We start from the raw sequence: 49,813 nt of genomic DNA on the forward strand, positions 1-49,813 counted from the left end.
CTGGTGCGCCAGCGCTATGAGAACGTGATGGCGCGTTCGGGCCTGAGCCTGTCCAGCCACAGCGGCAAGGCACTGCGCCACATCCTGGAGTCGCTGCCGCGCGAAGAGCTGTTCCAGTCCAGCGAAGACGAGTTGTTCCGCACTGCCATGGGCGTGCTCGGCCTGCAAGAGCGCGTGCGCAGCCGCCTGTTCCTGCGCCGCGACAAGTTCAGCCGCTTCATCTCGGCGCTGGTGTTCCTGCCGCGCGAGCGCTTCAACACCGACGTGCGCCTGCGCGTGGAAAGCATGCTCAAGGACGCCCTGCAGGGCGAATACGTCGATTCCAGCGTGGTGCTGGGCGACTCGCCGCTGGCCCAGGTGCACCTGATCGTGCGCCCCAAGGCCGGGCAGAGCCTGGAGCTGGATGTGGAAGGCATGGAGAAGCGTTTGGCCCACGTGCTGCGCAACTGGCAGGACGATCTGCGCGAAGCGCTGGTCGGCAGCCATGGTGAAGGCGAAGGCCTGCGCATTGCCTCGCGCATCGGCAAGGCATTGCCGGCCGGTTACATCGAGGATTCCAGCGCTGAAATCGCCGCTGCCGACGTGGCCCAGCTGGACGCGTTGACCGGTCCGGACGATCTGCGCCTGAGCCTGCAGGCGATCCGCCGCGACGACGTCGACGGCCTGCGCCTGAAGCTGTACCGCCAGCTCAAGGACATCCCGCTGTCCGACGTGTTGCCGATGATGGAAAACATGGGCCTGCGCGTGATGGCGGAGCGCCCGTACAAGCTGATGGTCGACGATGCACCGGTGTATGTGCAGGACTTCGAAGTCGAGTCGGCCATCGGCACGATCGACCCGGCCAATGCCAATGCCGCCTTCAGCGACGCCTTCGCACGCGTCTGGCACGGCGATGCCGAGAACGACGGCTTCAACCGCCTGGTGCTGGGCGCCGGCCTGGACTGGCGCCAGGTGTCGATGCTGCGTGGTTACTGCAAGTACCTGCTGCAGATCGGCGTGCCGTTCTCGCAGGCCTATGTGGAAGGCACCTTCAACCGCTACCCGCTGCTGGCGCGCCTGATCGTGGAACTGTTCGAAGCCCGCTTCGAGCCGACCCCGTCGGCCGACAAGGCAGTGCTGGACGCGCAGCTGGCCCAGTTCAAGCTACTGGCCGGTGACGACGCTGCCACCCTCAAGCTGCTTGATGGCGTGGTCAAGGCGCGCAAGAGCGACCGTGATGCGCGCATGGCGCTGGTGCACGAGGTGCTGGTCAAGCTGCTGGACGGCGTGTCCAGCCTGGACGAAGACCGCATCCTGCGCAGCTTCATCGGCGTGATCGAAGCCACCCTGCGTACCAGCTACTACCTGGTGCGCAAGGATGGCGTGCGTGCCGACGGTGGTCCGGCCGACTACATCAGCTTCAAGTTCGACGCCGCCAAGGTGCCGGACCTGCCCAAGCCGCGTCCGTACCGCGAGATCTTCGTGTGCGGCCCGCGCGTGGAAGGTACCCACCTGCGCTTCGGCCCGGTCGCCCGTGGCGGCCTGCGCTGGTCGGACCGCCGCGAAGACTTCCGCACCGAAGTGCTGGGCCTGGTCAAGGCGCAGATGGTGAAGAACACCGTGATCGTGCCGGTCGGCTCCAAGGGTGGTTTCTTCGCCAAGCAGCTGCCGGACCCGTCGGTCGACCGTGACGCCTGGTTTGCCGAGGGCGTGGCCTGCTACAAGCGCTTCATCAACGGCCTGCTGGACATCACCGACAACATCGTCAACAACAAGATCGTGCCGCCGCAGGGCGTGGTGCGTCATGACATGGACGATCCGTATTTGGTCGTAGCTGCCGACAAGGGCACCGCTACGTTCTCCGATACCGCCAACGGCATCGCCCGTGCACACGGTTTCTGGTTGGACGACGCGTTCGCCTCCGGTGGCTCGGTCGGTTATGACCACAAGGGCATGGGCATCACCGCACGCGGTGCGTGGGAGTCGGTCAAGCGCCACTTCCGTGCACTGGGCCGTGACTGCCAGAAGCAGGATTTCACCGTGGTCGGCGTCGGCGACATGTCCGGCGACGTGTTCGGCAACGGCATGCTGCTGTCCGAGCACATCCGCCTGGTATGCGCCTTCGATCACCGCCACATCTTCCTGGATCCGAACCCGGTGGCTGCCAGCTCGTTCAAGGAACGCGCGCGCATGTTCAAGGTGCCGCGTTCGAGCTGGGCCGACTACGACAGCAAGCTGATCAGCAAGGGCGGCGGCATCTACCCGCGTTCGCTCAAGTCGATCGAGATCACCCCGGAAGTGCGTGAAGCACTGGGCATCGACGCCAGCATCAAGGCGATGAACCCGACCGACCTGATCAATGCCGCGCTGAAGGCACCGGTTGACCTGCTGTGGAACGGCGGTATCGGTACCTACGTCAAGTCGGCAACCGAGACCAATGCCGATGTTGGCGACCGTGCCAACAACGGCCTGCGCGTCAACGGTGGCGAACTGCGCTGCAAGATCGTGGGCGAGGGTGGCAACCTGGGCATGACCCAGCTCGGCCGCATCGAGGCCGCACAGGTTGGCGTGCTGCTCAACACCGACTTCATCGACAACTCGGCCGGTGTGGATACCTCCGACCACGAAGTCAACATCAAGATCCTGCTCAACGACGTGGTGCGCGCCAAGAAGCTCACCGTGGACCAGCGCAACAAGCTGCTGGCCTCGATGACCGGCGAGGTGGGCGAGCTGGTGCTGATGGATAACTACCGCCAGAACCAGGCACTGAGCCTGATGGAGCGGATGAGCAGCAAGCGCCTGGGTTCCAAGCAGCACTTCATCCGCACGCTGGAGAAGCAGGGCCTGCTGGATCGCCAGATCGAGTTCCTGCCGTCCGACGCCGAGCTGTCGGCACGCAAGCTGCGTGGCCAGGGCCTGACCCGTCCGGAACTGGCGGTGCTGCTGTCGTACTCCAAGATCGTCGCCTTCCAGCAGCTGCTGGAATCGGACATCCCGGAAGACCCGTACCTGTCCAAGGAACTGCTGCGTTACTTCCCGCAGCCGCTGCAGAAGAAGTACGCCGACGCGATGGAACGTCACCGACTGAAGCGCGAAATCATCGCCACGGCCGTGACCAACCAGACCATCAACCGCATGGGCGCCACCTTCCTGATGCGCATGCAGGAAGATACCGGCCGCACCGTGGCCGAGGTTGCCAAGGCCTACACCATCAGCCGTGAAACACTGGATGCACGTGCACTGTGGGCGCAGATCGATGCGCTCGACGGCACCTTGCCCGAAGCGGTGCAGGTGGATGCGCTGGAAGTGATCTGGAAGCTGCAGCGCTCGTTCGTGCGCTGGTTGCTGACCCGTCCGGGCGCGATGCCGGGTATCACTGCCGCGGTGGATCGCTACCAGGGCCCGTTCAACGACATCCGCGTTGCCTCGGGCGTGCTGCCGGATTCGCAGCGCCCGGCCTACGAGGCCAGCGTTGTGGCATGGAAGGAGAAGGGCTTGCCGGCGGCATTGGCACAGCAGCTGTCCGAACTGCAGTTCCTGGAGCCGGCGTTCGACATCATTGAACTGGCGCGTCCGCGCAAGCTCAAGCCGGTCGACGTGTCCAAGGTCCACTTCCGCCTGGGCGAAGCCCTGCAGATGCCGTGGCTGTTCGAGCAGATCGATGCGCTGGAGGTCAACGGCCGTTGGCATGCGGTGGCCCGTGGCGTGCTGCGCGACGAGCTGGCGGCGCATCAGCGTGCCCTGACCGGCCAGGTGCTGTCGATGAAGGGCGCAACTGCCGAGGCCAAGGTGGCGGCGTGGTTGGGCCGTGATGACAGCGGCCTGCGCTTCACCCTGGCAATGCTGGCCGAGCTGGCCGAGCAGAAGACCCTGGACTACCCGACCGTGTCGGTGGCGGTGCAGCGTCTGGGCCAGCTGGCGGCGCACGGCGCTTAAGTCGGCAGGTTGTTGGTTTTGGAGAACGGGCCCGAAAGGGCCCGTTTTCTTTTGGAGAAATCAAGAGCTTGCCCTCACCCCAGCCCCTCTCCCGCAGGCGGTAGAGGGGCTAGTCCACCGCGAGCGCAGGCATTCTGCGCAATTGCAGCTGTAGCCCCTCTCCCGCCTGCGGGAGAGGGGTTGGGGTGAGGGCAAGCTCTTGCCGCTGGCCTTCAGTTTCCAAGCAAACGAAAGCACCAGTCAGCACATCGGCAGGTTATCCTCGCCCTCCAAGCCGAACCGATAGACGCGCCCGTGTCCCCCCGAATTGCTTTCCTCGCCAGTACCGTCGAGGCCGCACAGCAGGCCCGTGCCACCCTGGCAGCCCGTTACGGCGACCATAGCCCGGAAGAGGCCGATGTGATCTGCCCGCTGGGCGGTGACGGCTTCATGCTGCAGACCCTGCATCGCCACGGCGGCAAGGGCAAACCGGTATTCGGCATGAAGCTGGGCACCGTCGGCTTCCTGATGAACCACCATCGCGAAGATGACTTGATCGAGCGCCTGGCCCTGGCTGAACCAGCCCACCTGCGCCCGCTGGAAATGATCGCGTTGACCGAATCCGGCACTACTACCGGCTCGCTGGCCTACAACGACGTCTCGATGCTGCGCCAGACCCGGCAGGCCGCGCATATCGGCATCGATCTCAACGGCCAGCAGCGGGTGGAAGAGCTGATCTGCGATGGTGTGCTGGTCTCCACGCCGGCCGGCAGCACCGCCTACAACTACTCGGCGCATGGCCCGATCCTGCCGCTGGGTTCGAACACCATCGCCTTGACCCCTTTGGCGCCGTATCGCCCGCGACGCTGGCGTGGCGCCATCCTCAAGGCCGAGACCGAAGTGCGCTTCCGCGTGCTCGATCCCTACAAGCGCCCGGTCAGCGTCACTGCCGATTCGCATGAAACCCGCGATGTGGTGGAAGTGACCATCCGCGAATCGCGTGAGCGTCAGGTGACCTTGCTGTTCGACCCCGAGCACAACCTCGAAGAGCGCATCCTCAGCGAGCAGTTCATGGTTTGAGGGCGGGGATCGGGGCTGGTGGGATCCGGGATTGGGGGAAGCGCGCCGCTTCCGGGTAGACTGGGTCCCGTTCCTTGATCGTATTGGGTTCATCGTCCATGGGTGACAACACTCCCCGGCTGCTTACCGTTGCGGTTACTTCGCGCGCCTTGTTCGATCTCGAAGAAGGCCACGCCCTGTTCGAACGCGAAGGTCTGGAGGCCTATGCCGCCTACCAGCGGGCGCACGAGGACGATGTGCTCAAACCCGGCGTTGCCTTCCCGGTGGTGCGCAAGCTGCTGGCACTCAATGATGGAGCGCCGGTGGAGACGCCGCGCGTGGAAGTGATCCTGCTGTCGCGCAATTCGGCCGATACCGGCCTGCGCATCTTCAACTCCATCCAGCACTACAAGCTGGATATCGTGCGCGCCACCTTCACCGCCGGCGAGCCGACCTGGCCGTACGTCAAGCCGTTCGGCACCGATCTGTTCCTGTCGGCCAACCCGGATTCGGTGCGCCGCGCCCTGGTCAATGGCATCGCCGCCGCCACCATCCTGCCGCAGAGCGCACAGGAGGTGGCCGCCGCTTCGGCAGCGGCTACCGATACCGGCCGCTCCAAGACCCAACTGCGTATTGCCTTCGATGGTGATGCGGTGATCTTTGGTGATGAGAGCGAGCGCATCTCGCGCGAACAGGGTGTGGAAGCCTTTGGTCGCCACGAACGCGAGCGTGCACACGAACCACTCAGCGGTGGCCCGTTCCGCAATTTCCTGTCGGCGCTGCATGCCCTGCAGGCGGCATTCCCGCCGGGCGAGTCGGCACCGATCCGCACCGCGCTGGTCACCGCGCGTTCGGCACCTGCGCATGAACGGGTGATCCGTACCCTGCGTGAGTGGGGCGTGCGTCTGGATGAGGCGCTGTTCCTCGGTGGTCGCCACAAGGGGCCGTTCCTGGAAGCCTTTGGTGCCGATATCTTCTTCGATGATTCGCAGCACAACATCGACAGCGCACGTCAGCACGTTACCGCCGGCCATGTGCCGCACGGCGTCGCCAATCCGGGGTAGAGCTGCCGTTTGTTGTGGGAGCGGCGTAAGCCGCGAAGCAAGCAATCTATCCGTCAGCAGGCAAGGTGCAATTGCAGCTGTCTCAGTTGTTTTTGCCTGGTCAGCTTCGCGGCTTACGCCGCTCCCACAGTCCGGTGTCTGCGCGACCTTGCAGCCCAACATTCCCCACATGCTAGGATGAAGCCGCTTTCGCGGGTTCCAAGCTGAACCAGCGGTAATCCTGCCGCGCCCTGATCTGCACGAATGCAGCAGATCCCTCCCGCACAGCACCCACCCGGTGATCCAGGGGCGGGGCCTGTCCCCGACCGGTAGCGTCAACGTACCTGCCATTCCCTTTCGCGCTGCTTTGCGTGGCGGCCGGGTGTTTCGCGCGCCGCGCGGGACCGGACGCATTGTCTCTCCTGCACGGCGCATAACGCGCCCTTGCGCAGTGCCGTCGCGTTTACGCGGCTGCAGCTACACAGGAGAAACAACCCGAATGACCATGCGTATCGCCATTCTTGGAGCCGGCCCGAGCGGCCTGGCGCAACTTCGTGCCTTTGAATCCGCCCGTCGAGGTGGGGCTGAAGTGCCAGAGATCGTCTGCTTCGAAAAGCAATCCGATCTTGGCGGGATGTGGAACTACACATGGCGTACCGGGCTGGATGCTTATGGCGAACCCGTACATGGCAGCATGTACCGCTACCTCTGGTCGAACGGCCCGAAGGAAGCACTGGAGTTTGCCGACTACAGTTTTGAAGAGCATTTTGGCCGCCCGATCGCCTCCTATCCGCCACGCGCTGTGCTGCGCGACTACATCATGGGCCGCATCGAAAAGAGCGGTGTACGTGATCAGATTCGCTTCAACATGGCGGTGCAATGGGTCGATTATTCGGAAGAAACCGAACGATTCACCGTCACCGTCCGCGACCTGAAGAAGGATGAGTTGCTGGCCGAGGAGTTCGACCGGGTCATTGTTGCAACCGGCCATTTTTCCACGCCGAATGCGCCATTCTTCGAAGGCGTGGATCGCTTTCCCGGCCGCGTGTTGCATGCGCATGATTTCCGTGACGCTTGCGAATTCGCAGACAAGGATCTGCTGCTGGTAGGGAGCAGCTATTCGGCCGAGGATATCGGTACGCAGTGCTACAAATACGGCGCCAAGTCGGTGACCTTCAGCTATCGCAGCGCGGCAACCGGTTACGATTGGCCGGCTGCCTTTGAAGAAAAGCCCTTGCTGCAGCGTGTTGAAGGCAACACCGCGCACTTCATCGATGGCAGCAGCAAGGACGTGGACGCGATCGTGCTGTGCACCGGCTACCAGCATCACTTTCCGTTCCTGCCCGATGCGCTGACCCTGCGCACGCGCAATCGCCTGTACCCGGGTGATCTGTACAAGGGCGTGTTCTGGATCGACAACCCCAAGCTGATCTACTTGGGCATGCAGGACCAGTACTACACCTTCAACATGTTCGATGCGCAGGCCTGGTATGCGCGCGATGTGATCCTCGGCAAGATGGCGCTGCCGACGACCGCGGCAATGCGTGCCGACAGCGAAGCCTGGCTGGCACGCGAGGAAGCAACGACCTCGGCCGAGCAGGACATCGACTTCCAGACCGAATACGTGCGCGACCTGCTGGACGCCACCGACTACCCGGACTTCAATGTCGAGGCGGTGGCCACGCTGTTCAAGCAGTGGAAGCACGACAAGAAGGAGGACATCCTGGGGTATCGCAACTACAGCTACCGTTCGGTGCTGACTGGCACGCTGGCGCCGCTGCATCACACCCCGTGGATGCAGGCGATGGATGATTCGCTGGAGGCTTTCCTCGCCGATAGCGTCATCGAGGAGCAGCCGCGCAGGATTGCCTGATGGAGATGGCGCCGGTCAGTCCGGCGCCTGTCCCAGTGGCAGCACGATATTGGTCAGTCGCCAGCGCAGCCCTTGGCGGCTGAGTACGAACACGACTTTGCGCCCGTCTTCCAGATGGGTGGTGGCGGTGTAGCGCGACAGCGATTCGTAATGGCCGGTGGTATTGGCCAACGGCTTGGCCGGCGAGGGCGGTGCCCAGGTATCGCCGCCGACGGTATCGCCGATGGCCCGCTTCCACAGGCTGTCCCCCTGCAGCAGGGCAGCAATGCCCAGCGGGGTGACGAAGGTGTCGACACCGGCACCGGTGAGATTGCCGGCCACGCCCAGCGCGACCTGGCCGAATAGACTCGACTGCATGTCGCTGCCGGCGCGGCGCACGATGTAATCGTTGATCTGCGCCTTGATGTTGACCCGGACCGCGCCGAAGTCGACGTGTCGCGCCAGCTTGCCGGTGTCACGCTGTTCGATGGCCTGGCTGATCCCACGGATCGCCAGATAGGGGCCGCCGATCACGTAGGCGGCCAGCAGCACTGCGATGGCGATGACAGTAGCGAGTATCCACTTCTTCATTGCGTTGCTGTCCTCGATATCAGGGGTGTGCGGGGATGCTGGCTTCGGCCCAGCGGCGCAGCATCACCAGGGTTTCGGCCCAGGCCTGGCTGCAGAAGCCCAGATATTCGCTGTCACCGTTCCAACCCAAGTGATGGAACTCCAGCACGGTCAACGGCTCGCCTTCATGCGGCAGACCGCGCCAGGCGCCGGGGCTGGCCCGGCGTGACAGGTCGAAGCGGATCTCGGTGCCGGTCCAGGCCGAGGCCGGGCTCTGTGGCGGGTGACGGCTGATCACCTCCCAGCGGATGCAACGCTCGGGAATGATCTCCAGCACCTTCAGCGCGACGACGCCATGGCCGGAACCCGGGTTGTGGCTGATCACGGTGTCGCCGTCGATGACCGATTGCTGGTGCGGTATCCACCAGCGGCTCAGTCCCTCGGCGTTGGCCAAGCCGCTGTAGACGGTGGCCAGCGGGGCCTCGATCCAGACTTGAAGGTGGATGCTGGTCACGGCGGCTTCCTGTCGAAGGTTGCCGCCAAGCGTGCCGCAAACCAGGTTGGTTTGCGTGAAGCCCACGCCAATCAGAATTCCAGGTCCAGCGCGGCGCACAGGTAGTCGACGAACGGACCGAGTGCGGCCAGGTCCTTGGCCAGGGTCTGGCGCAGGCGTGGGCCGGTCATCACCTCGTCGTCCAGCGAACGCCACAGCACCCAGTTGCGGTGCTTGAGGTCGTCGATGAACTCGAAGTCGGCAGGGAAACCGCGCGGCGGCCGCACCAGCTTCTCGCTACTTTCGAACTCGTAGCGCTTGCGCGTGGCTGGCGCGTGCGCGGCGGCCTTCCAACTGCCGGGGTTGTCGAGGATGAACTGGCGCAGGCGGCGCTGTACGTCCGGCTCGGGGTGCCAGATGCCAGCGCCAACAAAGCTCTCGCCCGGTGCCAGGTGGATGTAATACGACGGCGCCGGCACCTGCTTGCGGCGCTCGTGGAACAGGCGTGCGCCCTGCCAGGTCTTGTACGGCGCCTTGTCGTGGGAGAAGCGCGAGTCGCGGTAGATGCGGAACAGCGAGCCGCCGACGGTGCGAGGATCGGCCTGGAAGTGCGCGCTGACTTCGCTCAGGTCAGGCTGCAGGTCGGTGATGAGGCGCAGGAAGGGCTGCCGTACATGGTCTTCGTACTGCTGCTTGTGCTCGGCAAACCAGGTCTTGTCGTTGTGGCGGGCCAGCCCGCGCAGGAACTTGAAACTGGCATCGCTGAAGTACTGGGTCATGGTGTGTCCTGCAGGGTATGGCGCCACTGCTCCAGTGCATCCAGCAGGGCCAGTGAGTCTGGGTTGTCCTTGTGTTCCTCGCGCAATTGGGCGATCTGCGCGATGTACTCGGGCAAGGTCTGCTCGGCCATGCCCGGGGTAGTGAAGCGCTGCTGACGATACGCATCCCAGCGTGAGCGCGCGGTGGCGTCCAGTGTCTGCGGATGGTTGCGGGCGCGGTAGCGGAACAGCAGTTCGGGCAGGCGCGGATCGCGGAAGCGCTGTTCCAACTCGGCCAAAGCTTCCGGCGGTGCAGTGCGCACCTTGCTGAGCAGGCCCTTGTCGCCTTCGGCCAGGAAGCCATCGTACAGCGATGCATCGGCGTCGACCGGGCCATCGTTTACGCGTTCTCGGGCAAACACCTGGCGCGCCTTCTCGGCCAGCTGCGGGCCGAGTTCGCGCAGTTTTTCTGCCTTGGCTTCAATTGCCGCAGGATCAATCTGCAGGCGCTCAAAATCGGCCTCGCGCAGATGGTTCCACGCAACCAGCGCCGGTACCTTGTTGAGGTGGACTTCTTTCAGCGGAATGCGCTGCTGGCCTTCGGGCAGATCGGCGGCACGGGTATACAGGCGTGCGGTGATTTCTTCGACCGACAGCTCCAGCAAGGGCTCGATATCGCCTTCCAGGTCGAACACGATCACCCGATTGTTGATGTGCGGATGACGGGCCAGTGGCAGCACCGGTGCGGCGCACAGGCGGCTGGCCGGGTAGCGCATCGAGATATGCAGCACCGGCTCCATCGCCACCACGTCGAGCAGGCTGCCGACATAGCGCTTGTCGCGCAGACGCAGCGCGTAGTCCCACATGCGCGGCTGTGCCTCACGGAAGCGCCGCGCCATGCCGATGGTGGCATGGACGTCCGACAGCGCTTCGTGGGCATCGCCTTGGCGCACATCATTGGCCAGCGCCAGATGCTCAAGCTTGAACGAGGTGGCGCCGTCTTCGCGCGTGGGCCAGTTGATGCCGTCCGGGCGCAGCGCGTGCACCAAACGTAACATGTCGAGCAGGTCCCAGCGCGAGTTTCCACTGCGCCACTCGCGCTCATAGGGATCATGGAAATTGCGGAACAGACCGTAGCGCACGAACTCATCATCGAAGCGCAGGGTGTTGTATCCCAGGGTGCAGGTCTGCGGCTTGCTCATCAACTCGTTGATGCGGGCGAAAGCCTCGGCCTCGCTGACACCTTCGGCCAGCGCATGCTGCGGGGTGATGCCGGTGATCAAGGTAGCGACCGGCGAGGGCAGCAGGTCGTCGGCTGGCTTGACGTAGAAGCTGACCGGCTCGTCGATGATTTTCAGGTTGGCATCGGTGCGCACCGCGGCGAACTGGGCGATGCGGGTACGGCGCGGGTCCTGGCCAAAGGTTTCCAGATCGTAGAACAGGAAGCTCTCGGCCATCAGTGCGCTCCTTCCAGTACTGGCAGCTGAGCGTGGACGACGTGTTCCAGCGCGGCCCAGTCGATGTTGTGCAGCGAGTCGTGGCCGGCGGTTGCGTCGGCAAGGATGGTCTGCTGCAGACGGGTGCGTTCAAGCGCGACTGCATACGGCGTGTGCAGGAAGGTGACCATCGTGTAATGCGGCACGAAACGGGTTGGCCAGCGCGCCTGCAGCGCCTGCTCCAGCTCGCGCTGCAGCAGGTAGCTCGGGTCGGCGACGCGATCGCGCATTTCCAGATAGTTGTCCAAGGCCATCTGCTGGATGGCGGCGGCATTGGGTTTGCGCTCGGCTTCAAACGCAGCGAAGGCTTCTTCAGTACCAGGGTGTTCGGCCAGACAGCGCGCCAGCACCACGCAGTCTTCGAATGCGCAGTTCATGCCCTGGCCGTGGAAGGGCACCATCGCATGCGCGGCGTCGCCGATCAGCACCGCCTTGCCACGCTGATGCCAACGTTCCAGGTACAGCGTGCCGAGCAGGCCGGGCGGATGCTGTTCCCAGTCGGCGCGCAGGTTCGGTATCAATGGCAGGGCATCGGCGAAGTCGCGCTGGAAGAGTGCTTCGGCTTCGACACCGTTACGCACCGTTGCGAAGCTGGGATCGCCTTCGTTCGGCAGGAACAGGGTGACGGTGAACGTGCCTTCGTCATTGGGCAGGGCGATGCACATGTAGTTGCCGCGCGGCCAGATGTGCAGGGCATTGGCTTCGATCTGGAAGTTGCCGTCCGCTGCTGGCGGAATCTCCAGCTCCTTGTACGAATGATCGAGGAACTCGATGCGCTCGCCCAACGGCAACTTGCGGTTCATTGCCGCACGCAGCGCCGAGCCGGCGCCATCGGCTCCGATCAGCGGCGTGTTGAAGTGGATGTCGTGCGGCTGGTCGTCGCGGTCGTCGATGAAGCGTGCATAGCCGGCATCGAAGTCCACGGTATGCAGGCGACGGTGGAAATGCACGGTGGCACCGGCTTCCTCGGCCAGCTGCAGCAAGGTGGTGTTGAGGTCCTTGCGGTGCACCGACCAGATCACTTCGCTGTCATCGCGGCCGTAGCGCTGCAGGTCGGCCGCGCCTTCGCGCGGATGCACCATGCGTCCGCGCATCATCACCGCCTTGGCCATCACCTCGTCCTCGACGCCAGCCTGACGCAGGGCGTTGCGGCCGCGTTCGGCCAGCGCCAGGTTGATCGAGCGACCGGACTCGTAGTCGGCGATGCGCGGGTCGCCACGACGTTCGTAGATGGTGATCTTCCAGCCCTGCCGCGACAGCAGGATGGCGAGCAGGGAGCCGGCCAGGCCGGCGCCGATCAGGGTGAGGCTGCGTGGGGTGGGGGTGTTCAAGTCAAAATAGTCCGTTGGTCAGACGCCAGCCCAGGTTTCCACTTCATCGACGAAGCGGTAGACATCGCTGTAGCGGTTGTACAAAGGCGTGGGCGAGATGCGGATGACATCGGGCTCGCGCCAGTCGCCGAGCACGCCTACCGATTGCAGGTACTCGAACAGCGAACGCCCCTGTGCACGGCCACCGGCCACGCGCAGCGACAGCTGGCAGCCGCGGCGCTCGGGTTCGGCAGGCGTGATGATCTGCAGCACATGGTCCAGGCGCGCACGCACCATGGCTTCCAGGTAGCCGGTGATCTTCAGTGACTTGGTGCGCAATGCATCCATGCCGGCTTCGTCGTACAGCGCCAGTGATGCACGCAGCGGCGCAAGGCCGAGCACAGGTGGATTGCTCAGCTGCCAGCCTTCGGCGCCAAGTTCCGGCACGAACTCCGGCGCCATCTGGAAGCGGGTCGCCTGTTCGTGGCCCCACCAGCCGGCGAAGCGCGGCAGTGAAGTGTCCTTGGCATGGCGTTCGTGCACGAAGGCACCGGCAACCGCACCGGGACCTGCATTCAGATACTTGTAGTGGCACCACACCGCGAAATCGGGTGCGACATCATGCAGGTTCAACGGCACGTTGCCGACCGAGTGGGCCAGATCGAAACCGATGCTGGCGCCGTGCGCGCGGGCGAGGCGGGTGATCGCGTCGAGGTCGAACACCTGGCCGGTGCGGTACTGCACGCCCGGCCACAGTACCAGCGCGACGCGCTTGCCGTGTTCGCTGATGGCCTGCTCGATGGCCTGCATCGAGATGGTGCCGCTGGCTTCGTCCGGCTGCACTTCGATCAGATCGGTGGCCGGGTTGAAGCCATGGAAGCGGATCTGTGCCTCGACCGCGTGGCGGTCGGTGGGGAAGGCACCAGCTTCCATCAGGATCGCCGGGCGCTCGCTGCTGGGGCGGTAGAAGCTGACCATCATCAGATGCAGGTTCACGCTCAGCGTGTTCATCGCCACCACTTCATGCGGCAGCGCACCGACCACGCCGGCCAGGGAATCGCGCACCAGGCGGTGATAGCTCAGCCATTGCGTCGGACCGGTGAAGTGGCCTTCGACGGCGATGCGGCCCCATTGATCCATCACCTCCTGCACCATCGCCTGTGCGCCGCGTGGCTGCAGGCCCAAGGAGTTGCCGACGAAGTAGGCCTGGTCGGCGCCCTGGTGCTGCGGGATCAGGAACTGACTGCGCAGGTGGCGCAGCGGATCGGCAGCATCAAGTGCGGTGGCATGAGCGGGTGACAGCGTTTCGTTCATCGGTGCGGACACGTCGAGGATGTAGCCGCAGTGTAACCGCGCCCGGCCGCTCAGGCTTCCGGCGTGACCGGTTTTGGCAGTGGATGCACGGCCCCACATTGGCTGCAGGTACGGTGTTCAGTCGAGGCATGGAACCGGTCGAAGACCTTGGGCAGATCGGTCTCGATGTTCTTCAGGTGGAAGAACTCCTCGTAGATCTTGTGGTTGCATTGCTGGCAGTACCACATGAAGCCATCGAGCTCATGGTCCAGGCGCTTGCGCTCGACCACCAGACCGATCGATCCGGGCATGCGCTGCGGCGAATGCGGTACACGCGGGGGCAGCAGGAAGATCTCGCCGGCCCGGATCGGGATGTCGCGCACTGCGCCGTCTTCCTGCACCCGCAGCACCATCTCGCCTTCAAGCTGGTAGAACCATTCCGGACCCTCATCCCAGTGGTAGTCGTTGCGGCTGTTGGGGCCGGCAACCACCATGACGATGAAGTCACCGTTCTCGATCATCTTGTTGCCGACCGGCGGCTTCAGGAGGTGGCGGTGTTCTTCGATCCAGCCGAGCAGGTTCAGGGGTAGGGGGAGCATGCGGGGCCTGTTTGGTGAGGGTGGCTGCTTCCTTCTCCCGCCGGGAGAAGGTGCCCGGAGGGCGAAGCCTTTGCTTTTTCCTTCTCCCTTCGGGAGAAGGTGCCCGGAGGGCGGATGAGGGTTGGTTCCTGGCTTGGCTGGGGCGGTAGGCCCTCACCCCCAGCCCCCGCTCCGCGCCCCGGCCCTTGCGCTGGCGCAAGGGCGTTCGAGTAGCAGCGAACCTGTGGTTCGCAAGCTGCTCCTCTCACCCCGCGAGCGGGAGAGGGGAGGAAGCCTAGCTTCGGCAGGTTGGCTGTCAGTGCCTTTTGCCCTTCCGCGGCACAAACGACAAGGCCTTCTCATACGCCGGCTGCAGCTCCTCCGGCGAGCCCACATCAATGCCCATCTCGCTGACGCGGCCGTCGCGCAGGCTGTAGACCCAGCCGTGCACCATCAGCTTCTGGCCGCGGGCCCAGGCGTCCTGCACGATGGTCGAGCGGCAGGCGTTGACCACCTGCTCGATCACGTTCAACTCACACAGGCGCGCGTGGCGCAGCTCCGGGTCGTCGATCTGCGAGAGGATATCGTCGTGCTTCTGGGCGACATCGCCAACATGGCGCAGCCAGTTGTCGGCCAGGCCAACGCGCACATGGTTCAGTGCTGCATGGACGCCGCCGCAACCGTAATGGCCGACGATCAGGATGTGCTTGATCTTGAGCTGGTCCACCGCGTACTGGATCACGCTCAGGCAGTTCAGGTCGGTATGCACCACCACGTTGGCGATGTTGCGATGAACGAAGATTTCGCCCGGTGCCATGCCGATGATCTGGTTGGCCGGTACGCGTGAATCGGAGCAGCCGATCCACAGGTATTCGGGGCTCTGCTGCTTGGCCAGTTGATGGAAGAAGTCGGGATCTTCCTTCTCGATCCGGTCCGCCCATTCGCGGTTTTTCTGCAGCAGGTTATGGATGTCTTTCATGGTGAAGCTTCCCTTGCGATCTGGAGGGGGAGGGCGCTGCTGCGCGTTTGCACGGCAACGTCGCGGGAAACGGGGCTGGGTTCAATCATCGGATTGATCGCCATGCTCACTGCGGTATAGCTGCATCCACTGGGCCAGCTCGCTGGCATCGGGCGTGTTCAAGGCCTGCAAGGCCTTGATCACCGCCAGCTGGTTCGCCTGCGGGTGGTTCTGGCTCAGCTTCAGCTTGATCTGGATGTGCTGCACGTCCAGGCGGAAGCCTACGATGGCGCGCAGCGAGGGGGCGTGATCGTCCAGGTCGGCATCGAACTGCCAGCCCTTGCCGACGCTGGCCTCGAAGAAGTTGCTGGTGTCCGACAGCAGTTGAGCCAATGCCGCCGTGTCGTCGAAGCTGTGCAGTTCGCCGACAAGTTCAGCGGCGGCGTAGTTCCAGGTAGGGACGCGCGCCGCGCTTTCCTTGTCCGGATACCAACTGGCCGATACATAGCCCTGCGGGCCGTTGACCAACACCTTGGCGCGGCCGAGGTGACGTGACTGTTTGTTGGCTCGGGCCCAATGCCCGATCAGTTCGACCTTGTGCCCTTCGCGCCGATAAAGCACCGGCACGCGGGTCAGTTCGGGCAATCCGTCGCCGCCGGTGGTCAGCAAGGTCACGAACGGGTCACGCGCCAGCAGGCGATCCAGCCAGAGCAGCTCGGTCTCGATGAAGGCGCGCTGGGCGAACACGAAAGGCCGCTTAGACCCGGGTGCCGAGCAACTGCACCATGCGCTCGCGCAGCGTGTCGTCGTCGCCCTGCGGTGGGCTCACTTCGTGCAGCGAGAAACCACGTTGCAGCGCGTCTTCTTCGTCAAGGCCATCAAAGGCGACGAACTCGGCGTCGAACAGCTGTGCGCGGGCAGTGTCTTCACTGTCATAGCTCAGCGTGTTGCCGTCGCTGTCCAGTACTTCGGCGGTGCCGCCCGGGCGAACCCGCAGGCGCGCCCAGATCAGGGTGCCGCCGAGCTGCGCCAGCCACCACTGGTCGGGAGTGTTCTCGAAATCAGTCATTTCATTACCTGCGAAAAAAGCCACAACAGCAGTGCCATGCCCAGCCCGCCGAACGTTACCAGCAGGGCGATGCGGGCGGGCGTGGCCAATCCGGACAGCGAGCGGTCGGCGATGCCGCTGAAGCCACGGCCCAGCAGCCAGCGCAGGCACTCTGGTTTGAGAAAGGCGCCGGCACCGAACTCGGTGGCCAGCGCCGGATGCCGGTCGCGGATATGGACCAGCGTCAATGGCCAGAAAATCAGGAAGGCGCTGAGGCCGGCAATGGCCACGCCAACGAAGCAAAGAGCGAAGAACAAGGTCAACGGCGCCGCCTCCTGTTACTGGATCAGATGAATCAGAACTCCGCCGAACCCGGTGCGCGCGGGTAGGGGATCGCATCGCGGATGTTGGACAGGCCGCAGACATAGACCACCAGGCGCTCGAAGCCCAGGCCGAAACCGGCATGCGGCACCGAACCATAACGACGGAAATCGCGGTACCACTGGTAGTGCTCCGGATCCAGGCCGAACTGCGACATGCGTGCGTCAAGCACGTTCAGGCGCTCTTCGCGCTGGCTGCCACCGATGATCTCGCCGATGCCCGGGGCCAGCACGTCCATCGCGGCGACGGTCTTGCCGTCGTCGTTCAGGCGCATGTAGAAGGCCTTGAAGTGTTCCGGGTAGTTGGTGACCACGACCGGACGGCCGACGTGCTCCTCGGTCAACCAGCGCTCGTGCTCGGTCTGCAGATCCAGGCCCCATTCGACCGGGTAGTCGAACTTCTTGCCGGACTTCTGCAGCAGGCTGATCGCATCGGTGTACTCGATGCGCTCGAACGGTGCGTTGACGAAGGCTTCCAGGCGGGTAATGGCGTCCTTCTGCACGCGCTCGGCGATGAAGGCCATGTCGTCGGCACGCTCATCGAGCACGGCGCGGAACAGGTACTTCAGGAACTCTTCGGCCACACGCGCGTTTTCGGCCAGGTCGGCGAAGGCGATCTCCGGCTCCACCATCCAGAACTCGGCCAGGTGGCGGGTGGTGTGGCTGTTCTCGGCGCGGAAGGTCGGGCCGAAGGTGTAAACCTTGCTCAGTGCCAGGCAGTAGGCCTCGACGTTGAGCTGGCCGGACACGGTCAGGAAGGTTTCCTTGCCGAAGAAGTCGCGGCTGAAGTCGATTTCACCGTCACCGGTGCGCGGCAGGTTGGCCATGTCCAGCGTGGAGACGCGGAACATCTGGCCGGCACCCTCAGCATCGGAGCTGGTGATGATGGGCGTGCTGATCCAGTAGAAGCCGTTCTCGTGGAAGTAACGGTGCACTGCCTTGGACAGGCAGTCACGGATGCGGGTGACCGCGCCGAACAGGTTGGTGCGCGGGCGCAGGTGCGCCACTTCGCGCAGGAACTCCGGCGACATCGGCTTGGGCTGGATCGGGTAGGTCAGCGGATCTTCGACCCAGCCGACGATTTCCAGGCTCTGCGCCTGGATCTCGAAGCTCTGGCCCTTGCCCTGCGACTTGACCAGCGTGCCGGTGGCGATCACCGAGCAGCTCGGGGTCAGTTTCTTGATGTCTTCGAAATTGGACAGCGCTTCGGTGGCCACGACCTGGATCGGGGCAAAGCCCGAGCCATCGCTGACGTTGACGAAGGCCAGTCCAGCCGAGCCGCGCACCGTGCGGACCCACCCGCGGACTGTGACTTCTCCGCCTTCCGGGAACTTCCCGGCAAGGGCGTGTGCAACGCTGACCACCGTCATGACTTGAATCCTCTGTTGATCGACTCGATCTGTGAATGCGAGATTTTAGCGGCTCAACGCCCGGGCAGGCGAGCATTTATCCACGCTTGCAGTCCGGCAGGCCGCCCACATCTATAATTGGACCGTAATTCTGCTGGAGTCGCCCTACCATGGCTGTTCATCTGACCCCCATCGCCCATTCCCGCGTGCAGCGCTTCGTCAGCAGCACCCCGGGGGCGCTTGGCCTGCGTTTTGGCGTGACCCGCACCGGTTGCTCGGGTTGGGGCCACATCACCGACCTGGCCAAGGATGAGCGCGAGGGTGACACCGTGTTCGAGCAGGACGGTGTGCGCATCTACGTGGATGCGCAGAGCCTGCCGCTGGTGGATGGCACCGAGATCGACTTCGGCAAGCAGGGCCTGAGCGAGACCTTCACCTTCAAGAACCCCAACGCAGCGGCCGAATGCGGCTGCGGCGAGAGCTTCACCACCGACGACATGCACCGCTGAGCAAGGCGGCAGTTGCTGCTTTTGTGGGAGCGGTGTAAACCGCGAAGCATGCCAGATGTCGGGGCCAGCAACGTCCGGCGCACAGGACGCTGTCCCCTGTAGAGCCGAGCCATGCTCGGCTCGAGCATCCCCGGCGACGTCCGGGATTGTGCACAAGGCCTCTGCCGAGCATGGCTCGGCACTACGGGTTGGCGTTGCCAGGAAATCCCCTGCCGAGCATGGCTCGGCACTACGTCAGTCGGTGGCCAATTGCGCGGATGCGCCCTGACGGCGCTGCAGCGCCACCGCAATACCCCACAGCAGCAGGCCTAACGCAGCGGTTGCTGCGCCCACATAACCGGTAGAAGCGTGGCCATAACCGGCGCCAATCGCCATGCCGCCCAGCCACGGGCCCAGCGCATTCGCGGTATTGAAGGCGGCGTGATTGGAGGCTGCGGCCAGGGTCTGGGCGTCGCCGGCGGCGTCCATCAGGCGGGTCTGCAGGGCCACCGCCAGGGCGCCCATCGTGCCCACGGCGATGATCGCCGGCACCATTGCCCAGGCCGAATGCGCGGCCAGCGGGAACAGCATCAGCACGACGATGGACCACGCCAGCAGCAGGCCGGCGGCGCGGAACTGCAGCCGGTCGACCAGTTTGCCGCCGGCCACATTGCCGATGATCGCGCCCACCCCGAACAGGCCAACCGCGACCGGCATCCAGCGTTCATTGATGCCAGTGACGTTGACCAGCGTCGGGGCCAGATAGGTGAAGACGCAGAACATGCCGGCAAAGCCAATCGCGCCGATCGCCAGTGCCAGCCACACCTGTGGGGTGTTGAATGCGCGCAGCTCACGCATCGGCGAGGTGCGGGTTTCGGCCGGGTCCGCCGGAAGCTGCCGTGCGACCAGGGCCGCCGTGGCGATGGCCAGCAGGCTGACCAGGACGAAGGCGCTGCGCCAGTTGAACTGCTGGCCGAGCCAGGTGGTCAGCGGATTGCCCAGCAGGATGGCGATGGACAGGCCCAGCAGTACCTTGGACACGGCGGCACCACGTTGTTCGGGCGGGCTGATCGAGGCGGCAACCAGCATTGCGACGCCGAAGTAGGCGCCGTGCGGCAGGCCGGCCACGAAGCGGGCCAGCAGCATGCTGTGGTAGGTCGGGGCCAGCGCGCTGGCCAGGTTGCCTACGGCATAGAAACCCATCAGCCACAGCAGCAGGGTGCGGCGGCGCAGGCTGGCGCCGGAAAAGGCCAGCAACGGTGCGCCGACCACCACGCCGATGGCGTAGGCGCTGATCAGATGCCCTACCTGGGCTTCGCTGATGGCCAGGCCGCGGCTGATCTCCAGCATCAGTCCCATGCTGGCGAACTCGCTGGTGCCGATGGCGAAGCCGCCCAGTGAGAGCGCAATGAGAATGAAAGTGCGCTGGCGCGGCGTCAGCTGCGCTGCCAGGGAAAGCGTGGAATTCACGTCGGGTGGTCCGGGAGGGGCGTGGAATCGGTTACATAGTGTACTGTTGCGTCGCAGCAATCAGCCCTCATCGGCGGCTTTTCGCTGCCGGATGCTGTGTTGCGCCAGTCGGGCGACTTGCCTCGGGCCCTTGCGCAGTGGATAATGCCCGGCTTCCTGCGCTCCAGTGCAGGAACCCTTGCCCCACCGCAAACCACGGCGGGGGGCTGTCCGGCCCATCAGGGCCACATCCGAAAGGTATGAAAACATGAGTCGTCATTACGAAGTCGTGTTCCTGGTCCATCCGGACCAGAGCGAACAGGTCCCCGCCATGATCGAGCGCTACAAGGCGCTGGTCGAAGCCGGCAACGGCACCATCCACCGTCTGGAAGACTGGGGCCGCCGCCAGCTGGCTTACCCGATCCAGAACCTGGTGAAGGCTCACTACGTGCTGCTGAACATCGAAGCTGACCAGTCGGTTCTGAACGAACTGACCGAGAGCTTCCGTTTCAACGACGCCGTGCTGCGCAACCTGGTCATCAAGCGTGACGAGGCTGACACCGAGCAGTCGCTGATCATGAAGAGCAAGGACGAGAAGGGTGACAAGCCCGAGCGTGGCGAGCGCCGTCGTCGTGACGACGAAGAAGGTGCATCTTCCAACAATGACGAAGCCGGCGACGACGCCGCTTCTGCTGAATAAGGAGCACTTTCATGTCCAAGTTCTTCCGCCGCCGCAAGTTCTGCAAGTTCACCGCTGAAGGCGTGAAAGAGATCGATTACAAGGATCTCAACACCCTGCGCCAGTACCTGACCGAGAACGGCAAGATCGTTCCGAGCCGCGTCACCGGCACCAAGTCCAAGTACCAGCGCCAGCTGGCAACGGCCGTCAAGCGCGCCCGTTTCCTGGCCCTGATCCCGTACACGGACAACCACGACGTCTGAGTGCAGAAGTGAGTCGCGGCGCATGCGCCGCGATGGGAAGTGAGAGGTGGGAGTAGGGCGTTTGTCCTTTCCCGTTTCTCACTCCCCTTTACTCGCTTATCGCCTCAAACCCGTCCTATTCGGACAGCAAGCGTTGCGGCGCCATTGGCGCCGCTAACGAATAACGGAGCTACACCATGAAGCTGATTCTTATCCAGAAAGTGACCAACCTCGGCGGCCTGGGCGACCTGGTTGACGTGAAGCCGGGCTACGGCCGTAACTTCCTCGTGCCGCAGGGCAAGGCCGTGCCGGCCACCGAAGCCAACATCGCCGAGTTCGAAGCCAAGCGCGCCCAGTACGAAGCCAAGGCCCAGGCCTCGCACGACGAAGCACAGGCCCGTGCCAACAAGTTCGAAGGCGCCAGCGTCACCATCGGTGCGCACGCTTCGACCGAAGGCAAGCTGTACGGTTCGGTTGGCCCGCGTGACATCGCTGAAGCCTTCACTGCTGCCGGCCTGGAGCTGAGCAAGAGCGAAGTGATCCTGGGCGAAGGCGCTTTCCGCAACGTTGGCGAGTTCGACGTCATCGTCAAGCTGCACGCCGACGTGGAAACCACCGTCAAGGTCATCGTCGAAGCCGACGCTTGATTCTGCCGGACTGGTTGTAAAGAACGGGCGCCGCAAGGCGCCCGTTTCTTTTGGCCGGCCTGCAGGCCAGGCCCCACCAGTGGCCATGGGTGTCGCTATACTCGGTTGCCAGTGCCGCGCTTGATCATTTGAATTCCAAGGAATATCAATGATTTGAGCTCGGGGACGGAACCTCCGGACCATCCCTCCGGGTGTCGGCAGTGGCAGCCGACGTCCGCCAACAGCCCGATTCCATGCGTCTATCCACGATCAAGCTCTCCGGTTTCAAGTCCTTCGTCGATCCCACGACGTTGCACCTGCCGACCAATATGACCGGTGTCGTTGGCCCCAACGGCTGCGGCAAGTCCAACATCATCGACGCGGTGCGTTGGGTGATGGGTGAGAGCTCGGCCAGCCGCCTGCGCGGCGATTCGCTGACCGACGTGATCTTCTCCGGTTCGGCGGGCCGCAAGCCGGTGTCACAGGCCACGGTGGAGCTGATCTTCGACAACACCGATCATACGATTTCCGGCGAATACGCCTCGTTCAACGAAATCTCGGTCAAGCGCACCGTAAGCCGCGATGGCAGCAGCAATTATTATCTGAACGGCACCAAGTGCCGCCGCCGCGATATCACCGATCTGTTCCTGGGCACGGGCCTTGGCCCGCGCAGCTACTCGATCATCGAGCAGGGCATGATCAGCCAGATCATCGAGGCGCGCCCGGAAGACCTGCGCATATACCTGGAGGAAGCCGCCGGCATCTCCAAGTACAAGGAGCGCCGCAAGGAAACCGAAACCCGGATCCGCCACACCCGCGAAAACCTCGATCGGCTCAATGACCTGCGCGAGGAAATCGGCAAGCAGCTCGAACACCTCAAGCGGCAGGCACGGCAGGCCGAACAGTACCAGGCCTTGCAGGAAGAGCGCCGGGTCAAGGATGCAGAATGGAAGGCGCTGGAATTCCGCGGCCTTGACGGACGCCTGGGCGGCCTGCGTGAAGCGCTGTCGCGCGAGGAAACCAAGCTGCAGCAGCTGATCGCCGAACAGCGCGACGCGGAAAGCCGCATCGAAACCGGCCGCGTGCGCCGCGAAGAGGCGGCGGAAAACCTGAACAAGGCGCAGGCTGATGTCTACCAGGTGGGCAGTACCCTGGCCCGGCTCGAGCAGCAGATTCACCATCAGCGCGAGCTGGCGCAGCGCCTGCACAAGGCGCGCGACGAGACCCGCCAGGCGTTGTCGGAACTTGGTCAGCACATCAGTGGTGACGAAGCCAAGCTGATCGTGCTGCGCGAATCGGTCGAAAATGCCGAGCCGCAGCTGGAGCAGCTGCAGGAAGAGAATGAGATCCGCCAGGAGGCGCTGCGCGAGGCCGAAGCAAGGCTCGCCGATTGGCAGCAGCGCTGGGAAGCGCACAATCGGAATACCTCCGAGGCGACCCGCTCCGGCGAGGTTGAGCGCACCCGCGTGGACTACCTGGACAAGCAGATTCTCGAAGCCGATCGCCGCCGCGAAGCATTGCAGGCAGAGCGCGCCGGCCTGGATCTGGATGCGCTGGCGGAAGCCTTCGAGCAGATGCAGCTGGAACATGAGACCCAGAAGGCCGCGCTGGAAACCTTGAACGAGCAGGTGGAGTTGCGCAAGGAATCGGTGGCGGCACTGCAGGAACAGCAGCGCGCCGGCCAGTCTGAGCTGGCCGACGTTCGCAAGCAGGCACAGTCCGCGCGCGGCCGCTTGTCCTCGTTGGAAACGCTGCAGCAGGCAGCACTCGGCCAGGAACAGGGGGCGGCGGCAGCATGGCTGAAGGCGCGCGGGCTGGATTCGGCCGCGCGCGTCGGCGAGCGCATCACCGTTGAAAGTGGCTGGGAGAACGCAGTTGAAAGCGCGCTTGGTCAGCTGATCGAAGGTGTGCTGGTGGATGCGCCGGAAGCCTTGGTTGATGCGTTGGCTGAGCTGGGCGAAGGGCGCATCGCACTGGTTGCAGACGCCGATGGCAAGGCTGAGTTCGCGCCGACTTCATTGGCGGCGAAAGTGCAGGGGCCGTTGGCGATCCGCCGCTTGCTGGCGCACCTGCATGGCGCTGAAGATCTTGCGCAGGCGCAGAAACTACAGCGCACGCTGGGTGGCGCTGAGTCGGTGATTACCCGTGGCGGTGAACGACTGGGGCAGGGCTGGGTGCGCATGTCGCGCTCCGGTGCCGCCGAGCAGGGCGCGCTGTTGCGCGAACGCGAGATCGTCACCTTGCGCGAGCAGATCGAATCCTTGCAGGAGCGTGAGGCCGCATTGGAGCAGCAGCTGGCTGGCTTGCGTGAGCAATTGCTGGCTGCCGAGCAACAGCGCGAAGATGTGCAGCGTTCGTTGTATCAAGCGCATCGCGCCGGGTCCGAATTGGCGGGGCAGTTGCAGAGCCAGCAAGGCAAGCTGGAATCCACGCGCACGCGCATTGGACGTATCGAAGGTGAGCTGGCGCAGCTGCTGGAAACGCTGGACGCCAGCCGTGAACAGGCGAGCGAGGCGCGCCTGCGCCTGGATGAGGCCGTGTCCAGCATGGGCGACCTGGAGTCGGCCCGGCACGCGCTGGAAAGCGAACGCAGGCAGATGAGCGAAGCGCGCGACCAGGCCCGGGATGCGGCGCGCAACGTGCGTGACAACATGCATGCACTGGCCTTGACGCTGGAGTCGCAGCGCACCCAGATCAGTTCGCTGAGCCACGCGCTGGAGCGTATGGGCAGCCAGCGTGGCCAGCTCGATTCACGTCTGGGCGAGCTGCACTCACAGCTGGATGAGGGGGATACGCCGGTCCATGCGCTGGAGGCCGAGCACCAGAACGCGTTGGCCGAGCGTGTGCGTGTGGATCGCGTGCTCGCCGAAGCGCGTACCTTGCTTGACGGTATCGATCATGAGCTGCGTGCTCTGGAACAGACCCGCCACCAGCGCGACGAGCAGTCGCTGGCGCAGCGCGAGCGCATCTCGCAGCGCAAGCTTGATCAGCAGGCCTTGGTGCTTAGCGCCGAGCAGCTGGCGGCCGCGGTGGAGAAGGCCGGGTTTGTGCTGCAGGACGTGATCAACACCTTGCCCGAAGACGCGCGCGTGTCGGATTGGGAATCGACGGTGCACCAGATCGACGGCCGCATGCGGCGGCTGGAGCCGGTCAACCTGGCGGCGATCCATGAGTACGGCGAGGCTTCGCAGCGCTCGGAGTACCTGGAAGCACAGAACGTCGATCTGAACACCGCACTGGAAACCCTGGAAGACGCCATCCGCAAGATCGACCGCGAGACACGTGGTCGGTTCAAGGACACCTTCGACCGTGTCAATGCCGGCGTGCAGGCGCTGTATCCGCGCCTGTTCGGCGGCGGCCATGCCTATCTGGAACTGACCGGCGAAGATCTGCTCGATACCGGCGTGACCATCATGGCGCGGCCGCCCGGCAAGCGTGTTTCCAATATCTCGTTGCTGTCCGGCGGCGAGAAGGCCATGACCGCGGTGGCGCTGGTGTTTGCCATCTTCCAGCTCAATCCGGCCCCGTTCTGCCTGCTCGACGAGGTGGACGCGCCGCTGGACGAGGCCAACGTCGGCCGCCTGGCCAATATGGTCAAGGAAATGAGCGAGAAGGTGCAGTTCCTGTTCGTCAGCCACAACAAGGCGACGATGGAGGCGGCGCACCAGTTGTCGGGTGTCACCATGCGCGAACCCGGCGTCAGTCGCCTGGTCAGTGTTGATCTGGAAGAGGCTGCCCGATTGGCGGGCGCGGCCTGACGTGCCATCCTTTAACCACCTGAACGATTAATCCGGAGACTGCAGCGCATGTCTGACACGGCACTGTTGCGTATCGGCATTCTGGTTGCCGGCGTTTTGCTGGTCGCAGCCATTTTCTTTTTCAGCCGGCCCAAGCGGCAGGCCCAGGGCAAACGCAAGGAACCGGCTGACGCCGAGCGCCCGCGTCGTGAACCGGTGCTGGGAGGCGCCGAGGGTGCTGCGGCTGCCGAAGCGGGCGAGGGCGCTGCGCAGGATGACGGCGTAACCCAGCCTGAGCTCGGTCTGCCGGACGTGGACGCAAGCAACCTCAGTGAGCTGGGCAAGCGGCCTACCCAGGATTTCGACAAGATCGTCTCGCTGTACGTGGCTGCCCGTTCCGGGCAGGTATTGCGTGGCGAAGACATCGTGGTGGCGGCGGAGAAGACCGGTCTGGTCTTCGGCTACATGAATGTGTTCCATCGTCTGGTGGAAGGGCATTCGGAGCGCGGCCCGATCTTTTCGATGGCCAGCATCATGAAGCCGGGAAGCTTCGACATGGCCAACATCCGCGACATGGAAACCCCGGCCATCGCCTTCTTCCTGACCTTGCCGGCGCCGATGACCGCGCTTGATGCCTGGGAAAAGATGCTGCCGACCGTGCAGCGCATGGGCGAACTGCTCGATGGCGTGGTGCTGGATGACAGCCGCAATGCCCTGGGCCGCCAGCGTATCGCGCATATCCGCGATGACCTGCGTGCTTATGACCGCCAGCACCAGGCGCCGCCGTTGACCAAGTCGCCGCGTTGGTGAGGATTTAAAAGCTACCCCTCCCCAACCCTCCCCTGGCTACGCCAAGGGAGGGAGCTGAGATCTTCCCCCTCCCTTTGCCGCAGGCAAGGGGAGGGCCGGGGAGGGGTGCTGTTAGCGGTAAGCATTAAACGCAAGCGCTACCCGCTTTTACCGCGCCAACACTTCGCGCAGGTAAAATCGCCACATGAATCAAAATACCGACGCCACCCGGCGCATCAGCGAACTCCGCCGCCAGCTGGCAGACGCCTCGCGTGCCTATCACGAGCACGATGAGCAGATCATCCCGGACGCCGAGTACGACCGGTTGATGCGCGAGCTGGAAGCGCTGGAAGCCGCGCATCCGGAACTGGACAGCGCCGACTCGCCCAGCCATCAGGTAGGCGGCAAGCCATCATCGCGCTTCCCTGAAGTCGTGCATGCCGTGCCGATGCTGTCGCTGGGCAATGCCTTCAGCGATGCCGAGGTGCATGATTTCGTGCGCCGCATCGATGAGCGCCTGCATCGTCGCGAGCTGTACTTCTCCGCCGAACCCAAGCTGGATGGTCTGGCCATCAACCTGCGCTACGAGAACGGCGTTTTCGTGCAGGGGGCGACCCGTGGTGACGGTGCAACTGGCGAAGACGTCAGTGCCAATCTGCGGCAGATCAAGGTCATCCCGCAGCAGCTGGCTGGGCAAGGCTGGCCGGAGGTGCTGGAAGTGCGTGGCGAGGTCTACATGCCGCGCGCCGACTTCGAGCGTTACAACGAGCAGGCGCGCCTGCATGGGGGCAAGGTGCTGGCCAATCCGCGCAATGGCGCGGCCGGCTCCCTGCGCCAGTTGGATCCGAAGATCAGCGCGCAGCGGCCGCTGAGCTTCTATGCCTATGGCCTGGGTGAGGTGTCCGGTGGCGAACTGCCCGGAACGCATTCGGCAACCTTGGCCCAGCTTGCGCAGTGGGGTTTTCCGGTCAGCGACCTGTGCAGGGTAGTGCAGGGTGCTGAAGGTCTGCTGGCGTACTACCGCGATATCGGCGAGCGCCGCGACAGCCTGGCCTATGACATCGATGGCGTGGTCTACAAGCTCGATGATCGCGAAGGCCAGCAGGAAATGGGTTTCGTCGCACGCGCACCGCGTTGGGCGATTGCGCATAAGTTCCCAGCACAGGAACAGACCACCACGGTTGAAGCCATCGAGATACAGATCGGTCGTACCGGTGCGGCGACGCCGGTTGCACGGCTGAAGCCGGTGCATGTGGCTGGGGTCGTTGTCACCAACGCCACCCTGCACAACGCCGATCAGATCGCGCGCCTGGATGTACGGGTTGGTGACTCGGTCATCGTGCGCCGTGCTGGCGATGTCATTCCGGAAGTGGTCAGTGTCATTGTTGATCGCCGCCCTGAAGGCACCACGCCGTGGCAGATGCCACGCGCCTGCCCGGTGTGTGGCTCGGAAATCGTGCGCGAGGAAGGCGAGGCGGCCTGGCGTTGCTCGGGTGAGCTGAGCTGCCCGGCGCAACGCAAGGAAGCCATTGCCCACTTCGCCTCGCGCAAGGCGATGGATATCGATGGCTTGGGTGGCAAGTACATCGAGGTGTTGGTGGATGCCGGCATCGTGCGCGGTGTTGCCGACCTGTATGCACTCAATCGCGACCAGTTGCTGGTACTGAAGCTGGCGCTGGATGCCGATTCGCCGGAAGCACTCGCTTCGCAGCTCGGCCTGCACCTGCAGCCGGAAGGCAGCGGTGACACCCTCAATCGCATCCTCAAGCTGGATGCGGATGATGCGTCCTGGCGCGCACAAGCCTTGTCGGTGCCGGCCAGCTTCCAGTGGAACACCAGGAGGATCGCCATCAAATGGGCCGACAACCTGATTGCTGCGATTGCCGCCAGCCGCAGTACCACGCTGGAGCGCCTGCTGTTCGCACTGGGCATCGAACACGTGGGTGAAAGCACGGCCAAGGCATTGTCGACGTGGTTTGGTGATCTGGAGCTGATTCGTCACCTGCCGTGGCCAATATTCAAACGCGTGCCCGACATCGGCGGTGAAGTAGCCCGTTCGATTGGTCACTTCATGGCCCAGCCGGGCAATCAGCAGGCGATTGATGCGTTGCTGGAGCGTGGCGTGCGGATCAGCGATACGCACGCCCCCAACGCCAAGCTGCGTGCAGATCTGAATCTGGCTACCTTGTTGTCGGACCTGGAGATTCCCAAGGTCACACCGGTACGCGCACGCCAACTGGCTGAAGCGTTCGGTTCGACGGCGGCGATTCTGGACGAGGAGGCGCATAACTTCATGACTGCTGGCCTGCCGGCTGAATCGGCCAATGCGCTGGTCGCCTGGCTGAATGTCGATGCCAACGCACAGCTGTTCACCGATGCCGGCGTTGCCCTGGAGCGTCTGCTTGCGATCACGCCAGAGGCGCAGGAGCAGGTCGCCGGTGTGCTTGATGGCAAAACCGTGGTGCTGACCGGTACCTTGGCGCAGATGGGCCGCGATCAGGCCAAGGCAAGGCTGGAAGCGCTGGGAGCCAAGGTTTCTGGCAGTGTGTCGAAGAAAACCAGTTTCGTGGTGGCCGGTACCGAAGCCGGCTCCAAGTTGGACAAGGCAAATGAGCTTGGTGTGGAAGTATGGGACGAAGAGCGTCTGCTTGCCTTCCTCGCCGAGCACGGAGAACAGGCATGAGTGAGATCAAGGCGCGCTTGGCGCAATCGGAAGACTTCCCGCAGCTGATCGCGATGGTGCGTGACTTCTATGTGGAAGATCAGATTCCCTATATCGCCGAACGGGTCGAGCCCGGTCTGCAGACGCTGCTGGAGCAGCCAAGCTGTGGTGCGGCGTTGCTGCTGCTCGATGGCGACAGCGTGGTCGGCTACATCACCCTGGGCTGGTGCTTCAGCGTCGAGCAGGGCGGTCGTTTCGTATTGCTGGATGAGTTGTACCTGGGCCCGGCTGCACGCGGTCGTGGCTGGGGGCGACAGGCCTTGGCGCTGGCCCGTGACTGGGCTGCAGGGCAGGGCGCGGCGGTCATCCGCCTGGAAGTGAACCACCACAACGCCAAGGCCAAGTCGCTGTATCTGTCGGCGGGCTACCGCGACGACGAGCGCGACATCCTCACCTTGTCCTTGAACGGGGCGTCCGGGCGCCTGCACTCGTGATCGAGGCCCTGCGTCAGCGCGCACGCCTGAATGCATTGATTCGTGGTTTCTTTGCCGCGCGCGATGTGTTGGAAGTGGAGACGCCAATCATGTCGGCGGCCGGTAATACCGAGCCGAACATCGAGGGCTTCCATACCCGCTTCAGCGGGCATGTCGATGCCGGTTCGCCGCAGCGCTGGTTGCGCACCTCGCCGGAGTATCCGCTCAAGCGTCTGTTGGCTGCCGGTGTGGGTGACTGCTACGAACTGGGCCGGGTGTTCCGCAACGGCGAGGCCGGCGGGCGCCACAACCCCGAGTTCACCATGCTGGAATGGTATCGGGTGGGTTGGGATCATCACCGCCTGATCGAAGAAACCATTGCGCTGGTGCAGGAGGCGTTGGCAATGGTGCAGCGGCCGCCGGCATCGGTGCGCATCGTCAGCTACCGCGAGCTGTTCATGCAGGCGGTAGCGCTGGATCCGTTCCTGGCCGACGAAGTGCAGCTGCGTGCGGGTCTGGGCGAAGTTGGTATCCAGCCCGATGGCCTGACCCGCGATGACTGGTTGGATCTGCTGATGAGCCATCGCATCCAGTCGCAGTTCGCGGTCGATGCCATCACCGTGATCCATGACTGGCCGGCCAGCCAGGCCGCGTTGGCCAGGATCCGGCCGGGCACGCCGCCATTGGCTGAACGCTTTGAGCTTTACCTGGGTCCGGTCGAACTGGCCAACGGCTACCACGAGCTGAACGACGCAGTCGAGCAACGCCAGCGATTCGAGCGCGATCTGGCGATCCGTGCGGCGCGCGGGGCTGAACAACCGCCCCTGGATGAAGCCTTTCTTGCGGCATTGCCGTCGTTGCCTGCCTGCGCCGGTGTTGCGGTTGGCGTGGATCGACTGCTGATGGCCCTGGCCGGTACGCCGCGTATTGGCGATGTATTGGCGTTTGATTTCGCCAACGCCTGATGCTGGTTTGCGCTGGATCATGGATATGCAGCGTGGCGGCGACCAAGATAATGCTTTGCTCACAATGACTCAGGCAGTGTGTGACCATCGGAACCCATCATGACCGAACAGGGGAGCGTCTGATGAAGCGGGTCTGCGGCGTGCTGTTATTGCTGGCGCCGACCGTGCTGGCAGCCCAGGAGCCCGCGCCCGCAGCGGCGGGCCGTGAAGTAGTGCGCTGTGAATCGGGTGAGCAACCGCGGACGTTCTGCCCGATGGATACCCGCGGCGGCGTGCAACTGGTGCGGCAACTGTCCAGGCGCGATTGCATCCGTGAGACCAGCTGGGGCATGGAAGACGGCGCGGTTTGGGTGAGCCAGGGCTGCAGTGCTGAATTCGCCCGGCCCCAGGCTACAACACGCACGACACGCCGCGTGGTGCGCTGCGAATCAAAGGGGCGCACGGAGGTATGTCCGGTGGTGCTGCGCGGGGCGCCGGTGCGCCTGCTGCGGCAGCAATCGGTGCTGCCGTGCCGCGAGGGCCGTAGCTGGGGATACAGCGGCAAGGAAATCTGGGTCAGTCGCGGATGCCAGGGCCTGTTTGAAGTGGGGGCCGAGGATGGCTCTGGCTTTGTCGATACCCCGCGCCGGGTGATCTGCGAATCCAAGGGCGAGTTGCGGCGCGAATGTGGTGTAAGCGTCACGCGTCGGGTCACGCTGGTGGAGCAGTTGTCCCATGCTGCCTGCCGGGAAGGGGACAGTTGGGGCTGGGACCGCAATGGCATCTGGGTGGACAAGGGATGCCGCGGCGAATTCTCCGCTGACTGAGCCGATGGTGCGGGCAGTAGGTTGTTGATGCGTGCCGGGCAGCGCCGATTACAATGGGCGCATGAACGATACCCCTGCCATTGATTACGCCCGTTACGACCATATCCGCCCGATCCGCTGGACCGGCGAGGCCCTGGAGCTGCTGGACCAGCGCAAGCTGCCGTTTGTCGTCGAGCACGTGCTGTGCCACGACAGCGATGCGGTTGCCGAGGCCATTCACGCATTGACCGTGCGCGGTGCGCCCGCGATCGGAATTGCCGCCGCCTGGGGTGTGGTGCTGGCGGCGCGTGAGGTGCAGGCCAATGACGGTGCAGCTGCATTGCAGGCGCTGGCACCGGCGCTGGATCGGCTCAATGCCTCACGTCCCACGGCGGTCAACCTGGCCTGGGCGTTGGCGCGCATGCGTCGCGCTTTGGCCGCTGCCGGTTCGGACTGGAAGCTGGTCGCCGCGCTTGAAGCGCAGTCAATCGCTGATGAAGACCTTACCGCCAACCGTCATATGGGCGCCTTGGGTGCAGCGTTGATTGCACCGGGTAGCGGCGTGCTGACCCATTGCAACACCGGTTCGCTGGCCACCGCCGGCTTCGGTACCGCCTTGGGCGTGATCCGTGCTGGCGTTGCGCAGGAGCGCATTGGGAAGGTGTTTGCCGGTGAGACCCGGCCGTGGTTGCAGGGTGCACGCCTGACCGTTTGGGAGCTGCAGCAGGACGGAATCGATGCAACCTTGATTGCCGACTCGGCTGCCTCGCACCTGATGAAGACCGGTGCGGTGCAATGGGTGATCGTCGGCGCTGACCGTATTTGTGCCAACGGCGACACCGCCAACAAGATCGGCACCTACCAACTGGCCATTGCCGCGCGCCATCACGGCGTGAAATTCATGGTGGTTGCACCGTCCTCGACCGTTGACATGGGCACCGCCCACGGCGACGAAATCGAGATCGAACAGCGTGACCCGGGCGAACTGTTTGGCGTCGGCGGTGTGCGCACCGTGGCCGAGGGCATTGCCGCCTGGAATCCTGTGTTCGACGTGACTCCGGGCGAGTTGATCGACGCCATCGTCACCGAGCGCGGCGTGATCCTGAAGCCGGACCTGGCGACGATGGCCGCCGCGTTCCCCGACTGACCGGTAGTGCCGAGCCATGCTCGGCAGGGGCTTGCCCGGTACGGCCGCAGCCGAGCATGGCTCGGCTCTACAGTGAATCCTTCCGACAGTGTCCACTGGCACAAACCAGCGGGTAGTGCCGAGCCATGCTCGGCAGGGGCTTGCCCGGTACGGCCGCAGCTGAGCATGGCTCGGCTCTACAGGAGGCTTTCATGCTTGTGGGAGCGGCGTCAGCCGCAAAGCTGGCAATGCCTGAATCGCCGACGATGTTGCGATCTGCGGAGTCTTTGGCTTCGCAGCTTGTACAGCTCCTGCCCGGTTCCTCGACAAGGGCCCAGCAGGGCATGGCCCGCCTCACCCGGCAAGGCGCCCCTAAGTTCCTGATTTCTTCCGGTAAAAGGGCCTGAACCAGCGCCGAAAAACCGCCCTTTGTGATAAACTCCGCAGGTTGATCCCAGATCCCGGCAGGGCGGCCCGTCAAGGAGTCGTCACCGGACAGGATCGCTACCTGACAACGGAACCCGAATGGCAGAAAACGCCAAGGAAATCATCCAGGTCAACCTGGAAGACGAGATGCGCAAGAGCTACCTCGATTACGCGATGAGCGTGATCGTCGGCCGCGCACTTCCCGATGCCCGCGATGGCCTCAAGCCGGTTCATCGCCGCGTCCTGTTCGCGATGAATGAACTGGGCGCGCACAGCAACAAGCCGTACTACAAGTCGGCGCGTATCGTCGGTGACGTCATCGGTAAGTACCACCCGCATGGCGACGCGTCGGTCTACGACACGCTGGTGCGCATGGCGCAGCCGTTCTCGCTGCGTTACATGATGGTGGACGGCCAGGGTAACTTCGGTTCGGTCGACGGTGACTCTGCTGCAGCAATGCGTTACACCGAGGCGCGCATGTCGCGCCTGACGCATGAGCTGATGGCCGATATCGACAAGGAAACCGTCGATTTCCAGCCCAACTACGATGAAAAGGAGCTGGAACCGACGGTCATGCCGACCCGGTTCCCGAACCTGCTGGTCAACGGTTCCGCCGGTATCGCGGTGGGCATGGCGACCAATATCCCGCCGCACAACCTCACCGAGTGCATCAATGCCTGCATCGCGCTGATTGACGAGCCGTCGATCGACGTGGATGGGCTGATGGAATACATCCCGGGCCCGGATTTCCCGACCGCCGGTATCATCAATGGCACCGCCGGCATCATCGCCGGTTACCGCACCGGCCGTGGCCGCGTGCGCATCCGTGCCAAGGCCGATATCGAAGTGGCCGACAATGGTCGCGAGTCGATCATCGTCACCGAGATTCCGTACCAGGTGAACAAGGCACGGCTGATCGAGAAGATCGCCGAGCTGGTCAAGGAAAAGAAGCTCGAAGGCATCAGCGAGCTGCGCGATGAGTCCGACAAGGACGGCATGCGCATCTACATCGAAATCAAGCGTGGCGAGTCTGCCGAGGTTGTGCTCAACAACCTGTACCAGCAGACCCAGATGGAGTCGGTGTTCGGCATCAACATGGTGGCGCTGGTCGACGGCCGCCCGAAGTTGATGAACCTCAAGGAGATGCTGGAGGCGTTCATCCGCCATCGCCGCGAGGTTGTCACCCGCCGCACCATCTTCGAGCTGCGCAAGGCGCGCGCACGTGCGCACGTGCTGGAAGGCCTGACCGTTGCATTGGCCAACATCGATGAAATGATCGAGTTGATCAAGACCTCGGCCAACCCGGCTGAAGCCAAGGAGCGCATGCTCTCCAAGGTGTGGCAGCCGGGCCTGGTGGGTGCATTGCTGGGCGCCGCCGGCGCGGAGGCATCGCGCCCGGAAGACCTGCCCAAGGGCATTGGTCTGGTCAACGGCAACTACCAGCTCAGCGACGTCCAGGCCACGCAGATCCTGGAAATGCGCCTGCACCGCCTGACCGGGCTGGAGCAGGACAGGCTGACGGAAGAGTACAAGCAGCTGCTGGAAGTGATCGCCGGCCTGATCCGCATCCTGGAGAACCCGGATGTGCTGTTGCAGGTGATCCGCGAGGAGCTGGAAAGCATCCGTGCCGAGTTTGGCGACGACCGTCGCACCGAGATCCGCCACAGCGAAGAAGATCTGGATATCCTGGACCTGATCGCGCCGGAAGACGTGGTCGTGACCCTGTCGCGTGCCGGTTACGTCAAGCGCCAGCCGGTCAGTGCCTACCGCGCACAGCGTCGTGGTGGCCGCGGCCGCAGTGCCGCCGCGACCAAGGACGAGGATTCGATCGAGCAGCTGTGGCTGGTCAACACGCATGACACACTGTTGACCTTCACCAGCTCGGGCAAGGTGTTCTGGCTGCCGGTACACCAGTTGCCGGAAGCCGGTTCCAACGCCCGTGGCCGCCCGATCATCAACTGGATCGCGCTGGAGAACGGCGAACGCGTGCAGGCCGTGCTGCCGGTACGTGAGTACGATGAAAACCACTTCGTGTTCTTTGCAACCCGCAACGGTACGGTCAAGAAGACCCCGCTTAGCGAGTTCGCATTCCGTCTGGCGCGCGGCAAGATCGCCATCAACCTCGACGAGGGTGATGCCCTGGTCGGTGTAGGCCTGACCGACGGTGAGCGCGACGTCCTGTTGTTTGCCTCCAATGGCAAGACAGTTCGCTTCGGCGAGGACAAGGTCCGTTCGATGGGCCGTACCGCTACTGGCGTGCGTGGCATCAAGATGCCCAAGGGTGAGGAAGTGGTCAGCCTGATCGTCGCCGAAAGCGCTGGCGGCGTTGAGGATGAGAACGAAGACGACAGCGGTGTCGAGGAAGTGGCAGTGGACGGTGGCGAGATCGTCGACGCTGCCGACGACGCAGGCGTGCAGTACATCCTGACGGCGACCGAGAATGGCTACGGCAAGCGCACGCCGTTGGCCGATTACCCGCGCAAGGGGCGTGGCACCCAGGGTGTGATCGGCATCCAGACCAGTGAGCGCAATGGCAAGCTGGTCAGCGCGGTGCTGCTGGGCACGGGCGACGAAGTGTTGTTGATTTCCGACGGTGGCACCCTGGTGCGTACCCGTGGCTCGGAGATCTCGCGCGTCGGCCGCAATACCCAGGGTGTGACCCTGATCCGTCTGTCCAAGGGCGAGAAGCTGCAGGCCGTCGAACGCCTGGATGCATCGCTTGAGGCCGAAGAGGAGGTGCTGGAGGACGACGCAGTCGAGGCTGGGGAAGCCGTAGCACCAACACCGCCGGAAGCCTGATTCTGCAGGCTTTGGGTTTGGAGAAAGCGCCGGCATGCCGGCGCTTTTTTCATGCGCCTTCGTCCAGTTTTGTTGGCCAGAAGGTTGCCCTAACCCCAACCCCTGTCCCGTTCACGGGAGAGGGGTTGGGGTGAGGGCAAGCTTTTGGCCAGCAGCCTCAAATCCCAAGCCAAATCCCTGCGACTAATGTCGCAGCGACAAACACCACCCGGCTGGCCGACTCTCTACCCGCAAAATCCTTGCAGAGGGAGAGGCTCCAGATGTACCAGGATCTTGGCCGTAACCAGGCCAACTACACCGCGCTGACGCCGCTGAGCTTCCTGCGCAAGGCCGCGACCGTGCATCCGCAGCGTCTGGCGGTGATCCACGGCGAACGTCGTCTGGATTGGGCGCAGGTCTACCAGCGCTGCCGTCGGCTGGCTTCGGCCCTGCAGCGCCAGGGCATTGGCAAAGGCGATACCGTTGCGGCGTTGCTACCCAATACTCCGGCAATGATCGAACTGCACTATGGGCCGGCGATGCTGGGTGCGGTGCTGAATACCCTCAATACCCGGTTGGATGCGCAGACCCTAGCTTTCATGCTGGACCATGGCGAGGCCAAAATTGTATTCAGCGACCGTGAGTTCGCACCGCTGATGGAAAGGGCCTTGGCACTTTGCAAGCAGCCGCCGCAGGTCATCGATGTCGACGATGCAGAGATCGAAAGCGGCGACTTCCTCGGCGAGATCGAGTACGAGGCGCTGTTGGCTACCGGCGATCCGGACTTTGAGTTCGAGTTGCCAGCCGATGAGTGGGATGCCATCACCCTCAACTACACCTCCGGCACCACCGGTGATCCCAAGGGTGTGGTCTACCACCATCGCGGTGCCTACTTGAATGCGGTGGCGAACATCATCGATTGGGGCATGCCGCAACACCCGGTGTACCTTTGGACGCTGCCGATGTTCCACTGCAACGGCTGGTGTTTCCCGTGGACCATGGCGGCGGTGGCCGGCACCCAGGTCTGCCTGCGACGGTTTGATCGCAAGCGCGTGCTGGAGCTGATGCGCGAACACGCTGTCAGTCACTATTGCGGCGCTCCGGTAATCCATGCCGCGCTGGCAGCTGCGCCCGAAGAGAGCAAGCAGGGCCTGGCTGGGATCAAGGGCCAGGTCGCCGGTGCGGCGCCACCGGCCGCCGTGCTGGAAGCAATGGAGCGCATGGGGGTCGAGATTACCCATGTCTATGGTCTGACCGAGGTCTATGGCCCGGCATCCATCTGCCAGCCGCAGGCCGAATGGACGCAACTCCCCATTGCCGAACGGGCCGAGCTCAACAGCCGCCAGGGTGTGGCCTGTTTGCTGCAGGAAGACATGCAGGTGCTGGATCCGGAAACCCTGCAGCCCGTGCCGTGGGATGGCGTCAGCGTTGGCGAAATCATGTTCCGCGGCAACATCACCATGCAGGGCTATCTGAAGAACCCGCGCGCAACCAGCGAAGCCTTTGCCGGCGGCTGGTTCCATACCGGTGATCTTGCCGTGGTCTATCCGAATGGCGCGGTGAAGATCCGTGATCGGTCCAAGGATGTGATTATTTCCGGCGGCGAGAACATCTCCTCGCTTGAAGTGGAAGATGTGCTGTGCAGGCATCCCGCAGTGTTGGCAGCGGCGGTGGTCGCACGGCCGGATCCGAAGTGGGGCGAAACGCCCTGCGCCTTCGTCGAGCTGAAGGAAACGTCGAGCCTGGAGGCGGCCGAGGCATTGGCGCATTGCCGCCAGCACCTGGCCAGCTTCAAGCTGCCGCGGCGTTTTGTTTTTGGTCCGCTGCCGCGCACGGCTACCGGCAAGGTGCAGAAGTTCAGTTTGCGCGACGTGGCCAGGGAGCTGGTCGATATCGACTGATGCGCGAGCCTGTCGGTGGGGGAGAGCTCCGTAGTGCCGAGCCATGCTCGGCAGCGGCTTCACCGGTGATGTGCCCATGCCGAGCATGGCTCGGCACTACAGGGGGCGCGTCAGCCGAGCATGGTTCGGCTCTACAGGTTAGATTGGCCTCGCATTCCGGCCGGTGGTTCAGCGTGGCGTACGCACCATGCGTTCGAGCAGGTGCTCGACGATGCCGGCAGGGTTGGCGCTGCGGCCGACATGGGTAACCGAGGTCTGCACCACCGAGCTGCGCTTGGCAGTCAGGAAATGGAAGCGGGCGCGCGGCGGCAATTGTGCGATCGGTCCGGCACCCGGCTCGCCACGGCAGATCGCGACGATGGCATCCAGCCACGGCTGCACGGCAGCGAGATCCAGTTGCGGCGCAAATGCCTGCAAACGCGCTATATCAATCTCGATGGCCGCCTGCAGATGGCCTGCGCTGGGGCAGGAGACGATCACGCCAACGTTGATGAATTCCTCGCGCTCCACCCGCGGTACGATGCGGATGATGGCGTAATCATAGGTATGCAGCGTGGGCACGGATGGCCTCCTGTACGAAGGCTTCGCGCAATTGCAGGCGGCGCTTCAAATAGCTGGCGTAGGCAGAACGGTAGGCGGTCGCATCGGCAAAAGCGGGCTCGGTCTGCAGCCAGCTGTCTGGAATCTGCGCGACGATGCTGTCGATGACCGCATCGGTCAGCAAGGGAGCCAGCGCCGCGTCGGCGTCGGCGATGCGGCTGGCGAACGGCAGCAACACGTGGTCCTTGATCAACACGAAAGGCTTGCCGCAGGCCTCGCCGGCGTTCTCCCAGTCGTGGTGGAAGTACAGCGCCGCGCCGTGATCGATCAGGTAGAGCTTGCGGTGCCAGACCATCAGGTTGGGGTTGCGTGCGGTGCGGTCCACGTTGCTGGTGTACGCATCAAACCAGACGATGCGCGAGGCCAGTTCGGCATCCGGTTGCATCGCCGCAGGATCGTAGTTGATCGCGCCGGGCAGGTAGTCGCTGCCCAGGTTGGTACCCTCGCTGGCGCGGATCAGGTCCTGGATCTCCGGGTCGGGCTCGGTACGCGCGAACTCGCGGTCCAGTTCGACCAGGACGATGTCCGGCATCGGCAGGCCCAGCGCCTGTGCAAGCCGCCCAACCACCAGTTCGGCGATCAGGGCCTTGGGCCCTTGCCCGGCACCGCGGAACTTGATGACGTACATGCCATCGTCGTCGGCTTCGATCACCGCCGGCAGTGAACCGCCTTCGCGCAGCGGCGTGATGTAGCGGGTGGCGTGAACTGTTTTCACGGGAATGCACAGTCAGGAAGAAACGCAAGCCTAGCGTAAAGCGGGTGTATCCGGTGGTGCGGCCCTATGCCGATCTCGCGTTGCGCAGCGGGCATGCCGTGTGCAGGCATGCCCGCTGCGGAGTGATCCGCGGCATGGGCTACGAATCAAGGTGTGGCTTGCTGGTCCGGGAGCATGCAGTCGGTGCCGTCCTGCGATGGGCTGAGGATCAAGCGGTTGCGTCCTTCGTGCTTGGCTTGATAGACAGCGAGGTCGGCGCGTTCCAGCGCGCTTTCCAGATCCTGCGCTGTTGCCACCATGGTGACGCCGAAACTGGCAGTGATGGATTGCTTTGCCGGTGAGCAGTGCATCTGGCTGAGGCCGACGCGGATGCGTTCGGCGATGCGCGCAGCGGTGGGCAGGTCATGGCAGTGCACCAGCAGCACGAATTCCTCACCGCCGAAGCGGGCAACCAGATCATCCGGGCGTGTCATCTGCTGCAACAGCACGCCTACCTGGCGCAGGACGTTGTCGCCGGCCGCATGGCCCCAGGTGTCATTGACCTGCTTGAAGTGGTCCACATCGCAGGCGAGCAGGGCCCAGGGCCGGGCGGGATCGTGCTGCAGCCGGTGGTTGGCGATCTCGAAGAAGGCGCGGCGGTTCAGCAACTGGGTGAGCGGATCGTGGTTGCGCTCATGGCGCAGTTCTCCCATCAGCTGCTGGGCCAGCCCGCCCAGCAGCAGAAACAGCAGCCACAGATTGAGCAACAGGTTGAAGGCCAGCATCCACAGCCAAAGACCGGAGCGCGGCAGACCACTGCTGGTGAACCAGCCGGCCAGCAACCAGGCCAGCAGCGGGCGCAGGATCGCGTATGCCACCAGCAGCAGATACGTCCTGCGCAGCAGGCGTTCGAAGAGCGTGTCCGGTTGCTCGCGGTCAAACAGCACTGGCAACGCCAACGCGAGCAGCAGCCCCATGCCAAGGTTGAGGAAGACGATGCGCACGCCCAGCACATCATCGAGCCTGGAGAAGCAGAACAGTGCCAACAGCGTAATCAGGCTGATGGCCAGTGCGGCCGGCCCCGACACCCTGCCGCCGGATCTGAGTGCGAAACCCTGTGCCGTGGCCCAGCTGCCCGCGCAGTACATCGCGCCGGTCAGTGCTGACCAGGTCGCCATCCGGGCGTTGTCCATCAGGATTTGCGCGGCCAGCGGAAAAGCGGTGCAGATGTAGCCACCGGCCAGCCACAACAGGTAGCGGTGGTCGCGCAATGAACGCCAGCCAGCCAACAGCGCCAGCCCCAGCAGCAGGGAGGTGGCGGGAACCACAAGCGGGAAGTACTGTTCAGCGGTGGCGCTCAAGGGTCAAGCCACGTTCGATGATTTGGACAGACGAGGGTGCGAAGTATATGGGCAGGCTGGTGACTTGCGATGGTTGGGGCAGCGCTGCCCGCGTTTTTCCTGGCGATGCCGGGGACGCGCCGCGGCTGCTGGCGAGTCTGTTGTTGGTGGCGACGCTGGCCGCCTGCAGCACGGTCCCAGCGCCCGCGCCGGGTCCGACGATGGCAACGTTGCAGGATGAAATCGCGCGCCGTATTCCAGCGACGGTCGCTGATCGTACAGGCTGGGCGACGGATATCCGTATGGCGTTGACCGCGCAACGCATTGAGCCTTCGCGCGAGAATATCTGCGCGGTGCTGGCGGTGATCGAGCAGGAGTCCGGTTATCGCGCCAATCCCGAGGTGCCCAATCTGCCGCGGATTGCCCGCGGCGAAATAGATCGCCGCGCCGCCGCCGTGCATATACCGAAGCTGCTGGTGGATGCAGGCTTGAAGGTGAAGGGGAGTGATGGTCGCAGTTACGGCGAGCAGTTGGCGCGGGTACGCAGCGAACGGGACCTGAGTGAGTTGTACGAGGAAATCATTGGCCGCGTGCCGATGGGGCAACGTTTGTTTGCCGGAAAAAATCCTGTGCAGACTGGCGGCGCGATGCAGGTCAGCATTCCTTTTGCGCAGGCAAATGCGCAGGACTACCCGTACCCGGTGGCGCGCAGTATCCGTGATGAGGTGTTCACCCGGCGTGGCGGCGTGTACTTCGGTGTCGGCCATCTGCTCGATTACCAGACGCCCTATACACAGAAGGTGCATCGCTTCGCCGACTACAACGCGGGCCGCTACGCCAGCCGCAATGCTGCATTCCAGAGTGCGGTGAGCCTGCTGACAGGTGTTTCGCTGGCGCTGGATGGTGATCTGCTGGTGCCGGATGCGCCAATCGACAAGCCAGGCCAGACCGAACTGGCGGTGCGCAGGCTGGCGCCGCGACTAGGCATGGACGACCGTGAGATACGGCGTGCGCTTGCGCAGTCTGATCGCCTGGAGTTCAGTGACAGCGCGCTGCATTCGCAGGTGTTCGCCATGGCGGATGCGCGCACAGGGAAGGCCTTGCCGCGTGCATTGATTCCCGGCATCCGCCTGGACAGCCCCAAGATCACCCGCGAACTGACTACCGAGTGGTTCGCCAACCGGGTAGACAGCCGCTACCGCCAATGTCTGCAAAGGTAGTGCCGAGCCATGCTCGGCAGGGGCTTTACCGATAGACAGTCTGTAGGAACGGCGTAAGCCGCGAAGCCGGCACCAATGAAGTGCAGGGAACGCTGTGATCTGGGCGATCATCGGCCTCGCGGCGCACGCCGCTCCCGCTACCGCGCAATATCGTTTGGCTTGCTTCAGGCCTTTACCGGATGCCGCGCCAGCGCGCGGGCGCCGGTGATGATCATGCGGATCATCTGCGACATCTGTTCGATCAGCTCGGGATCCCGTTCCTCGGGCAGGTCGATCGCGCTGCCGCCCATGGCGAATACCAGCCGGGTGATTGCCTTGGCGGCGAGGGCGGGCTCGTACAGGCTCGCGCCATCGAGCGCGGCCAGGCGCACAAGATCGGCCTTCAGCTCTTCCTCGAAGTAACCCAGTTCGCGGTCCACCGCCTGCTTGAACGCGTCCGAGCCGGCAGTGCCTTCGCGCAGCAGTACATGCATCAGGCGGTCGTCGGCACGCAGTTGTTCCATGAACGTTTCCACCGACAACCGGATCACGCCGCGGTTGCTGTCGGCAGCACGCAACCGGGCCTGGCCGATGATGGTGCGCAACGAGCGCCCGGCCAGATCGATCAACGCTACCGTCAGTTCGTCCATGTCGCGGAACTGGCGATAGAACGAGTTCGGCGCGATTCCGGCTTCACGCGCGACCTCGCGCAGGCTCAGCGTGGATACGCTGCGGTGCGGGCCGATCAGGGCCAGTGCGGCGGCCAGCAGGTCGTCACGCGAGATGGAAGCCTTGCGCGCCGGGTGCAGGTCGTCGTGTGCGGGCAGGGGCTGTTCGCGTGCTGTCATGGGGCTCGGGCCGGTCAGGTGCGTGAATCATAGCCTGTACTGCGAATATACAAGTGTATACACAGATGTATGCTCGGCCGTATAGTGCGCAGCATGAGTGCTGTCTACCGCAATGCCGCGCCGCCGCCGATCCCCTGGCTGAGCGAAGGTTTCTTTGATTTCTGGTCTAGCCGGGTGCATCCACTGTGGACGCTGCGGCGCCCCTTGGCCCGGCTGCTGGCGCGCCATCAGGCCAGCGCCGATGCCGTCACCCTCGAATTGCAGCCCAATCGTCACTTCCGTGGCATGCAGGCCGGCCAGCACATCAATCTGGGGGTGGAACTGGATGGGCGTCTGACCACCCGCAGCTACAGCCCTGCCGCGCTTGAGAATGGGCGTTTGGCGGTCACGGTCAAACGTATTGCCGGTGGCAAGCTCAGCCAGTACCTGTGTGAACACGCGGCCGTGGGCGAGGTGTTCGCGCTGGGGCAGGCGTTCGGTGAAATGCTGCTCCCCGCGGTGCTGCCGCCGAAGCTGGTGATGCTGGCTGCCGGCAGTGGCATCACTCCGCTGCGCGCCTTGCTGCGCCAGTTGGATGTGCAGGGGATGCCGGGCCCGGTCGATCTGGTTTACTGGGCGCGTCAACGCGAGCAGTTGTGCTTCGTCGACGAATTCAAGGCCATCGCCGGCCGCCATCCCGCGTTCCGCCTGCATCTGGCAGTAACCGGCGAGGGTGCGGCGCGCGTGGGAAGCTACGCGCTCGGCAGTCTTGGGGATCTGGCTCCGGCGCATGTGCTGGCGTGTGGGCCTGGCGGCTTTGTGGATGCTGCGCGCACCCGCCTGCAGGCACGGGTTGCGCACTTCGATTCGGAGGCGTTCAGCGCCCCGCAGCTGGCAGAAGTTGAGCAGGGCAATGTGCAGATACAGCTGCTCAGGACTGGCCGCACGCTCAGTGTGCCGCGCGGGGTCGCCTTGTTGCCGGCGCTGGAGGCAGCCGGAATTCAGCCTGCCAGCGGTTGCCGGATGGGCATCTGCAACACCTGTGTGTGCGGGAAAACCTCGGGCATTACCCGCCACACCTTGACCGGTGAATACATCAGCGAGCCGTCCGTGCCGCTCAAGCTGTGCGTCAGCAGCGCCAGCACCGATTTGACCTTGGAGCTGTAACTCATGTCTTCCGTGCACAATCGCGTGCTGTCAGCTGCTGAACTGCAGCGCTTCGGTGACGAACTCGACGCCGTCAAGGCACGCCACCAGGCCTTGTTGGGCGCTAGTGACGCGCGCTACATCCGTCGGATCGTGGCAGCGGTGCGCTGGACCGGCGTGGCAGGGCGGGCGCTGCTGTTCCTCGGGGCCTTCGTGCACAGCCTGCTGGTGCCGGCGTGGATCGCCGGCGTGCTGCTGTTGGGCTTGTCCAAGATACTGGAGAACATGGAGCTGGCGCACAACGTCATCCACGGCCAGTACGACTGGATGGGCGATCCGCAGCTGCAGGGCAAGACCTACGAATGGGATATCGCCGGTACTTCGGAAAACTGGCGCAAGACCCATAATTTCCGCCACCACACCTATACCAACGTGCGCGGGCTGGACGATGACATCGGCTACGGCCTGCTGCGGATCTTCCCCGAGCAGCGCTGGCACCCGTTCTTCCTGGCCCAGCCGTTCGTGGCGGTGGTGTTCGCGCTGCTGTTCGAGTGGGGCATCGCCATACAGGACCTGCGCATCGGCCGTGTGTTGGTCGGCAAGATGACCCTCAAGCAGCTTTGGAACCAGGCGCGTCCGGTCGGCCGCAAGGCGCTGCTGCAGGTGCTGAAGGACTACGTGCTGTTCCCGGCATTGGCGGGACCGTTCTTCCTGCCAGTGCTGCTGGGCAATGTGGCGGCCAACATTCTCCGCAACGTATGGACCTATGTGGTGATCTTCTGCGGTCACTTCACCGCAGATGCCGAGACCTTCCCCAAGGAGTGCGTCCGCAATGAAGGCCGCGGTCATTGGTATCTGCGCCAGCTGCGTGGCTCGTCCAACCTGACCGGCGGCAAGTGGATGGATGTGATGACCGGCAATCTCAGCCATCAGATCGAACACCACTTCTACCCCGATATCCCCGCCAACCGCTACGCGGCAATGGCGGTGGAGGTAAAGGCCATCTGCGCGCGTTACGGCCAGCACTACAACACAGGCTCACTGCCGCGCCAGTTCGGGCAGGTAATGTGGCGCATCCTGCGTCACGCGTTCCCGAGCAAGCCGGCGCCCGCGCGGCCACTGGTGGCTGCATCCCAGGCCGAGCCGGGCTGAGCAGGCTACGACGGGCGCAGGGCAGGTTTGCAAAGAGCTGTGCTGCGCGATGGTTGGCATCAATCGGTCACGGCGTTCGCCGACGCTGTGCGAGGGGTAATTGCCGGTTCGCGCTGCAGCCCAAACAAGGGTCGCAGCGGCGGGCAGCGCCGGATCAGTGCATAGGCGCCAAGGCACAAGGTCAGGGTTGCCGCGATCAACAGGCCAGCCTCGATGGCGGGCGTCAGCCCCAGCGGTTTGAGCATATGTGCCAGTACCACGATCACGGTCTGGTGCAGGATATAGAGCGGGAACACCGCCAGGGTGAGATAGCGCAGCAGCGGGCTGTCGGCATTGCGCCAGCGGTAGGCGAAACCCAACAAGGCAGCGATCGCGCACCACTGGTTCAGCGCCCAGGCAAGTCGGAGCAACAGGCGCAACTCCACGGGCGGCGGTTGTGCATCGTTGTAGCCGGAGAAGTACCAGACATGGATCAGTCCGGCATAGCAGCCAGCCGCCACAATCAGCGACAGCCAGCGCAAGCGCTGCAATGATTCCCAGAAGCGGGGGCTGAATGCGCCGAGGAAGCCGATCATGAAGACGCTGGCGTACTGGGCATGGTTGTACCAGTCATCGATCAGCGCATGGGTCTGCTCGAAGCGATTGACCAGCAGCAGGCGTGCGACAGCCAGAATCGCTGCCGGGACGACCAAAGCCCCCCAGTGGCCTAGCAGGAAGCCGGTCCATTGGCGCAGGCGCTGCAATGCGGACGTAGGCAGCAGCCGCCACAGCAGCCAGGCCAGAACGGTGTAGCTCCACAGATAGGGCAGAAACCAGAGATGGTTCCAGGTCGGGACGCGCAGGCAGCCATCGCTGTCGCAGAAGCCCTGGTAACCGCTGAGATACTTGCCGTAGAACGCCCAGTAGGAAGCGTTGTATCCGCCGGGTAACTGTTCGACCACCTGGTAGTAGGCCTGCGGCGGCACGATCACCGCCATCCCGAACAGCAACGGCAGCAGCAGTTGCCAGGAGCGGCGGCGCAGCAGCCCAGCGGGGCGGCGTTCGAACATGAAGGCGGTGGCGACGCCCGAGATCAGGAACAGCAGCGACATCCGCCATGGCGAGCTCAGCAGCATGAACGGCTCCGGCGCAATGCTCGCGGCCGGACTTTTGACATGCCAGTCCCAGCTCACGTAGTACATGCCGACGTGGTAAATCACCAACAAGCCGAAGGCGATCGCCCGCAGCCAATCCAGGTCGTGGCGTCTGTGCATTGCGTGTCCAGCTTATGGAGAAGGGCGTCATTGCAACCCGGGACGCGCTCCCGCGGTGCCGGAAGGGCCAATCTGCGGGCGTTTGGGGACGAGTGGTGGGCATCCGGGGACGGGCAGCGAGGGCTGCGGCCTTCGCGCCGTCTAGAATGCGCGGATGAGCCAAGCCGCATCGCCGACCCTGTTGAATCGCTCCACTCCATGGCGGCAAAGCATGGAGCTTCTGTTCTGGTTGCTGCTGGTGTTGATCAACTGCAGCGGCAATGCGATCACCACCTGGATGGATGCCAACCGTTCCGGTGCACCCTCCATGGAATGGTGGGAGCCCTGGGTCTGGGAGTTCTCCAGCGGACTGGTCTGGTTGCTGTTGTTGGTGCCAGCCATCGTTTGGTTCAGCAGACGATGGCCGCTGCATCTGGACAACTGGCGCCGACGCTTGCCCTGGTACCTGCTGGCCAGCGTGCCGATCTCCCTGCTGCACGTGCTGGCAATGTTCGGGCTGAGGATGCTCGCCTATGCCGTGGTGGGGGAGCGCTATCAGGTTGGCTCCTGGTTGGAAGAGCTGTTGTACGAATACCTCAAGGACGTGCGCACCTACGCCGCCATCCTGTTCTGCGTCGATGGCTACCGCTTCCTGCGTCGGCGCCTGCAGGGCGAGGCACAGCTGCTGGCCGAGCCTGATGAAGGGCCGCCGGTGGAGCCCATCGATCATCCCGAGCGTCTGCTGGTCCGCAAGCTGGGCCGGGACTTTCTGATCGCAACGGCCGATATCGAATGGGCACAGGCCGCCGGCAACTACGTCAACCTGCACCTGCGCGGGCACGACTACCCGTTGCGGATCACCATGGCTGCACTGGAACAGAAACTGGATGCGACATGTTTCGTCCGCGTCCACCGCAGCTGGCTGATCAATCTGGCACAGCTGGTGTCGATCGAGCCGCTCGACGGTGGCGAGGCCCTGTTGCATATGGCCGACGGCAAGGAGGTCGCCTGCAGTCGGCGCTACCTGCCGGCGCTGAAGTCGAAGCTGAGCAACAACATGGAAGCGACTGCCTCGGCCTGAGGCCGATCAGCGTCGGTTTGTTGTTCGTTTTGGCTGTTTCAGTCGGTCAAATTCAGGAGGGCGGGCTTCCGCAGGGTGGCGCTCCGGATACGTCCAGGGCTCGCCTCTTGGGGTGCCGAAACACGGCACAATGCCCTTGGGCCGGCGGGCTTGAGTTGGGCTGTCCGATGAAAAGGGGCGCCGATCAGGAAGGGAATGATTGATCCGCCAACCCCGTTCTGGCTGATGGTGCGTTTGATCTCCCAACCCTTGGACGGAGTGCTGTGATGAGCCTGGCTAGCTGGCGGCGTTGTTGGATGGTTTTGCTGATGGCGGGCGTGGCAGTGACGCCGGTCGCCGCGCAGCAGGGCAGGGGGCTGATCCAGCCGCCGGTACTGATTGCCGTCTCCAAGGAGGAGCAGCCGATCGAACTGCGGCGGGTGACCGTCGACGGCGAGGTGCAAGCCGGGATCGCCCAGACCCGGATCGAGCTGGTGTTCCACAATCCCAACCGGCGGGTGATGGAAGGCGAGCTGCAGTTCCCCTTGGCTGATGGTCAGCAGATCAGTGGCTTCGCCCTGGATATTGATGGGCAGCTGCGTGACGCGGTGCCGGTGCCGAAGGAGCGTGGGCGGCAGGTATTCGAGGCGATCACCCGACAGGGGCAGGACCCGGCGCTGCTGGAGCAGACTGCAGGCAATCAATTCCGTCTTCGTGTGTACCCTTTGCCTGCCGGTGGTAGTCGGCGAGTGCAGTTGACCATCCGCGAAGCGATGCCATTGTCCAGCGAGGGCTGGCAGTGGCGCTTGCCCCTGCAGTTCGCAGCGGCGGCGGGTGAGGTTAATCTGCGCCTGCGTGCGACCGGCGCGGACAGGCTTGGCCAGGCACCGTTCCGGTTGATGGCTGGTGCGCTGGATTGGCAGGGCAGCGGTCGGCAGTTGCCGGCGCAGCTGCAATGGCAGCTGCCAGCCAAACCGCAGCTGGCGCTGCAGTCCGCGCGCTACGACGGGCAACAGTATCTGCTTGCACAGCTGCCGGTAGCTACGCCGGTTGCGCGCAGTTTGCCTGCAAAGATCGGCCTGCTATGGGATGCATCAGGCTCGGCGGGTACGCGCAACCGCGCGCGTGAGTTCGCATTGCTGGATCGCTATTTCGCGGTGATGGGTGAGGGCAACGTTGTATTGACGGTGCTGCGCGACAAGCCGGAAGTGGAGCGTCGTTTCAGTATCCGCAAGGGCGACTGGAGTGGGTTGCGCCGTGTGTTGGAGCAGACCCCCAACGATGGCGCCAGCGCCTTGGCTTCGTGGACGCCCAAGGCAGAGCTTGGCGAATACCTGCTGCTCAGTGATGGCCTGTCCAATTGGGGCGCATCGGCATTGCCTGCCCTGGCGGCAGGTCAGCGCCTGTATGCGATCAATAGTGCGGCGGCGGGGGGCGATACGGCGCGCCTGCGCGGCTGGAGCGAAGCCAACGGCGGCAGTCTTGTGCAGCTGGACTCCGATGACGTGGCTGCGGCGGCAACTCGGCTGCTGGCGACACCTGCCACGGTGGAAGTTGCGCCAGCTGCAGGGATGCACGATGTAGTGATTGATCGCCGCAGTCTGGAGCAGGGCTGGTTGTGGCTGTACGCACGTACCGATGCGGCGCCGGCCGAGCTGCGCTTGCGCATCAATGGTGGTCAGTGGCAAACGCTGAACATCGTGCCCGGCAGTACCGATGGCGGTTTGATGGCAGGGCTGTGGGCGCAGGCGCGCTTGCAGCAGCTGGCGGTGGACCCGCGTGGCAACCGCGAGGCGATGCAGCGGCTGTCGCAGCAGTTCGGCATGGTCAGTGAGGGCAGGTCCTTGCTGGTGCTGGATACGTTGGATGACTACCTGCGCTACGCGATCCGGCCACCGGCGGCGCTGCGGGCCGAATACGACCGTCGTTTTGCCCGCCAGGTGGCCGACCGTGAGGCCGCGCGCAAGACCCATCTTGATGAGGTGGCCGAGCAATGGCGGCAGCGCCAGGCGTGGTGGGAAAAACCTTGGCCCAAGGATGCGCCGCTAGACGTGGCGCAGGGCGCCGAGTTGGCAAGGCAGCGTTCGAGTGGCGCGCCAATAGCGGCAATGGCGATGGCGCCACCTCCGCCCGCACCTGCACCTGTTGCAGCGGCGGTTTCGGCCGAGTCCTCGGCGTTGGACAGGGTCGTGGTCACCGGCAGCAGCAATGATGCCGTGGCCGAGGTGGCGGCAGCTGCAGACGGTGCCTCGGTCAACTCCGGCGCGGTGCAGATCCAGCTTGCCGCATGGGAGCCGGACTCAGCCGTTGCGCAGCGCCTGCGCAAGGCCCCTGTTGCTGAGTTGTATGCGTGGTACCTGGATGAGCGTGGAGCCAACGCCAACAGCAGCGCGTTCTTCCTGGATGTGGCCGACATATTGTTTGCCGCCGGACAGCGCGAGCTGGCGCTGCGGGTGCTGTCCAACCTGGCCGAGATGGAGCTCGATAACCGGCACCTGCTGCGCGTGTTGGGGTATCGCTTGGTGCAGGCCAATGCGCCCGCGCTTGCGGTGCCGGTGTTCGAGCAGGTGCTGCTGATGGCGCAGGATGAGCCGCAGAGCTTCCGCGATCTGGGGCTGGCGCTGGCAGCGGCAGGGCATCCTCAGCAGGCGATTGGTCCGCTCTACCAGGTGGTGCAGCGGCAATGGGATGGTCGCTTTGATGGCGTTGCACTGATCGCGCTGGATGAGCTGACCAACCTGCTTGCGCGCGGTGGCCAGTCGCTGGATGCCACGCAGGTTGACCCGCGCCTGCGCAAGGCGATGCCGCTGGATCTGCGCGTGGTGTTGGCCTGGGACGCGGACAATAGCGACATGGACCTGTGGGTCACTGATCCCGACGGCGAACGCGCGTACTACGGCAATCGTTTGACCCGCCAGGGCGGGCAGATGTCGCAGGACTTCACCGGGGGCTACGGTCCGGAGCAGTTCTCGCTACGCGATGCCAAGCCGGGGATCTACAAGGTGGAGGCCAATTACTTTGGCAGCCGGCAGCAGCTGGTCACCGGTGCGACCACCTTGATGCTCAGGTTGAGTACGCATTGGGGCACGCCGCAGCAGCAGGACAAAGCGGTGACCATGCGTTTGCAGGACGCCAGCGATACCGTGCTGGTGGGTGAGTTCGAGGTGCGCTGAGCAGCTTGCTGGCTATCTGCCATATGCCATCTGTTTGTGGGAGCGGCGTAAGCCGCGAAGCAATCGATGCGTCAGGGCGAGGGTTTGGCAGTGCTGGCTTGGCGGCGTTAGCCGCGCCCGGAAAAAAAAAAAGGCCCTTGCCCGTCTGTTGGGTGGGGCGGTTGGGTGCGCCAGGGTTATTGT

General features: G+C 64.1%; 40 protein-coding genes (1 of these 40 only partly in view). 22 read left to right on the forward strand and 18 right to left on the reverse strand.

The window, feature by feature from the left end:
- The 4 genes from ACVOLQ_RS07925 to ACVOLQ_RS07940 all read left to right on the forward strand — a co-directional run.
- Positions 1-3,915, forward strand: partial view of an NAD-glutamate dehydrogenase gene (locus tag ACVOLQ_RS07925; RefSeq protein WP_481527631.1) — the 3' portion only. The gene continues 1,068 nt to the left of window position 1, outside the view; the window shows 3,915 of its 4,983 coding nt (coding positions 1,069-4,983); its start codon lies beyond the left edge, outside the window; its stop codon occupies positions 3,913-3,915.
- A gap of 294 nt (positions 3,916-4,209) precedes the next feature.
- Positions 4,210-4,974 (forward strand): NAD kinase, encoded by a 765-nt coding sequence (locus ACVOLQ_RS07930; RefSeq protein WP_481527632.1) that lies wholly within the window; start codon positions 4,210-4,212, stop codon positions 4,972-4,974.
- 98 nt (positions 4,975-5,072) lie between these two features.
- A complete protein-coding gene (locus tag ACVOLQ_RS07935) occupies positions 5,073-6,017 on the forward strand; it encodes a 5'-nucleotidase (RefSeq protein ID WP_313169953.1) in 945 nt (314 codons plus the stop codon).
- A 478-nt stretch (positions 6,018-6,495) separates the two neighbouring features.
- Positions 6,496-7,869, forward strand: coding sequence for an NAD(P)-binding domain-containing protein (locus ACVOLQ_RS07940; protein ID WP_313169955.1), 1,374 nt, complete (start codon positions 6,496-6,498; stop codon positions 7,867-7,869).
- A 15-nt stretch (positions 7,870-7,884) separates the two neighbouring features.
- On the opposite strand, the gene ACVOLQ_RS07945 is transcribed toward ACVOLQ_RS07940, so the two are convergent.
- From ACVOLQ_RS07945 to asnS, 12 genes are all read right to left on the reverse strand, one after another.
- Positions 7,885-8,439 (reverse strand): DUF2939 domain-containing protein, encoded by a 555-nt coding sequence (locus tag ACVOLQ_RS07945; RefSeq protein WP_313169956.1) that lies wholly within the window; start codon positions 8,437-8,439, stop codon positions 7,885-7,887.
- 19 nt (positions 8,440-8,458) lie between these two features.
- Positions 8,459-8,932 carry an SRPBCC family protein gene (locus ACVOLQ_RS07950; RefSeq protein ID WP_481527633.1) on the reverse strand — a complete coding sequence of 158 codons (474 nt, stop codon included), beginning with the start codon at positions 8,930-8,932 and terminating at the stop codon, positions 8,459-8,461.
- Between the two features lie 71 nt (positions 8,933-9,003).
- Positions 9,004-9,690 (reverse strand): DUF2461 domain-containing protein, encoded by a 687-nt coding sequence (locus ACVOLQ_RS07955; RefSeq protein WP_481527634.1) that lies wholly within the window; start codon positions 9,688-9,690, stop codon positions 9,004-9,006.
- A complete protein-coding gene (sbcB, locus tag ACVOLQ_RS07960; protein ID WP_481527635.1) occupies positions 9,687-11,126 on the reverse strand; it encodes an exodeoxyribonuclease I in 1,440 nt (479 codons plus the stop codon). The genes ACVOLQ_RS07955 and sbcB overlap by 4 nt, the downstream gene beginning before the upstream one ends.
- On the reverse strand, positions 11,126-12,496 hold the full coding sequence (locus tag ACVOLQ_RS07965; RefSeq protein ID WP_481527636.1) for an FAD-dependent oxidoreductase: 1,371 nt from the start codon (positions 12,494-12,496) through the stop codon (positions 11,126-11,128). Before ACVOLQ_RS07965 ends, sbcB begins: the two co-directional genes overlap by 1 nt.
- An 18-nt stretch (positions 12,497-12,514) precedes the next feature.
- Positions 12,515-13,789 carry a kynureninase gene (gene kynU / locus ACVOLQ_RS07970; RefSeq protein ID WP_481527637.1) on the reverse strand — a complete coding sequence of 425 codons (1,275 nt, stop codon included), beginning with the start codon at positions 13,787-13,789 and terminating at the stop codon, positions 12,515-12,517.
- A 50-nt stretch (positions 13,790-13,839) separates the two neighbouring features.
- Positions 13,840-14,367, reverse strand: a complete 528-nt coding sequence (locus ACVOLQ_RS07975; RefSeq protein WP_313169967.1) for a 3-hydroxyanthranilate 3,4-dioxygenase — start codon at positions 14,365-14,367, stop codon at positions 13,840-13,842.
- 295 nt (positions 14,368-14,662) lie between these two features.
- Positions 14,663-15,325 carry a carbonate dehydratase gene (gene can, locus ACVOLQ_RS07980; protein WP_313493013.1) on the reverse strand — a complete coding sequence of 221 codons (663 nt, stop codon included), beginning with the start codon at positions 15,323-15,325 and terminating at the stop codon, positions 14,663-14,665.
- An 81-nt stretch (positions 15,326-15,406) separates the two neighbouring features.
- The gene (locus ACVOLQ_RS07985) at positions 15,407-16,051 is read right to left on the reverse strand and encodes an FMN-binding negative transcriptional regulator (RefSeq protein ID WP_481527638.1); all 645 of its coding nucleotides are present in this window, start codon (positions 16,049-16,051) and stop codon (positions 15,407-15,409) included.
- Positions 16,052-16,061: 10 nt separating this feature from the next.
- Entirely contained in the window at positions 16,062-16,373 is a 312-nt protein-coding gene (locus ACVOLQ_RS07990) for a hypothetical protein (RefSeq protein WP_481527639.1), read from the reverse strand.
- A complete protein-coding gene (locus ACVOLQ_RS07995) occupies positions 16,370-16,675 on the reverse strand; it encodes a hypothetical protein (protein ID WP_481527640.1) in 306 nt (101 codons plus the stop codon). The genes ACVOLQ_RS07990 and ACVOLQ_RS07995 overlap by 4 nt, the downstream gene beginning before the upstream one ends.
- A gap of 32 nt (positions 16,676-16,707) precedes the next feature.
- Positions 16,708-18,102, reverse strand: coding sequence for an asparagine--tRNA ligase (asnS, locus tag ACVOLQ_RS08000; RefSeq protein ID WP_481527641.1), 1,395 nt, complete (start codon positions 18,100-18,102; stop codon positions 16,708-16,710).
- A gap of 149 nt (positions 18,103-18,251) precedes the next feature.
- Between asnS and ACVOLQ_RS08005 the strand changes: the two genes are divergently transcribed.
- Positions 18,252-18,590: a HesB/IscA family protein gene (locus tag ACVOLQ_RS08005; protein ID WP_313169977.1), complete on the forward strand. Its 339-nt coding sequence runs from the start codon at positions 18,252-18,254 to the stop codon at positions 18,588-18,590.
- A gap of 234 nt (positions 18,591-18,824) precedes the next feature.
- On the opposite strand, the gene ACVOLQ_RS08010 is transcribed toward ACVOLQ_RS08005, so the two are convergent.
- The gene (locus ACVOLQ_RS08010; protein WP_481527642.1) at positions 18,825-20,039 is read right to left on the reverse strand and encodes an MFS transporter; all 1,215 of its coding nucleotides are present in this window, start codon (positions 20,037-20,039) and stop codon (positions 18,825-18,827) included.
- Between the two features lie 247 nt (positions 20,040-20,286).
- On the opposite strand from ACVOLQ_RS08010, the gene rpsF reads away from it, so the two are divergent.
- From rpsF to ACVOLQ_RS08070, 12 genes are all read left to right on the forward strand, one after another.
- Positions 20,287-20,718: a 30S ribosomal protein S6 gene (gene rpsF, locus ACVOLQ_RS08015; protein WP_293708576.1), complete on the forward strand. Its 432-nt coding sequence runs from the start codon at positions 20,287-20,289 to the stop codon at positions 20,716-20,718.
- A gap of 11 nt (positions 20,719-20,729) precedes the next feature.
- Positions 20,730-20,960: a 30S ribosomal protein S18 gene (gene rpsR / locus ACVOLQ_RS08020; RefSeq protein ID WP_002804494.1), complete on the forward strand. Its 231-nt coding sequence runs from the start codon at positions 20,730-20,732 to the stop codon at positions 20,958-20,960.
- A gap of 176 nt (positions 20,961-21,136) precedes the next feature.
- Positions 21,137-21,586: a 50S ribosomal protein L9 gene (gene rplI / locus ACVOLQ_RS08025; RefSeq protein WP_313169980.1), complete on the forward strand. Its 450-nt coding sequence runs from the start codon at positions 21,137-21,139 to the stop codon at positions 21,584-21,586.
- Between the two features lie 233 nt (positions 21,587-21,819).
- Positions 21,820-25,323 (forward strand): chromosome segregation protein SMC, encoded by a 3,504-nt coding sequence (smc, locus tag ACVOLQ_RS08030; RefSeq protein WP_481527643.1) that lies wholly within the window; start codon positions 21,820-21,822, stop codon positions 25,321-25,323.
- 48 nt (positions 25,324-25,371) lie between these two features.
- Entirely contained in the window at positions 25,372-26,112 is a 741-nt protein-coding gene (gene zipA / locus ACVOLQ_RS08035; protein ID WP_481527644.1) for a cell division protein ZipA, read from the forward strand.
- A gap of 184 nt (positions 26,113-26,296) precedes the next feature.
- Positions 26,297-28,774 (forward strand): NAD-dependent DNA ligase LigA, encoded by a 2,478-nt coding sequence (gene ligA, locus ACVOLQ_RS08040; RefSeq protein ID WP_481527645.1) that lies wholly within the window; start codon positions 26,297-26,299, stop codon positions 28,772-28,774.
- Positions 28,771-29,247: a GNAT family N-acetyltransferase gene (locus ACVOLQ_RS08045; RefSeq protein ID WP_313169988.1), complete on the forward strand. Its 477-nt coding sequence runs from the start codon at positions 28,771-28,773 to the stop codon at positions 29,245-29,247. Before ligA ends, ACVOLQ_RS08045 begins: the two co-directional genes overlap by 4 nt.
- The gene (gene epmA, locus ACVOLQ_RS08050) at positions 29,244-30,191 is read left to right on the forward strand and encodes an EF-P lysine aminoacylase EpmA (protein WP_481527646.1); all 948 of its coding nucleotides are present in this window, start codon (positions 29,244-29,246) and stop codon (positions 30,189-30,191) included. Before ACVOLQ_RS08045 ends, epmA begins: the two co-directional genes overlap by 4 nt.
- A gap of 122 nt (positions 30,192-30,313) precedes the next feature.
- Positions 30,314-30,997 (forward strand): DUF3011 domain-containing protein, encoded by a 684-nt coding sequence (locus tag ACVOLQ_RS08055; RefSeq protein ID WP_481527647.1) that lies wholly within the window; start codon positions 30,314-30,316, stop codon positions 30,995-30,997.
- Positions 30,998-31,058: 61 nt separating this feature from the next.
- Positions 31,059-32,123 (forward strand): S-methyl-5-thioribose-1-phosphate isomerase, encoded by a 1,065-nt coding sequence (gene mtnA, locus ACVOLQ_RS08060; protein WP_313169994.1) that lies wholly within the window; start codon positions 31,059-31,061, stop codon positions 32,121-32,123.
- A 504-nt stretch (positions 32,124-32,627) separates the two neighbouring features.
- Positions 32,628-35,327, forward strand: coding sequence for a DNA gyrase subunit A (gene gyrA, locus ACVOLQ_RS08065; protein WP_481527648.1), 2,700 nt, complete (start codon positions 32,628-32,630; stop codon positions 35,325-35,327).
- A gap of 260 nt (positions 35,328-35,587) precedes the next feature.
- Entirely contained in the window at positions 35,588-37,207 is a 1,620-nt protein-coding gene (locus ACVOLQ_RS08070) for an acyl-CoA synthetase (protein ID WP_313169998.1), read from the forward strand.
- 168 nt (positions 37,208-37,375) lie between these two features.
- Here ACVOLQ_RS08070 and ACVOLQ_RS08075 read toward each other — a convergent pair whose 3' ends face one another.
- The 3 genes from ACVOLQ_RS08075 to ACVOLQ_RS08085 all read right to left on the reverse strand — a co-directional run bounded on the left by ACVOLQ_RS08075 (position 37,376) and on the right by ACVOLQ_RS08085 (position 39,862).
- Positions 37,376-37,768, reverse strand: a complete 393-nt coding sequence (locus ACVOLQ_RS08075) for a DUF3037 domain-containing protein (RefSeq protein ID WP_481527649.1) — start codon at positions 37,766-37,768, stop codon at positions 37,376-37,378.
- The gene (locus ACVOLQ_RS08080) at positions 37,746-38,522 is read right to left on the reverse strand and encodes a HipA family kinase (RefSeq protein ID WP_481527650.1); all 777 of its coding nucleotides are present in this window, start codon (positions 38,520-38,522) and stop codon (positions 37,746-37,748) included. Before ACVOLQ_RS08080 ends, ACVOLQ_RS08075 begins: the two co-directional genes overlap by 23 nt.
- A gap of 146 nt (positions 38,523-38,668) precedes the next feature.
- The gene (locus ACVOLQ_RS08085; RefSeq protein WP_481527651.1) at positions 38,669-39,862 is read right to left on the reverse strand and encodes a GGDEF domain-containing protein; all 1,194 of its coding nucleotides are present in this window, start codon (positions 39,860-39,862) and stop codon (positions 38,669-38,671) included.
- 125 nt (positions 39,863-39,987) lie between these two features.
- Between ACVOLQ_RS08085 and ACVOLQ_RS08090 the strand changes: the two genes are divergently transcribed.
- Positions 39,988-41,061, forward strand: a complete 1,074-nt coding sequence (locus ACVOLQ_RS08090; RefSeq protein ID WP_481527656.1) for a DUF1615 domain-containing protein — start codon at positions 39,988-39,990, stop codon at positions 41,059-41,061.
- A 164-nt stretch (positions 41,062-41,225) separates the two neighbouring features.
- On the opposite strand, the gene fabR is transcribed toward ACVOLQ_RS08090, so the two are convergent.
- Positions 41,226-41,888 (reverse strand): HTH-type transcriptional repressor FabR, encoded by a 663-nt coding sequence (gene fabR, locus ACVOLQ_RS08095; RefSeq protein ID WP_313170006.1) that lies wholly within the window; start codon positions 41,886-41,888, stop codon positions 41,226-41,228.
- 93 nt (positions 41,889-41,981) lie between these two features.
- Between fabR and ACVOLQ_RS08100 the strand changes: the two genes are divergently transcribed.
- Positions 41,982-43,034 (forward strand): ferredoxin reductase, encoded by a 1,053-nt coding sequence (locus ACVOLQ_RS08100; protein ID WP_481527652.1) that lies wholly within the window; start codon positions 41,982-41,984, stop codon positions 43,032-43,034.
- A gap of 3 nt (positions 43,035-43,037) precedes the next feature.
- Positions 43,038-44,165 carry a fatty acid desaturase family protein gene (locus tag ACVOLQ_RS08105; protein ID WP_481527653.1) on the forward strand — a complete coding sequence of 376 codons (1,128 nt, stop codon included), beginning with the start codon at positions 43,038-43,040 and terminating at the stop codon, positions 44,163-44,165.
- Positions 44,166-44,224: 59 nt separating this feature from the next.
- On the opposite strand, the gene ACVOLQ_RS08110 is transcribed toward ACVOLQ_RS08105, so the two are convergent.
- Positions 44,225-45,418: an acyltransferase family protein gene (locus tag ACVOLQ_RS08110; protein ID WP_481527654.1), complete on the reverse strand. Its 1,194-nt coding sequence runs from the start codon at positions 45,416-45,418 to the stop codon at positions 44,225-44,227.
- Positions 45,419-45,572: 154 nt separating this feature from the next.
- Between ACVOLQ_RS08110 and ACVOLQ_RS08115 the strand changes: the two genes are divergently transcribed.
- Together ACVOLQ_RS08115 and ACVOLQ_RS08120 are read left to right on the forward strand one after the other, a co-directional pair.
- Positions 45,573-46,478, forward strand: a complete 906-nt coding sequence (locus ACVOLQ_RS08115) for a LytTR family DNA-binding domain-containing protein (protein WP_313494487.1) — start codon at positions 45,573-45,575, stop codon at positions 46,476-46,478.
- A gap of 266 nt (positions 46,479-46,744) precedes the next feature.
- Positions 46,745-49,630 (forward strand): VIT domain-containing protein, encoded by a 2,886-nt coding sequence (locus ACVOLQ_RS08120; protein ID WP_481527655.1) that lies wholly within the window; start codon positions 46,745-46,747, stop codon positions 49,628-49,630.
- The last annotated feature ends 183 nt before the right edge of the window (positions 49,631-49,813 follow it).

Source organism: Stenotrophomonas sp. STEN031, assembly GCF_056759975.1.

Coding starts and splice junctions, on each gene's coding strand:
- ACVOLQ_RS07935 (WP_313169953.1), top strand. CDS start 5,073: ATGGGTGACAACACTCCCCGGCTGCTTACCGTTGCGGTTACTTCGCGC.
- ACVOLQ_RS07940 (WP_313169955.1), top strand. CDS start 6,496: ATGACCATGCGTATCGCCATTCTTGGAGCCGGCCCGAGCGGCCTGGCG.
- ACVOLQ_RS07945 (WP_313169956.1), bottom strand. CDS start 8,439: ATGAAGAAGTGGATACTCGCTACTGTCATCGCCATCGCAGTGCTGCTG.
- ACVOLQ_RS07955 (WP_481527634.1), bottom strand. CDS start 9,690: ATGACCCAGTACTTCAGCGATGCCAGTTTCAAGTTCCTGCGCGGGCTG.
- sbcB (WP_481527635.1), bottom strand. CDS start 11,126: ATGGCCGAGAGCTTCCTGTTCTACGATCTGGAAACCTTTGGCCAGGAC.
- kynU (WP_481527637.1), bottom strand. CDS start 13,789: ATGAACGAAACGCTGTCACCCGCTCATGCCACCGCACTTGATGCTGCC.
- ACVOLQ_RS07975 (WP_313169967.1), bottom strand. CDS start 14,367: ATGCTCCCCCTACCCCTGAACCTGCTCGGCTGGATCGAAGAACACCGC.
- can (WP_313493013.1), bottom strand. CDS start 15,325: ATGAAAGACATCCATAACCTGCTGCAGAAAAACCGCGAATGGGCGGAC.
- ACVOLQ_RS07990 (WP_481527639.1), bottom strand. CDS start 16,373: ATGACTGATTTCGAGAACACTCCCGACCAGTGGTGGCTGGCGCAGCTC.
- asnS (WP_481527641.1), bottom strand. CDS start 18,102: ATGACGGTGGTCAGCGTTGCACACGCCCTTGCCGGGAAGTTCCCGGAA.
- ACVOLQ_RS08005 (WP_313169977.1), top strand. CDS start 18,252: ATGGCTGTTCATCTGACCCCCATCGCCCATTCCCGCGTGCAGCGCTTC.
- rpsF (WP_293708576.1), top strand. CDS start 20,287: ATGAGTCGTCATTACGAAGTCGTGTTCCTGGTCCATCCGGACCAGAGC.
- rpsR (WP_002804494.1), top strand. CDS start 20,730: ATGTCCAAGTTCTTCCGCCGCCGCAAGTTCTGCAAGTTCACCGCTGAA.
- rplI (WP_313169980.1), top strand. CDS start 21,137: ATGAAGCTGATTCTTATCCAGAAAGTGACCAACCTCGGCGGCCTGGGC.
- smc (WP_481527643.1), top strand. CDS start 21,820: ATGCGTCTATCCACGATCAAGCTCTCCGGTTTCAAGTCCTTCGTCGAT.
- zipA (WP_481527644.1), top strand. CDS start 25,372: ATGTCTGACACGGCACTGTTGCGTATCGGCATTCTGGTTGCCGGCGTT.
- ligA (WP_481527645.1), top strand. CDS start 26,297: ATGAATCAAAATACCGACGCCACCCGGCGCATCAGCGAACTCCGCCGC.
- ACVOLQ_RS08045 (WP_313169988.1), top strand. CDS start 28,771: ATGAGTGAGATCAAGGCGCGCTTGGCGCAATCGGAAGACTTCCCGCAG.
- ACVOLQ_RS08055 (WP_481527647.1), top strand. CDS start 30,314: ATGAAGCGGGTCTGCGGCGTGCTGTTATTGCTGGCGCCGACCGTGCTG.
- mtnA (WP_313169994.1), top strand. CDS start 31,059: ATGAACGATACCCCTGCCATTGATTACGCCCGTTACGACCATATCCGC.
- gyrA (WP_481527648.1), top strand. CDS start 32,628: ATGGCAGAAAACGCCAAGGAAATCATCCAGGTCAACCTGGAAGACGAG.
- ACVOLQ_RS08070 (WP_313169998.1), top strand. CDS start 35,588: ATGTACCAGGATCTTGGCCGTAACCAGGCCAACTACACCGCGCTGACG.
- fabR (WP_313170006.1), bottom strand. CDS start 41,888: ATGACAGCACGCGAACAGCCCCTGCCCGCACACGACGACCTGCACCCG.
- ACVOLQ_RS08100 (WP_481527652.1), top strand. CDS start 41,982: ATGAGTGCTGTCTACCGCAATGCCGCGCCGCCGCCGATCCCCTGGCTG.
- ACVOLQ_RS08105 (WP_481527653.1), top strand. CDS start 43,038: ATGTCTTCCGTGCACAATCGCGTGCTGTCAGCTGCTGAACTGCAGCGC.
- ACVOLQ_RS08110 (WP_481527654.1), bottom strand. CDS start 45,418: ATGCACAGACGCCACGACCTGGATTGGCTGCGGGCGATCGCCTTCGGC.
- ACVOLQ_RS08115 (WP_313494487.1), top strand. CDS start 45,573: ATGAGCCAAGCCGCATCGCCGACCCTGTTGAATCGCTCCACTCCATGG.
- ACVOLQ_RS08120 (WP_481527655.1), top strand. CDS start 46,745: ATGAGCCTGGCTAGCTGGCGGCGTTGTTGGATGGTTTTGCTGATGGCG.